54 protein-coding genes and 1 riboswitch (1 of these 55 running past the window's edge) are annotated in these 57,671 nt (G+C 51.9%); of the genes, 50 read left to right on the forward strand and 4 right to left on the reverse strand.

Going from position 1 to position 57,671, the window contains the following annotated elements:
• From WMW72_RS27570 to WMW72_RS27655, 18 genes are all read left to right on the forward strand, one after another.
• The coding region (locus WMW72_RS27570; RefSeq protein WP_341418806.1) for a Sua5 family C-terminal domain-containing protein at window positions 1-338 on the forward strand (338 nt) is incomplete at its 5' end.
• 148 nt (window positions 339-486) lie between these two features.
• Entirely contained in the window at window positions 487-1,050 is a 564-nt protein-coding gene (locus WMW72_RS27575; RefSeq protein WP_341418807.1) for a manganese efflux pump MntP, read from the forward strand.
• 82 nt (window positions 1,051-1,132) lie between these two features.
• Entirely contained in the window at window positions 1,133-1,720 is a 588-nt protein-coding gene (locus WMW72_RS27580) for a low molecular weight protein arginine phosphatase (protein ID WP_341418808.1), read from the forward strand.
• A 95-nt stretch (window positions 1,721-1,815) separates the two neighbouring features.
• Window positions 1,816-1,896: riboswitch (ZMP/ZTP riboswitch) on the forward strand.
• Window positions 1,897-2,003: 107 nt separating this feature from the next.
• Window positions 2,004-2,462, forward strand: coding sequence for a ribose 5-phosphate isomerase B (rpiB, locus tag WMW72_RS27585; RefSeq protein ID WP_341418809.1), 459 nt, complete (start codon window positions 2,004-2,006; stop codon window positions 2,460-2,462).
• Between the two features lie 91 nt (window positions 2,463-2,553).
• A complete protein-coding gene (locus tag WMW72_RS27590; protein ID WP_341418924.1) occupies window positions 2,554-3,123 on the forward strand; it encodes a TIGR01440 family protein in 570 nt (189 codons plus the stop codon).
• 47 nt (window positions 3,124-3,170) lie between these two features.
• The gene (locus WMW72_RS27595) at window positions 3,171-4,418 is read left to right on the forward strand and encodes a serine hydroxymethyltransferase (protein WP_341418810.1); all 1,248 of its coding nucleotides are present in this window, start codon (window positions 3,171-3,173) and stop codon (window positions 4,416-4,418) included.
• 381 nt (window positions 4,419-4,799) lie between these two features.
• Entirely contained in the window at window positions 4,800-5,429 is a 630-nt protein-coding gene (gene upp / locus WMW72_RS27600; protein ID WP_341418811.1) for a uracil phosphoribosyltransferase, read from the forward strand.
• A gap of 30 nt (window positions 5,430-5,459) precedes the next feature.
• Complete coding sequence (wecB, locus tag WMW72_RS27605) at window positions 5,460-6,602, forward strand: non-hydrolyzing UDP-N-acetylglucosamine 2-epimerase (RefSeq protein WP_341418812.1); 1,143 nt, start codon at window positions 5,460-5,462, stop codon at window positions 6,600-6,602.
• Between the two features lie 174 nt (window positions 6,603-6,776).
• On the forward strand, window positions 6,777-7,007 hold the full coding sequence (locus WMW72_RS27610) for an AtpZ/AtpI family protein (RefSeq protein ID WP_341418813.1): 231 nt from the start codon (window positions 6,777-6,779) through the stop codon (window positions 7,005-7,007).
• A gap of 1 nt (window position 7,008) precedes the next feature.
• Window positions 7,009-7,389: an ATP synthase subunit I gene (locus tag WMW72_RS27615; protein WP_341418814.1), complete on the forward strand. Its 381-nt coding sequence runs from the start codon at window positions 7,009-7,011 to the stop codon at window positions 7,387-7,389.
• Window positions 7,390-7,422: 33 nt separating this feature from the next.
• Complete coding sequence (atpB, locus tag WMW72_RS27620; RefSeq protein WP_341418815.1) at window positions 7,423-8,232, forward strand: F0F1 ATP synthase subunit A; 810 nt, start codon at window positions 7,423-7,425, stop codon at window positions 8,230-8,232.
• Window positions 8,233-8,342: 110 nt separating this feature from the next.
• The gene (gene atpE / locus WMW72_RS27625) at window positions 8,343-8,558 is read left to right on the forward strand and encodes a F0F1 ATP synthase subunit C (protein ID WP_159885343.1); all 216 of its coding nucleotides are present in this window, start codon (window positions 8,343-8,345) and stop codon (window positions 8,556-8,558) included.
• Window positions 8,559-8,645: 87 nt separating this feature from the next.
• Window positions 8,646-9,131: a F0F1 ATP synthase subunit B gene (atpF, locus tag WMW72_RS27630; protein ID WP_341418816.1), complete on the forward strand. Its 486-nt coding sequence runs from the start codon at window positions 8,646-8,648 to the stop codon at window positions 9,129-9,131.
• A complete protein-coding gene (locus WMW72_RS27635; RefSeq protein ID WP_341418817.1) occupies window positions 9,128-9,679 on the forward strand; it encodes a F0F1 ATP synthase subunit delta in 552 nt (183 codons plus the stop codon). The genes atpF and WMW72_RS27635 overlap by 4 nt, the downstream gene beginning before the upstream one ends.
• Before the next feature lie 15 nt (window positions 9,680-9,694).
• The gene (gene atpA, locus WMW72_RS27640) at window positions 9,695-11,209 is read left to right on the forward strand and encodes a F0F1 ATP synthase subunit alpha (protein WP_341418818.1); all 1,515 of its coding nucleotides are present in this window, start codon (window positions 9,695-9,697) and stop codon (window positions 11,207-11,209) included.
• 162 nt (window positions 11,210-11,371) lie between these two features.
• Entirely contained in the window at window positions 11,372-12,229 is an 858-nt protein-coding gene (gene atpG, locus WMW72_RS27645) for an ATP synthase F1 subunit gamma (RefSeq protein ID WP_341418819.1), read from the forward strand.
• Window positions 12,230-12,401: 172 nt separating this feature from the next.
• Window positions 12,402-13,805 carry a F0F1 ATP synthase subunit beta gene (atpD, locus tag WMW72_RS27650; protein ID WP_341418820.1) on the forward strand — a complete coding sequence of 468 codons (1,404 nt, stop codon included), beginning with the start codon at window positions 12,402-12,404 and terminating at the stop codon, window positions 13,803-13,805.
• A 79-nt stretch (window positions 13,806-13,884) separates the two neighbouring features.
• On the forward strand, window positions 13,885-14,292 hold the full coding sequence (locus WMW72_RS27655; RefSeq protein ID WP_341418821.1) for a F0F1 ATP synthase subunit epsilon: 408 nt from the start codon (window positions 13,885-13,887) through the stop codon (window positions 14,290-14,292).
• Between the two features lie 97 nt (window positions 14,293-14,389).
• Here WMW72_RS27655 and WMW72_RS27660 read toward each other — a convergent pair whose 3' ends face one another.
• The 3 genes from WMW72_RS27660 to WMW72_RS27670 are packed head-to-tail and all read right to left on the reverse strand — an operon-like array spanning window position 14,390 to window position 17,982.
• Window positions 14,390-15,529, reverse strand: a complete 1,140-nt coding sequence (locus WMW72_RS27660; protein WP_341418822.1) for a toxic anion resistance protein — start codon at window positions 15,527-15,529, stop codon at window positions 14,390-14,392.
• A gap of 26 nt (window positions 15,530-15,555) precedes the next feature.
• Window positions 15,556-17,244 (reverse strand): vWA domain-containing protein, encoded by a 1,689-nt coding sequence (locus tag WMW72_RS27665; protein WP_341418823.1) that lies wholly within the window; start codon window positions 17,242-17,244, stop codon window positions 15,556-15,558.
• Between the two features lie 12 nt (window positions 17,245-17,256).
• Window positions 17,257-17,982, reverse strand: a complete 726-nt coding sequence (locus tag WMW72_RS27670; RefSeq protein ID WP_341418824.1) for a hypothetical protein — start codon at window positions 17,980-17,982, stop codon at window positions 17,257-17,259.
• 401 nt (window positions 17,983-18,383) lie between these two features.
• Between WMW72_RS27670 and WMW72_RS27675 the strand changes: the two genes are divergently transcribed.
• From WMW72_RS27675 to WMW72_RS27725, 11 genes are all read left to right on the forward strand, one after another.
• A complete protein-coding gene (locus WMW72_RS27675) occupies window positions 18,384-18,749 on the forward strand; it encodes an NADH-quinone oxidoreductase subunit A (protein ID WP_341418825.1) in 366 nt (121 codons plus the stop codon).
• Complete coding sequence (locus WMW72_RS27680) at window positions 18,734-19,252, forward strand: NuoB/complex I 20 kDa subunit family protein (protein ID WP_341418826.1); 519 nt, start codon at window positions 18,734-18,736, stop codon at window positions 19,250-19,252. The genes WMW72_RS27675 and WMW72_RS27680 overlap by 16 nt, the downstream gene beginning before the upstream one ends.
• On the forward strand, window positions 19,249-20,076 hold the full coding sequence (locus tag WMW72_RS27685; RefSeq protein ID WP_341418827.1) for an NADH-quinone oxidoreductase subunit C: 828 nt from the start codon (window positions 19,249-19,251) through the stop codon (window positions 20,074-20,076). Before WMW72_RS27680 ends, WMW72_RS27685 begins: the two co-directional genes overlap by 4 nt.
• Before the next feature lie 3 nt (window positions 20,077-20,079).
• On the forward strand, window positions 20,080-21,183 hold the full coding sequence (locus WMW72_RS27690; protein WP_341418828.1) for an NADH-quinone oxidoreductase subunit D: 1,104 nt from the start codon (window positions 20,080-20,082) through the stop codon (window positions 21,181-21,183).
• Window positions 21,183-22,190 carry an NADH-quinone oxidoreductase subunit NuoH gene (gene nuoH, locus WMW72_RS27695; protein WP_341418829.1) on the forward strand — a complete coding sequence of 336 codons (1,008 nt, stop codon included), beginning with the start codon at window positions 21,183-21,185 and terminating at the stop codon, window positions 22,188-22,190. The genes WMW72_RS27690 and nuoH overlap by 1 nt, the downstream gene beginning before the upstream one ends.
• Before the next feature lie 41 nt (window positions 22,191-22,231).
• Window positions 22,232-22,675 (forward strand): NADH-quinone oxidoreductase subunit NuoI, encoded by a 444-nt coding sequence (gene nuoI / locus WMW72_RS27700; RefSeq protein ID WP_341418830.1) that lies wholly within the window; start codon window positions 22,232-22,234, stop codon window positions 22,673-22,675.
• Window positions 22,675-23,202, forward strand: a complete 528-nt coding sequence (locus WMW72_RS27705) for an NADH-quinone oxidoreductase subunit J (RefSeq protein WP_341418831.1) — start codon at window positions 22,675-22,677, stop codon at window positions 23,200-23,202. Before nuoI ends, WMW72_RS27705 begins: the two co-directional genes overlap by 1 nt.
• A gap of 2 nt (window positions 23,203-23,204) precedes the next feature.
• The gene (gene nuoK / locus WMW72_RS27710; protein WP_341418832.1) at window positions 23,205-23,522 is read left to right on the forward strand and encodes an NADH-quinone oxidoreductase subunit NuoK; all 318 of its coding nucleotides are present in this window, start codon (window positions 23,205-23,207) and stop codon (window positions 23,520-23,522) included.
• A 93-nt stretch (window positions 23,523-23,615) separates the two neighbouring features.
• Window positions 23,616-25,508, forward strand: coding sequence for an NADH-quinone oxidoreductase subunit L (gene nuoL, locus WMW72_RS27715; protein ID WP_341418833.1), 1,893 nt, complete (start codon window positions 23,616-23,618; stop codon window positions 25,506-25,508).
• A complete protein-coding gene (locus tag WMW72_RS27720) occupies window positions 25,501-27,126 on the forward strand; it encodes a complex I subunit 4 family protein (RefSeq protein ID WP_341418834.1) in 1,626 nt (541 codons plus the stop codon). The genes nuoL and WMW72_RS27720 overlap by 8 nt, the downstream gene beginning before the upstream one ends.
• A 4-nt stretch (window positions 27,127-27,130) precedes the next feature.
• Window positions 27,131-28,648 (forward strand): NADH-quinone oxidoreductase subunit N, encoded by a 1,518-nt coding sequence (locus WMW72_RS27725; protein WP_341418835.1) that lies wholly within the window; start codon window positions 27,131-27,133, stop codon window positions 28,646-28,648.
• Between the two features lie 54 nt (window positions 28,649-28,702).
• On the opposite strand, the gene WMW72_RS27730 is transcribed toward WMW72_RS27725, so the two are convergent.
• Window positions 28,703-29,176: a hypothetical protein gene (locus WMW72_RS27730; RefSeq protein ID WP_341418836.1), complete on the reverse strand. Its 474-nt coding sequence runs from the start codon at window positions 29,174-29,176 to the stop codon at window positions 28,703-28,705.
• Between the two features lie 682 nt (window positions 29,177-29,858).
• Between WMW72_RS27730 and WMW72_RS27735 the strand changes: the two genes are divergently transcribed.
• From WMW72_RS27735 to metK, 21 genes are all read left to right on the forward strand, one after another.
• Entirely contained in the window at window positions 29,859-32,378 is a 2,520-nt protein-coding gene (locus WMW72_RS27735) for a S8 family serine peptidase (RefSeq protein WP_341418837.1), read from the forward strand.
• Window positions 32,379-32,521: 143 nt separating this feature from the next.
• Window positions 32,522-32,773, forward strand: a complete 252-nt coding sequence (locus WMW72_RS27740; protein WP_341418838.1) for a DUF1146 family protein — start codon at window positions 32,522-32,524, stop codon at window positions 32,771-32,773.
• A 127-nt stretch (window positions 32,774-32,900) separates the two neighbouring features.
• Window positions 32,901-34,229 carry a UDP-N-acetylglucosamine 1-carboxyvinyltransferase gene (gene murA / locus WMW72_RS27745; RefSeq protein WP_341418839.1) on the forward strand — a complete coding sequence of 443 codons (1,329 nt, stop codon included), beginning with the start codon at window positions 32,901-32,903 and terminating at the stop codon, window positions 34,227-34,229.
• 180 nt (window positions 34,230-34,409) lie between these two features.
• The gene (gene spoIID, locus WMW72_RS27750; protein WP_341418840.1) at window positions 34,410-35,471 is read left to right on the forward strand and encodes a stage II sporulation protein D; all 1,062 of its coding nucleotides are present in this window, start codon (window positions 34,410-34,412) and stop codon (window positions 35,469-35,471) included.
• 64 nt (window positions 35,472-35,535) lie between these two features.
• Entirely contained in the window at window positions 35,536-36,267 is a 732-nt protein-coding gene (locus WMW72_RS27755) for a peptidoglycan DD-metalloendopeptidase family protein (protein ID WP_341418841.1), read from the forward strand.
• A gap of 199 nt (window positions 36,268-36,466) precedes the next feature.
• On the forward strand, window positions 36,467-36,754 hold the full coding sequence (spoIIID, locus tag WMW72_RS27760) for a sporulation transcriptional regulator SpoIIID (RefSeq protein WP_341418842.1): 288 nt from the start codon (window positions 36,467-36,469) through the stop codon (window positions 36,752-36,754).
• 236 nt (window positions 36,755-36,990) lie between these two features.
• Entirely contained in the window at window positions 36,991-37,989 is a 999-nt protein-coding gene (gene mreB, locus WMW72_RS27765; RefSeq protein WP_341418843.1) for a rod shape-determining protein, read from the forward strand.
• Between the two features lie 15 nt (window positions 37,990-38,004).
• Window positions 38,005-38,904, forward strand: a complete 900-nt coding sequence (locus tag WMW72_RS27770; RefSeq protein WP_341418844.1) for a flagellar hook-basal body protein — start codon at window positions 38,005-38,007, stop codon at window positions 38,902-38,904.
• 51 nt (window positions 38,905-38,955) lie between these two features.
• A complete protein-coding gene (locus WMW72_RS27775; protein WP_341418845.1) occupies window positions 38,956-39,828 on the forward strand; it encodes a flagellar hook-basal body protein in 873 nt (290 codons plus the stop codon).
• Between the two features lie 28 nt (window positions 39,829-39,856).
• Entirely contained in the window at window positions 39,857-40,075 is a 219-nt protein-coding gene (locus WMW72_RS27780; RefSeq protein ID WP_341418846.1) for a DNA-directed RNA polymerase subunit beta, read from the forward strand.
• An 89-nt stretch (window positions 40,076-40,164) separates the two neighbouring features.
• Window positions 40,165-40,686, forward strand: a complete 522-nt coding sequence (locus WMW72_RS27785) for a CDP-alcohol phosphatidyltransferase family protein (protein ID WP_341418847.1) — start codon at window positions 40,165-40,167, stop codon at window positions 40,684-40,686.
• A 172-nt stretch (window positions 40,687-40,858) separates the two neighbouring features.
• Window positions 40,859-41,290, forward strand: a complete 432-nt coding sequence (gene fabZ, locus WMW72_RS27790; RefSeq protein WP_341418848.1) for a 3-hydroxyacyl-ACP dehydratase FabZ — start codon at window positions 40,859-40,861, stop codon at window positions 41,288-41,290.
• Between the two features lie 74 nt (window positions 41,291-41,364).
• Window positions 41,365-43,074: a phospho-sugar mutase gene (locus WMW72_RS27795; RefSeq protein WP_341418849.1), complete on the forward strand. Its 1,710-nt coding sequence runs from the start codon at window positions 41,365-41,367 to the stop codon at window positions 43,072-43,074.
• 18 nt (window positions 43,075-43,092) lie between these two features.
• Complete coding sequence (locus tag WMW72_RS27800) at window positions 43,093-45,150, forward strand: DUF5693 family protein (protein WP_341418850.1); 2,058 nt, start codon at window positions 43,093-43,095, stop codon at window positions 45,148-45,150.
• Window positions 45,123-46,241, forward strand: coding sequence for a polysaccharide pyruvyl transferase CsaB (csaB, locus tag WMW72_RS27805; protein ID WP_341418851.1), 1,119 nt, complete (start codon window positions 45,123-45,125; stop codon window positions 46,239-46,241). The genes WMW72_RS27800 and csaB overlap by 28 nt, the downstream gene beginning before the upstream one ends.
• Window positions 46,242-46,522: 281 nt before the next feature.
• Entirely contained in the window at window positions 46,523-47,638 is a 1,116-nt protein-coding gene (locus WMW72_RS27810; protein WP_341418852.1) for a glycosyltransferase family 4 protein, read from the forward strand.
• Between the two features lie 289 nt (window positions 47,639-47,927).
• Window positions 47,928-51,827 (forward strand): S-layer homology domain-containing protein, encoded by a 3,900-nt coding sequence (locus WMW72_RS27815; RefSeq protein WP_341418853.1) that lies wholly within the window; start codon window positions 47,928-47,930, stop codon window positions 51,825-51,827.
• A gap of 513 nt (window positions 51,828-52,340) precedes the next feature.
• On the forward strand, window positions 52,341-55,553 hold the full coding sequence (locus WMW72_RS27820; RefSeq protein WP_341418854.1) for an S-layer homology domain-containing protein: 3,213 nt from the start codon (window positions 52,341-52,343) through the stop codon (window positions 55,551-55,553).
• A gap of 81 nt (window positions 55,554-55,634) precedes the next feature.
• Complete coding sequence (locus WMW72_RS27825) at window positions 55,635-56,156, forward strand: hypothetical protein (protein ID WP_341418855.1); 522 nt, start codon at window positions 55,635-55,637, stop codon at window positions 56,154-56,156.
• 88 nt (window positions 56,157-56,244) lie between these two features.
• A complete protein-coding gene (locus tag WMW72_RS27830) occupies window positions 56,245-56,514 on the forward strand; it encodes an alpha/beta-type small acid-soluble spore protein (protein ID WP_341418856.1) in 270 nt (89 codons plus the stop codon).
• Window positions 56,515-56,821: 307 nt separating this feature from the next.
• Window positions 56,822-57,671, forward strand: partial view of a methionine adenosyltransferase gene (gene metK, locus WMW72_RS27835; RefSeq protein ID WP_341418857.1) — the 5' portion only. Its footprint extends 356 nt past the window's final position; 850 of the gene's 1,206 nt are visible here — the first part of the coding sequence; its start codon is at window positions 56,822-56,824; its stop codon lies off the right edge, out of view.

Here is a 57,671-nt window from a genome sequence, read left to right on the forward strand (position 1 = left end):
GAGGCGCCGATCGTCGGGCCGTGCTCGCGCGCATGTGCAGCGAGCTGGAGGAAGCCCGCGCGCGCGGCGAGCGTACGGGAGCGCTGCTGCTTGGCGCCGCCCCGGAGCACGCCGCGGGGCAGGACGCCGCAGAGCCGCTGCCCGCGGACTACGTCGCGGTATGCGGGAGCACAGGCGACCTGGAGTCGGTCGCCCGCGGGCTGTACGGAGCACTCCGCTCGTTCGATGAAGCGGAGTCGACCTTCATCGTGGCAGAGGCCTGCCCGGAGGAAGGCATCGGCGAAGCCGTCATGAACAGGCTGCGCAAGGCCGCCGCCGGGCGCGTGATCTCCGTGTAGATACGCAGGAATCCTTCTTCAACCGCATCATCTCCGTGTAGCCGCTCGGCATCTCCTGCGTCCGCCTCCGGCCTGTCCGCGAAGTAAGACATGTTTCCGTCTTGTCCCGCATAGCTTGGTTAAGAGTGGGACAGGGAGGTAGAGAGGCATGGACGTGGCAGCACCGATGGTGTGGGGGCAGATCATTTCGATCGGCTTGCTGGCCCTAGCCCTCGGACTAGATGCTTTATCGCTCGGTCTGGGTATCGGCATGCGCGGAATTCGCAAACGTGACATTGCTTTGATCAGCTTCATTATCGCGCTATTTCATGTGCTCATGCCCCTGGCAGGGCTCTGGATGGGCGGGTATATCAGCCTGATGCTGGGCAAGGTGGCGACCGCTTGCGGAGGCGTGCTGCTGTTATTGCTTGGCGGCCATATGGTGGTCAACACACTGCGCAAGGAAGAGTCCGCAGGCTATAACCCCAGCACGCTATGGGGGATGCTGCTGCTTGCCTTCAGTGTGAGTGTGGACTCCTTCTCGGTCGGCATCTCCCTCGGGATGTTCTCGGGCGATGTGTGGCTGACCGTCTTGATGTTCGGCGCCGCGGGCGGGCTGATGTCCGTAGCGGGCTTGCTGCTCGGGCGACGGGTCGGGAGCTGGATAGGTGAGTACGGCGAGGCGCTCGGAGGCGTGATTTTAGTGGGGTTTGGCATCCATTTTTTGCTATAGGCCTGAGCGGTATCCATATTTGTGCGAAAATGAGGTAAAATACAAATAAGGCTGAGTCCATCACCAAGAAAGCGGGGAGTAGATGATGAAACGTTTATTATTCGTCTGTACAGGCAATACGTGCCGCAGTCCCATGGCTGAAGGGCTCATGCGCAGCATCGCCGCCCGGGAGGGACTGGCTGGTTTGGAGATCCGCTCCGCGGGCGTAGCGGCTTACCAGGGAGTGCCCATATCCGATCATGCGGCTTCCGTGCTGCGGGCTAGGGGAGCCGAGCCGGTCTCCGGCTCGACGGCGCTGTCGCAGCAGCTGGTCGAATGGTCCGATCTGGTCCTGACGATGACCTCCAGCCATAAGCGGCATACGATCCAGCTGTATCCGGCTTCCGTGGACAAGGTGTTTACACTTAAGGAATACGTGCAAGCCGATCCGGAGGGTGAACAGAGGCTGGCGGAGCTGGAAAGCCTGCTCAGCGAGCTTCAGCTCAAGCAGGCCTTGGGAGAATCCATTGGCGATGAGGAACGACGCCGCTTGTCTGCCCTGCAGCAGCAGCAGAGCTCCCCGGATATCGAAGATCCGTTCGGCGGGTCAATTCGGCATTACCAGAGCAGTGCGGACGAGATTGAGCAATGCCTCCACCTGCTGGCAGCCAAGCTTAAACGGGAGAGCTGATGGATGCGAATCTGCTTGTCAGCGAGTAGATCGTACCCCTGGAAAACTCGGGCTTTACACGTATCCTAGAATCAGATATGATGAAATTAATGAACAAGACCCGGTGTAACTGGCGACGAGTGGAACCAACCACAATGGAGCATCGGGACATACGGCCGGTCGCCTGGGCAAAGAGCAGCATTCGTGGAGAGCATTCCGCGTGTGTCATGCTCTTTTTTCGTTTTTGCCGTCGCGGTTTTAGGTTATAATGAGATCGACAATAGCGAGGAGGCGAAAGAAAACTATGAAAATTGCAATGGGCGCAGATCATGCGGGATACCGGCTAAAGGATGAGCTGAAGCCGTTTATTGAATCGCTCGGTCACGAGGTCGTCGACTATGGTTGCAACTGTGCGGATTCCGTCGATTACCCGGATTATGCCCTCAAGGTTTGTGAAGAGGTTGTGTCAGGGGGCGCTGATAAAGGCATCCTGATCTGCGGTACGGGAATCGGCATGACGATCGCTGCCAATAAGGTCCCGGGCATCCGCTGTGCGCTAGTCAACGATCTGTTCTCGGCAAAGGCAACGCGCGAGCATAACGATTCGAACGTGCTTTCGCTGGGTGAACGCGTTGTCGGGCCAGGAGTTGCCCAGGAGATCGTCAAGATCTGGCTGGAAACCGAATTTTCGAATGGAGAGCGTCACCTGGGCCGTATCGGCAAAGTGAAGGCGCTGGAAGATAAATACGCGATTCATCCGTAACAGACCTTGCAGAGGTCTATGTGAAGGAGGAGAGCCTATGGAAGAGCTGCCCTTGCAGAACAGGTCAGACGGACAAGTAACGAGCCTGGACATGCAGGCGATCCGTGAAGGGGCCGAGACCGTGCTGCGCGAGCTGGCAGCAGCTGGCCAGCTGGAAGCCGGCCAGCTCGTGGTCATCGGCACAAGCACAAGCGAAGTGCTGGGCCGTCACATCGGCACCTCCGGCAGCGAAGCGGTAGCGGTTAGTCTGTATGCTGCTGTAGACGCCGTCCGGCAGGAGGTAGGCTTCTACCCTGTGTTCCAATGCTGCGAGCACTTGAACCGGGCGCTTGTGCTTAACCGTGAGGCGATGCAGCGTTACGGACTGGAGCAGGTTAGCGTCGTGCCGGTGCCGAAGGCCGGCGGCTCTATGGCCGCCTACGCCTACAAGCACCTACAGGATGCGGTCGTCGTGGAGACCGTGCAGGCCCATGCGGGCATCGATATCGGGGGGACGCTGATCGGCATGCATCTGAAGCGGGTTGCGGTGCCGTTCAGGCCGTCCGTCCGGCAGATCGGGGAAGCGCATGTACAGGCTGCCTTAACCCGGCCCAAGCTGATTGGCGGAGCGAGGGCCGTGTATGCGGCCGAGCAGCAGCCGTCAGAAGAGCATTGTGATTAGTACGTATCATAACCAACCATACATTCGAATGCGGGAGGAATTTTATCATGGACTTTTTGCGTAAACAAGATCCGAAAATCGTAGAGGCAATGAACCTGGAGCTGGGCCGTCAACGCAACAATATCGAATTGATCGCGTCTGAGAACTTCGTCAGCCAAGCCGTACTGGAAGCCATGGGTACTGTATTGACGAACAAATATGCAGAAGGCTATCCGAGCAAACGTTACTATGGCGGATGTGAGCATGTGGACATCGTCGAAGATATCGCACGTGACCGTGCGAAGGAACTGTTCGGCGCCGAGCATGCCAACGTCCAGCCGCATTCCGGCGCGCAAGCCAACATGGCTGTATACCTCGCCGCACTCAAGCCTGGAGACACGGTACTCGGTATGAACCTGGCCCATGGCGGCCACTTGTCTCACGGCAGCCCGGTTAACGCATCCGGTATTCTGTACAACTTCGTCGCTTACGGCGTAACGGAAGCCGAAGGACGCATCGACTATGATGATCTGCGTAAGGCAGCATTCAAGCACAGACCGCGCCTGATCGTAGCTGGCGCCAGCGCATACTCCCGTACGATCGATTTCGAAGCTATCGGCAAAATTGCCAATGACGTAGGCGCTTTGTTCATGGTCGACATGGCCCATATCGCGGGCTTGGTCGCTGCCGGTCTGCACCCGAATCCGGTTCCGTACGCTCACTTCGTGACGACGACAACACACAAAACGCTTCGCGGTCCGCGCGGCGGTCTGATCCTCTGCAAAAAGCCATGGGCGGCAGCGATCGACAAGGCCGTATTCCCAGGTACCCAAGGCGGCCCGCTGATGCATATCATTGCAGCCAAAGCCGTAGCACTGGGCGAAGCTCTGCAGCCTGAGTTCAAAGTCTATGCGCAAAACGTTATCAATAACGCCAAAGCACTAGCTGAAGGCCTGGCAGCCGAAGGCATCAACCTCGTCTCCGGCGGTACGGACAACCACTTGATACTGATCGACCTCCGCAGCTTGAATATCACAGGTAAAGAGGCTGAGCATCTGCTGGATGAAGTCGGCGTAACGGTTAACAAAAATGCAATTCCTTACGACCCGGCGAAGCCGATGGTCACGAGCGGTATCCGCGTCGGTACACCGGCTGCAACGGCCCGCGGCATGAACGAGGAAGCGATGAAAACCATCGCGCAAATCATTGCCCTGACGCTGAAAAATCCAAAAGACGAAGCCGTACTCAGCAAGGTGCGCGGCATGGTTCAGGAATTGACTTCCCAATATCCTCTATACCCTGGACTTGGATATTAATCCATAAAAAGGTTGACCAAGACACCGGTGCTCGGATCTGCGAGCACTGGTGTCTTTTCTTCGTAATCGAGTGCTGGAGCTGAAGTCAGTTATTGTTCCACGTGGATCAAAATGAATAATGTATGTATATTTTTTGCCCCAGGTGGGATAAGCGGGCACAGTTGTGGTATAATAGACAAGATTTGGCGTAAAATGCTTTGCCGCCTATCTATCAGCTTACTGATAGGCTTTATAGCGGCCTGCAGACACGCTTGAAGCACATGCAGACGGCTGTTGCGGCCGCTTGCGGGACTGGCTTGCAGGGAAGTCTATTCCTTCATCCGAAGCCCGCAGCCAAGCAGGACAAGCCTATATTTTTACCGTATACAGGGGGAGCCAGGCATGGGAAAAGTGTTCGTTTGCGATCATCCGCTCATACAACACAAATTGACGTACATAAGGGATGAACATACAAATACGAAGGATTTTCGCGAGCTCGTCGACGAAGTAGCTACGCTCATGGCTTACGAAATTACCCGCGATATTCCGCTTCAGAAGGTAGAGGTCCGCACGCCTGTCACAACGGCTGAATGCCGAGTGATCTCCGGCCGGATGCTCGGATTGATTCCGATTCTAAGAGCCGGACTCGGTATGGTGGATGGGATCTTGAAGCTCGTACCGGCTGCGAAGGTCGGACACATCGGCTTGTACCGCGATCCGGAAACGCTGGAGCCTGTCGAGTATTACGCCAAGTTGCCTACAGACGTACTGGAGCGGGAACTGATCGTAATCGATCCGATGCTGGCTACCGGAGGCTCGGCCAATGCGGCCATTACGGCGCTCAAGAACCGCGGCTGTACCCAAATGAAGCTGATGTGCCTGATCGCGGCGCCGGAAGGCGTACAGGCCGTGCAGGAGGCCCATCCTGACGTAGATATTTATGTAGCTGCCATCGACGATTACCTGGATGATCATGGCTACATCGTACCGGGACTTGGCGATGCCGGAGACCGGTTGTTCGGCACGAAATAATTAACGGCCAGAGAAGGAGGCTCCTAAACCATGGCGAAGACGAAGATTATGACGATTTTCGGGACAAGACCCGAAGCGATAAAAATGGCACCATTGGTCAAGGAGCTGGAGAAGCACCCGGATGAGATTCAATCGCTCGTCTGCGTGACGGCGCAGCACCGGCAGATGCTGGACCAAGTGCTGGATATTTTCAAGATTAAGCCGGATTACGATCTGGACGTGATGAAGGACCGCCAGACGCTCAACGAGATCACGATCCGCGTGCTGCAGGGTCTTGATCCGATCTTCCGCGAAGAGAAGCCGGATATGATTCTAGTTCACGGGGATACCTTGACGACCTTCCTGGCCAGCTATGCCGCGTTCATGCAGCAGATTCAGGTAGGTCACGTGGAAGCGGGACTGCGTACCTGGAACAAGCTGTCGCCATTCCCTGAGGAGATGAACCGCCAGCTGACCGGCGTGATTTCCGATCTTCACTTTGCACCGACTGGCTGGTCGGCAGGCAATCTGATCAAGGAAAACAAGTCGGAGGCGAGCATCTTTATTACGGGCAATACGGTTACGGATGTATTCGACTACACCGTCCAGAAGGAGTTCAGCCACCCTATGCTCGACTGGGCCAAGGGCAAGCGGCTCGTATTGATGACCGCGCACCGCCGGGAATCGCAGGGAGAGCCTCACCGGCAGGTCTTCCGCGCTGTCCGCCGCCTGGCCGACGAGTTCGAGGACATTGCGATCGTGTACCCGGTTCACCTAAGTCCGGCTGTCAGAGAACCGGCTTATGAGCTTCTGGGCGGGCACGACCGGATCAAGCTGATCGAGCCGCTCGACGTGTTCGAATTCCATAACTTCTATCCGCATGCTCATCTGATTCTGACGGATTCGGGAGGCTTGCAGGAGGAGGCGCCGTCGTTCGGCGTACCGGTACTGGTGCTGCGCGAGACGACAGAGCGTCCGGAAGGCATCGAAGCGGGCACACTGGAGCTTGTCGGAACGGATGAGAACAAGGTTTATGAAAGAGCCCGTGCACTGCTCAGCGACAGCGCTCTGTATGAGCGGATGAGCCGTTCGGCCAATCCGTACGGAGACGGCAAAGCGTCCGCGAGAATTGTCGAAGCGATTCTTTATCACTTCGGACACCGATCGGAAAGGCCCCAAACTTTCCAACCGTGACAATCTGATGACAAACGCTACAGCGTACAGTTGCACTGTTTGGTTTTGAACCCGGAAAAACCTTGATGTAGCTAGGTTTTTGTGATTATTGTCATAGAAAAAATGCCAGCTTATACAATTGACAAAGAACACATGGCTTAGATAAAATATATGAGGATTGTAAAGGGTATCACTATGAAAATCGATCTGAATAATCAGCCTTGGCGTGCAGCTGCTTTAGTCGGAGCATTGGGCGTAGATGTCGCAGTTTGTACAACAGCGGGCTATCTGGCTGGCAGCTGGGCAGGCAGTCATTTGGGTAATGAGAAGGCGTGGTTGCTTGGCGGCCTCTTGACAGGCCTCTTCCTCGGAATCGTGACTGCCATTCTGGTCATCAAAAAAGTACTGGAAGACCAGGGGGAATAATATGAGAGACCAGATGAAGTCGATTATTCGAGCCGCCTTGTTTTTATCCTCAGCCCTCTTGCTTGCCGGAGTATTCCTACCAGCTTACCGCACGCATTTCAGCGGATTTATGCTGGGCACATGGATTAGCGTGCTCAACGGATGGATGCTTATGATTAAAATCGAGGCACTCGCTGCCAAGGTGTTGGACGTGGATTTTGCGAACAAGCCTAACAAGCGGGTTAATATGGGGTTTATATCCCGAATCAGCATGGCTATTCTTGGAGTCATGGTGGCCGTGAAGATGCCTCATTTATTTCATATAGCAAGTACTATCGCTGGAGTTGCCTTTGCGCCAGCAGCTGTGTTTCTAAGAGCATTCTTATTCAGAAGTGCCAAATGAGTTGTTCACTACGTGGAAAGGAGGGGATAGCAAGTGCATGATTTTGCGATACTGCAATTAGGTAGCTTGAATATTGATATATCGACTTTTTTGTCGATCATCGTATCTTGTGTAATCGTGTTCATTGTAGCTCGCTTGTCGGTCAGGAATTTGTCGGTCGCCAATCCGTCCAAGATGCAGAACTTTATGGAATGGGTTGTGGAATTCGTACACAATACCATTGCGAGCACCATGCCGCTTCACAGAGCGAAGCACTTCGTTACACTCGGTTTGACCCTGATTCTATTCATCTTTGTATCTAACCTGCTGGGCTTGCCTTTCGGGGTTGTCACGGAGCATGAAAAGCCATTGTCATTATTTGGGCAGACCATCGTTTCACAGGACATGATAGATGCAGCGAATGCTCATGCCAAAGACGGGGAAAAGGAGAGCGGCCATCACGGAGTTGTCTTAGGCTGGTGGAAATCGCCTACAGCAGATGTAGGTGTAACCTTCGGACTTGCCTCCATCGTGTTTGTATTGATTCATGTTCTCGGCCTTACGATGAACAGGAAACATTACTTGAAACACTATTTTGAACCGTACTGGTTTTTCTTTCCGTTGAATGTCATCAAGGAGCTTTCCAAACCGCTTACTCTCGGTCTGCGTCTCTATGCCAACATCTTTGCCGGGGAAGTTTTGATTGGAACGATTCTAATGGCCGGTGTGTACGGTACTCCTCTGCTTGCCGCATGGCAAGGGTTTAGTATTTTCGTAGGCGCTATTCAAGCGTTCCTGTTCACGGTCCTGACCATGGTTTATATTTCTCAAGCTACTGTACATCACGGTGATGATCACCACTAAACAGATGCTTCACAATGGTTATTAGCGCATCCGCTCATGAGTATGAGCCGGATGGGTTTAAAGCAATAGCTTATATCGAATAAAACGATAATATCGAGGAGGATTTACAAATGGAATTTTTGGCAGCAGCAATCGCAATTGGTTTGTCCGCATTCGGCGCAGGTATCGGTAACGGTATGATCGTAAGCAAGACGGTAGAGAGCATCGCACGCCAGCCTGAGCAAAAAGGTACTCTGCAAACGACAATGTTTATCGGTGTTGGTATCGTCGAGGTTGTTCCGATCATCGGTGTCGTTCTTGCGTTCCTGATTTTCTTCGGAGCTTAATTTTTATAGGGTCAAGGTTTGGCGCGGCAGGTATTCCTACCTTCCACGCCTTCATTTTGCTTAGTACTAGCGAAAGGAGTGGCTTAGGTGAGTTTACATTGGGAAAACTTTGTGTTTGCGATCGTTGCTTTCGCGGCTCTTTACTTTCTCTTGAATAAATATGCATTTGGTCCTTTGCTGGGCGTTATGGAAGAAAGAAGGAAGCTGATAGCTGGGCAAATCGAGTCTGCTGAGAAAAATCGCCTGGAGGCTGACCGACTTTTGGCAGAGCAGCAAAAGGCTCTGCAGGACGTGCGCGGCGAAGCGAGGGAGATTATCGAGCTTGCTAAGGCATCCAGCAAGAAACAAAGCGAAAGCATCATTGAACAGGCTAAAGAAGAAGCTGCTCGTCTGAAGGATGGCGCTCTTCGCGATATTGAAGATGAGAAGAATAAAGCAATCTCCGCGCTTCGCAGCCAAGTGAGCGCGATGTCCGTTATGATCGCTTCGAAGATTATCGAGAAGCAGGTTGACGAGAAATCGCAATCTCAGTTGGTTGAGCAATACCTCAAAGAGGCGGGGAGCAAACAATGAGCAAGGACACCGTTGTAGCCAAAAGGTACGCGAAGGCCTTGTTTGAAATTGCGAAGGAGCAACAAGCTGAGCAACAGATTGAGCAGGAATTGAACGCAGTTCTTGCCGCTGTCCAGTCTAATGCCGACTTCCATAGGCTGCTGGTGCATCCGGCTCTGGATGCCGATGCGAAGAAAAAGCTTGTGGACGATGTGTTCGGCGGCTCCATCTCCGATACGGTCCGGAATACGATTAAACTATTGGTCGACAACGGACGCGAGTCGCAGCTGGTTTCGTTGATCAGCTACTATACGACGATCTCGGACGAAGCTGCCGGCAAAGCGAAGGCGGTTGTGTACTCGCCGCAAGCGCTGTCTGAGGCGGAAGTCAAGAGCATTGAGTCTACCTTCACTCAAGTAACAAGCAAACAAATCCGGGTGGAATCGGTTATCGATAAAAGTTTGCTCGGCGGTATTCAAATCCGCATCGGCGACCGTCTGTACGACGGAAGCTTGTCCGGCAAGCTGAAGCGTTTGGAAAAAGCCTTGAATCAATCACAAGCACTGTAGATAGGGGTGAGACGTTTGAGTATCAAGCCTGAAGAAATCAGCACATTGATTAAACAGCAGATTGAAAATTATAAATCGGAAATTCAAGTGGTTGACGTAGGTACAGTTATTCAGGTCGGTGACGGTATCGCCCGTGCACACGGTCTGGAGAACGTTATGGCCGGCGAACTTCTTGAGTTCCCGAACGGCGTACTCGGTCACGCCTTCAACCTGGACGAAAGCAACGTCGGTATCGTTATTCTCGGGCCGTACACGGATATCCGTGAAGGCGACCAGGTTAAGCGTACAGGCCGCATCATGGAGGTTCCTGTAGGTGAAGAGCTTCTCGGCCGCGTCGTGAACGCTCTGGGTCAGCCTGTTGATGGCAAAGGCCCGATCAACACGACATCGTTCCGTCCGATCGAATCCCCGGCTCCAGGCGTTATGGCCCGTAAATCGGTTCATGAGCCTATGCAAACCGGTATCAAAGCGATCGATGCGATGATTCCTGTCGGCCGCGGCCAGCGGGAATTGATCATCGGCGACCGTCAAACGGGTAAAACCGCGATCGCCATCGACACGATCATCAACCAAAAAGGCAATGGCGTAAAGTGCATCTATGTCGCCATCGGTCAAAAGCAGTCGACGGTTGTCGGCGTAGTCGAGCAGCTGCGTAAAGCAGGCGCCCTGGATTACACGATCGTCGTTACCGCTTCGGCTTCCGAGCCGTCCCCAATGCTGTGGCTGGCTCCTTATGCAGGCTGCGCGATGGGCGAATACTTTATGTACAAAGGCGAACACGTCCTCATCGTATACGACGACTTGTCCAAGCAAGCCGCCGCTTACCGTGAGATGTCCCTGTTGCTCCGCCGTCCTCCGGGCCGGGAAGCTTATCCGGGTGACGTATTCTACCTGCACTCCCGTCTTTTGGAGCGCGCAGCCAAGCTGAGCGATGAGCTCGGTGGTGGTTCATTAACCGCTCTGCCGTTCATCGAAACACAAGCGGGCGACGTATCCGCTTATATCCCAACGAACGTGATCTCGATCACGGACGGTCAAATTTTCCTTGAGGCTGACCTGTTCTACTCCGGTCAACGTCCGGCGGTTAACGTCGGTATCTCCGTATCCCGGGTAGGTGGCTCCGCTCAGACGAAAGCGATGAAGAAGGTTGCCGGTACGCTTCGCGTAGACTTGGCTCAATACCGCGAGCTCGCGGCGTTTGCCCAATTCGGCTCCGACCTTGACAGAGCTACGCAAACCCGTCTGAACCGCGGTGTGCGTACATTGGAAATTTTGAAGCAAGGCGTGAACCAGCCGTTGTCCCTGGAGCGTCAAGTCGCTTCCCTGTACACGGTTGTCAAAGGTCACCTTGACGATCTGCCGGTGCAGGACGTTACACGTTTCGAAGCCGAGTTCCTCGGATTCCTCGACTCGAGCCGTTCGGAAATCCTGAACAGCATCCGCGATACGAAAGATCTGACTGCGGATAACGAGAAGGCATTGACCGACGCTATTCAACAGTTCAAAAAGGGCTTCGCCCGTTCTGAATAGGTTCATCCGGCCGGGCTTCTCGGCATTGATCAGACGATGAAGCTCGGCCAGCTCCACTTGAAGCTTGGGAACTGGCTTTTCCCTCCGGATGACGGACAGAGGCGACAGCGCCATGCGGCCGGTTCGGGCAGGCGAGAGGCCTCGAAAGAGAGGTGAGCAAGTATGGCAAAAGGGATGCGCGAAATTAAGCGTCAAATCAAGTCAACCCAGAACACGAAGCAAATCACGAAGGCGATGGAGATGGTTTCGGCAGCGAAGCTGCGCCGCTCTCAGTTAGCCGCTGAGGCAGCAAGGCCTTATGCGGATAAACTGAAGGAAGTGGTGGCCAGCATCGCGGCAGGAACCAAGGGTGTGAAGCACCCGATGCTGCAAAGCCGTGAGGTGAAGAAGACCGGCTATCTGGTCATCACATCGGATCGGGGCCTCGCCGGCGGTTACAACGCCAACGTATTGCGTAAAGTGGTCAATGAAATCAACGAGAAGCATAAATCGACGAGCGAATATACGATTTTTGTAATCGGACGCAAGGGACGGGACTACTTCAGCAAACGGAACATGCCGATTTCGGAAGAAGTAACCGGATTGCCGGATGCCGTTCAATTCTCGGATATCAAGACAATTGCGGCGAAAGCCGTGACATATTTCGAGGACGGAGCGTACGATCAGCTGTTCCTGGTCTACAACCAGTTCAAGAATGCGATTACCCAAATCCCGACAGTCAAGCGTCTTCTGCCATTGGAAGATGTGACCGGAACGACTGCCGCGGCTTATGAGTATGAGCCGTCTCCGGAAGGCGTGCTGGAAGTTCTTCTTCCGAAGTATGCAGAGACGTTGATCTACAGCGCTGTACTGGAAGGTAAAGCGAGTGAATTCGGCGCGAGAATGACGGCGATGAACAGCGCGACCAAAAATGCGACGAAGATGATCAGCTCTTACACGCTCGCCTACAACCGGGCGCGTCAAGCGTCGATCACGCAGGAAATTTCCGAGATCGTCGCAGGTGCGAACGCAAGCAGCTAACAGCTAAAGTCCAGGGTGATAGTCAAGCAGGGGCTTGCTCCTGCCTGTAGTCAGGGTACAGATTATTTACGTGGAGTTACACGTTTCTTACGATACAGCTTCGCTGGAGCGAAGCTTGGAGTTTAGGCTTACGATGTAGTTTCGCTCACGCGAAACTTGGAGGAGGGAAAACATGAGCAAGGGGCGCGTTGTGAATATCACAGGGCCGGTTGTCGACATCGAGTTCGAGCGTGGACACCTCCCTGAGATTCTTAATGCAATTAAGATTGAAAGTAAAGGCCAAGCTGGCCGCGCAGATATCAGCCTGACGGTTGAAGCTGCCGTTCACCTCGGCGACAACATGGTTCGCTGCGTTGCGATGTCTTCTACGGACGGTCTGGTCCGCGGTGTAGATGCAGTCGATACGGGTGCTCCGATCTCCGTACCGGTAGGACCGGCTACGCTCGGCCGCGTATTTAACGTACTCGGCGATCCAATCGATGGTGTCGAAGAAGTAGATCGTTCGATCTCCAATCCGATCCACAGAGCGGCTCCTCCTTTCGAGGACTTGTCCACGAAAGCGGAAATTCTCGAAACAGGTATCAAGGTTATCGACCTGATGGCTCCATATGCCAAGGGTGGTAAGATCGGTCTGTTCGGTGGTGCGGGCGTAGGTAAAACCGTAACGATGCAAGAGCTGATCCATAACATCGCTCAAGAGCACGGCGGTATCTCCGTATTCGCAGGCGTGGGCGAGCGTACCCGTGAAGGTAACGACTTGTACCACGAGATGAAGGATTCCGGCGTTATTTCGAAAACCGCGATGGTTTTCGGTCAAATGAACGAGCCGCCAGGCGCACGTCTTCGCGTAGCCTTGTCGGGTCTGACCATGGCCGAATACTTCCGTGACGAAGAAGGCCGTGACGTTCTTCTGTTCATCGACAACATCTTCCGCTTTACTCAAGCGGGTTCCGAGGTTTCCGCGTTGCTCGGCCGTATGCCTTCCGCGGTAGGTTACCAGCCAACCCTGGCTACCGAGATGGGTCAATTGCAAGAGCGGATTACATCCACGAAGAAAGGTTCCGTTACGTCCATCCAGGCGATCTACGTTCCGGCGGATGACTACACTGACCCGGCTCCGGCGACGGCGTTTGCCCACTTGGATGCAACGACGAACCTCGAGCGCAGCATCGCGGCTGCGGGTATCTTCCCTGCCGTTGACCCGCTGGCTTCTTCTTCCCGGATTCTAACGCCTGAAACACTGGGCGAAGAGCATTACCAAGTCGCTCAAGGCGTTAAGCAAATTCTGCAGCGCTATAAAGAGCTTCTCGATATCATCGCGATCCTGGGTATGGACGAGTTGTCCGACGAGGACAAACTGGTCGTACACCGCGCGCGTCGTCTGCGTTTGTTCCTGTCCCAGCCGCTTCACGTTGCTGAGGCATTCAACGGTATTCCTGGACTGTACGTACCGGTTAAGGAAACGGTCCGCAGCTTCAAAGAAATCCTCGAAGGCAAGCATGACAGCCTTCCTGAGCCGGCGTTCCACAACGTCGGTACGATCGAAGATGCCATCGAGAAAGCGAAGACGCTGTAATCTCGATTAGAACCGTTACATCCTTGTCCGCCCCCATCCCGGGGGCGGGCATCATCAGGTACACAGGAGGGGAATCCAAGTGAGCACATTCCTGCTGGAAATCGTAACCCCCGAGCGCAAGGTGTATGCCGAACAGGTGAGCATGATTGTCGCCAGGGGCGTCGAAGGGGAGCTTGGAATTCTGCCGAATCATATTCCGCTTGTCACGCCTCTTAAAATCGCAGTGGTTACCGTGAAAATTCAAGGCTCCAAAGACTTGAGTATCGCGGTGAACGGCGGATTTATGGAAGTGCGCAAGGATAAGGTGGTTATATTGGCGGAAAGTGCCGAGCTGCCGGAGCAAATTGACGTTGATCGGGCGAAGGCTTCCAAAGACCGCGCCGAGCAGCGCCTCAAGAACGCTAAGCAAGAAAAGATCGACTTTCACCGCGCGGAGCTGGCTCTACAGCGCGCTTTGAATCGGCTTGGCGTGTCCGGTAGAAAATAAATCAAGCATGTGTAAAACGAGGGAATTTTCCCTCGTTTTTTTATTGCACATGAAAAAGAGTGCGTACTTTCGTACACACTCTTTCTCCACCGGTATGTTACAACCCCAGCTTTTGACCTTTTTCCAGCCGCTGAATCTGTTGTTCCCCGTCATCCGCCATTTCTCTGAACTGAAGAATCGTCTCCCGCATTTTAGGCAGCGCATCTTGCTTGTAAGTACTAATGGAATCGAATGCCTCCAGTACGTCGGTGAAAGCTTGTTTTAAAGTATTGACGGAAACGCTGGTCTCGAGAGATTGCTTATGGATCGCTGCGCCCTGCGTTTTCAGCATTTTAGAGGTACCGCTGATCAGGGTGTCCGTCGTTTGATTAAGTAATTCGATTTTTTGCAATACAATCTTCTGATTGTAAAGCGCGCTGGCTACCGTCACGGAGATTTTCAAGGCGGAAACCGTTACATTCCGGGCTCTGTCGACCCCGCGGATCAGCTCTTTGTTGTTTCTGATGACAACCTCAATAGCCATGATCCCCTGTTGATTAACGACCAGCATCTGCTGCAGATCCATCACACGCTGACGCAAAGGAAATAAGACTTCCTCCGTAATGAACCGAATTTTATCTTCAGATTCCTGACGAAGTTGTGCGGCTTGCAGCTGGGATTCGATCTCTTCATCCATCAGAATCCCAAGCTGGATTTCTTTTTGAAGTCTTTTCGTTAGCTCTCTCAGCGCATGCTGCTCAAACTCCAACGTCGTATTATCATTTTTCAAGATAGACTTGCCCTTATCCAACGAGAGGACGATATCTGAAATAACGGCATCCGCTCTTTGAAACTTAGCAAAGTAAGTGCGCAATGGATTGAAGAATTTGCCCAAAAATCCTGTTTTGGCAAAATCGACGATACTGGGGTCCAAATCCTTTAACTGCATTTGGAGTTCGGTTAAGCCCTTGGCCACCTGCCCGCCTTCGTCGCCTGTCTTGGAGAGGTTCCCTACAGACACCTGTAGAAGGGAATTTTTCTCGGAGGATGTTCGCATCGTGCTCATGCCGAATTGATCGATGGATTGCAAGATTTCCTTCCGTTTTTCCAAGGAATCGATATCTAGCGTCAGAATGGTCGAGACGTTGGATACGGCCAGCTCTTGGAGCTGCCGGACTTCCTCGGGTACGGGGCGGACTTCCTCTTCAATGACCGACTTCAGCTTCTCCGAGCTTATGACTTCCATGGTAAATGACATGCCGGTTCCTCCTCATAATGGTGAATTTACATTTGAACATTGAGCAGATTACCAATCTTATACACGACATCGTCTGTATCGGCATTGATACTGGCCGCTTCGTTGATGCTTGATATGGTTTGAAGTGCTTTGATATTAGCGTTATAGCCAATCGTGTAGATAGGGATTTTATAAGCTTCGATAAGGTCCCGGATATCCTTGAGGGAATGCCCTTCATTCGTTTCCCCGTCGCTAAGAACGAAGATCAGAGGCTTGCTGTCAGGATGAACCTTCAGCTCGTCTTGCAGTATTTTCATGGCGACAGCAATACCGTCAAAGGTAGCGGTACCGCCCCCGGCCTGAAGGCTGTTTACGGCACCAACGAACATGGATTGCTGGTTCGTATCATACTTTGCGATAGGGAGATTGATCGTTACGTTGCTTGAATACGACACGAATCCGATGCTGTTGTCTTTGCCTAAGTACTTTTGCCCCTTTAACAAGGACTCCTTCAATCGGTTCATCGGCGCACCGGCCATACTTCCGGAGACATCGGCTACAAACACGGCGGCTATTGGTTTATTTCCGTTTTTCTTCTCCTTCCACAGCTTCTGTGCGGATGATAGGAGATTTCCGTCAACCGGACCCAGCTCGGCTTTGTAGTCATTCAGCTGATTGAAGCCTTTTTCCTGGGCGATTTTTTGATATTTCTCCTGCTCGACGAATTCGGCAAACTTCTTGATAATATCTAGCTTGGCTTGAGGCAATTTGTTTAACGCGTACAAGGGGCTGTCATGCCTTACACCGAAGGGCGTGAAGACATAACCGCTCTTGAGATCGGCTGTATTCAAGTAGGTCTGATACTCCAGCACGAACCCGTCCAGCATGCCGGATTTGGCGGCATCGCGCATTTGTATCGTGGTCGATGCAATAAAAGGTACATTGGCCTGGAACCGCTCAAACCCTGCGGCCGCTTTGTCACTGAGCAGATCTGAGTTGTCGAAGGTTCTAAGAGCCGTCACCAGAAAGTTTAAACCCGTAGAGCTGGCGAAGGGATCCGTATAGCCCATGGCAAATTCGTTGGCTGCTATAGCGTCCGTTACCGTCTTGACGTTGAGGGAGCCGTATTTCGCTACCAATTCATCATATTTTTTCTTAGTGGAAACAATGCCGGTCACATTGCCGGTAAGCCGCTTGGTTATCAGCTGAACATCGACACCCTGAGCCTTGACCATGTCACCCCACAGCTCATTGGAAGGCGTGAAGGCATCAGGAACATATTTACCGGACCTTATGTAATCGGTTGCCGTGCCTGAAGCGATATTACGGATCTTGACCGAAACCGGCTGGCCATTGACCATCACGCCCGACTTATTGAAATCCGTCGCCACTTCGTTTAACCAGCCGTCAATGCCAGTGCCTGACTTCTCGGTGGAAGAAAATATTTCTACAAAGTTGTCGGTGGTGTTGTTTACAGATATCGGGAATTTCGAGATATCAGGAAGAGCATCCCCGATTTCTACGGGATCGAGATCGATCTTTCCTTTGACGGGTGAAGCCGTCGTAACGGAGACCTTACTATAAAGCTTATCCAGCCGTTTCGCAGCGTCATCTAGGGTGACTTGGGATTGGGTTTTGCCTAAATTAGACGTCAAGCTAACCCCTGCATAGACAAGGATAAAAACGACGACTGCAATAATTCCTAATGCTGCGAACGCTTTGCCTTTTTTGGCCATACGCATCTCCTCCTATTGCTTATAGAATTTGGTTTGTTTGATTAATGAATCGATTTCTTTCATGCAGGCCATTTCTTCGACATCCCGATAATCGGTACTATCCAGTAAAGAGATCTCCAGGAGCAGCTTATCCAGCTTGAGCAGAATCTCTTCATTAGCGCCGAGATATCCCGTGACGTAGTTCAAGTACTCGTTGTAGAGATTGGTTTTTTCCTGCATCAATTTGGTAGAAAATGATGAGGTCTTCTTCTGGCTGTCGAAGAGTGAAAAATCTGAAGCATCGAATACACGGAGCTTGTTCAGAAGACTCCGGATGTTCAAGTAGAAGAGCTTTTCGACTTCATCAATAACGGAATTGAACTTTTTATAGCTCAGTTCGGACGGGTCAAACCTTTGGCCGAGAACGGCTGACAAGCTGCCCTTTTTCTTGTCCATACGATCCACCTGGTCTAAGGCAAGCAGGATATCCTTCTTTAAAACCTTTACATGTCTGTACGAATGAAGGGCAGCCATATAATCCTCGCGTGTTTTCATGTCCTTGACAGGTGTTACAGCAGGCGCCTTGAAGAGTAAGGTGTAGCTGCCGTAAAGGAGTACCAGAAGACTCATGAGCAGTAAGGTGATTCCGGAGGCTGTCTGCAGTGTGCTTTCGCCGCCTATTTCCACGCCTGCTAAACCTGGCGAAAACATAAAAATATTCAGGATTGTAACTCCCGCAATAAGTCCGAACAGCTTCAACCATCTAGAGCTATCCAAAATGGTACACATCCTCCGCCTCTATAGATCGGTTCCTTCCTTGGCTCAATTTTACCAGAGAATACCTGCATAAGCTCTTAAATCTTGCAAAAATCGTAAGATCTGCTTGTCTAGCCATCTGCATCCACATAGATATGGACTATTTTACGCTTGCGCAGGGGATTGGTTGCAAGGATTTTAAGGGGGATGGATGTATTAAGGAAAGCGTTTTCGAAAAAAAGGAGATCGATGGAAAATGTTAGACACCCCTTAGGCCTTTTGATATAATTGGAAAGGCACATATTAACAATTTTATATGGTAACGCTAAAGAAGATGCTCCAGCACGAAGAAATCCGAAGCTCTGAGTAAAGTATGAATTACATAAGGAGGCGGTTCGTTCGCGATGTACATGAACAACTACGTAGTCGTAACGATTTTTCTCTTCTTGGGGGTGTTGCTTCCAATTGCAGCGCTTACAATTGGGCGTTGGCTTCGTCCGCATAAGCCGATTGAAGAGAAGTACACGACTTATGAAAGCGGTAACGAGCCGGTAGGTGAGGGCCAAGTCCGATTTAACATCCGCTACTACTTGTTCGCCCTCATGTTTGTTATTTTCGATGTGGAAACCGTGTTTTTATATCCGTGGGCCGTTGCGTATAAGCAATTAGGCTTGTTTGCGCTTGTGGAGATGTGCATATTCGTCACGCTCCTGATCATAGGCTTACTTTATGCCTGGAAGAAGAAGGTGCTGCAATGGACCTCAATTTAGAAAGCATCTCTCCCGAGGAACGGCAGGAGCTGGACCGTACCGTATTCATGACCACACTGGAACAGATCAAGGCATGGGCGCGGAGCAACTCTCTGTGGCCGCTTACCTTCGGTCTCGCCTGTTGCGCGATCGAGATGATGGGTACGGGTGGCTCGCACTATGACCTCGACCGCTTCGGGGTCATCTTCCGTACATCCCCCAGGCAGTCCGATGTCATGATCGTAGCGGGCACGGTGACCAAGAAGATGGCTCCGCTGCTGCGCCGTCTGTACGAGCAGATGCCCGAGCCCAAATGGGTCATTGCGATGGGCTCCTGTGCCACCGCCGGGGGACCATACGTAAAATCGTATGCGGTCGTCAAGGGCGTCGATCAGATTGTACCGGTCGACGTGTACATCCCCGGCTGTCCTCCCAATCCTGCAGCCCTTATCTACGGCATTAATAAGCTGCAGGAGAAAATCCGTTACGAAGCGAAAACCGGTAAGCAGGTGACGAATCGATGAGCGAAGATCCGAAGCAAGACAAGGCAGGCAGCGCGTCTGAGCCCGGGCTCGACCATCATGACTCTGCTCCGGCTGACGCGAAGCCTATAGAGCCGTCCTCCGAGGCTGCGGCCGTGACACCGACTCCGAAGGAGGACTCCGGTGAGGCTCCTGCGGTAGAGGTGAAGCAAGCAGCTCGGTCTGGCGAGGGGAAGGTTGCGGAGGTAAAGCCGGCAGAGAAGGCCGCTTCTTCCGACGAGGAGAAGGAGGCCAAGGCCAAGGCGGCTGCCGACGCCCGTGCAGCGCGAGCCAAGGAGCGCGCAGCCAAAGCGGAAGCCGAGGCAGCGCCGGAGGCTCCCAAAGAGCCTTCTCCGAACCAGCCGCTGCTGGACCGCCTGCTGGCGATCCTTAGGGAGCTGCCCAGCGACGTGATCCAGGAGTCCTTTATTAACGAGAAGGGCGGGCATGTTCCTTATCTCGTCGTCAAAGGCGAGGCATGGCCGCAGATCGCCGAGATGCTGAAGACGCATCCGGAGCTTAAGCTGAACTATCTGCGGAATGTGTCCGGCATCGATATGGAGACGCATATGGAGGTCGCCTACCATCTGATCTCTCTGGAAACCCGGCGGGAGTATTGCGTGAAGGTGAAAACGGACCGCGAAGCGCCGGTGATCCCGTCCGTCACTTCCATTTGGCCTACGGCTAACTGGAACGAAAGGGAAATTTACGATTTGTTCGGCATCGATTTTCCGGGACATCCCGACTTGCGACGGATCATGATGGCTGACGACTGGGCTGGCCATCCGCTGCGCAAAGATTATGAGCCGCTCGACCCGGAGGTGTAGGATTTGGCCATTAGAACGGAAGAATTGCTCTTGAACGTAGGACCTCAGCATCCGAGCACCCACGGCGTATTCCGTATCATCGTCAAGCTGGACGGGGAAGTCATCAAGGAAGCGATTCCGGTCATGGGATACTTGCACCGGGGAACGGAGAAGCTGGCGGAGAACCTGACCTATACGCAGATTATTCCTTATACCGACCGGATGGACTACGTGTCCGCCATGACCAATAACTACGTGCTGGTTCATGCCGTCGAGAAGCTGATGCAGCTGGAGATTCCAGAGCGGGCCGAGTTTCTTCGGCTGATCGTCATGGAGCTGCAGCGGGTAGCCAGCCATCTCGTCTGGTGGGGCACGTATCTGCTGGATATCGGGGCGATGAGTCCTTTTCTGTACGCGTTCCGTGACCGGGAGATCATCATCGACTTATTCAACGAGCTATGCGGGGCCCGGCTTACCTACAACTACATGCGGGTAGGCGGCGTCAAGTGGGACGCTCCGGAGGGCTGGATTCAGAAGGTCCGCGATTTTATTCCTTATATGAGAGATAAGCTGGAAGAGTACGAGCGCCTGGTCAGCGGCAATGAAATTTTCCTGGCCCGGATTAAGGGCGTCGGCAAGTATGATGCCGAGACGGCCATTGCGTATGGACTGAGCGGAGCCAACCTGCGGTGTACGGGGGTAAACTGGGATCTGCGCAAAGACCAGCCTTACAGCTTGTACAGCCGCTTCGACTTCGATGTCCCCGTATCCGATGTGGGGGACTGCTATTCCCGGTATTTGCTGCGGATGGAGGAGATCCGCCAGTCGCTGCGCATCCTCGAACAGGCCATTGAGCAGTTTCCCGGGGATGGAGAGATCATGGGCAAGGTGCCGCGCGTGCTTCGGCCGGCGGAAGGAGAGGTATACGCCGCTATCGAATCGCCGCGGGGCGAGATCGGCTGCTATATCATCTCCAAGGGAAAAGATAAGCCTTACCGCCTAAAGTTCCGCAGACCGTCCTTCGTCAACCTGCAGATTCTGCCGAAATTGCTGGTCGGGGAAACGATGACCAGCCTGATCACGATACTCGGAGGCATTGATATTGTCGTCGGGGAGGTTGATTGCTGATGTCCGATCTATTGCATCAGCCGTTGTCGCTCACAAGCGTTGCGATTTTCTTCGCCTGGGCCGTTGTGCTGCTGCTTGTGATTTTGGGGTTCGTAACCTACGCCATTTATTTTGAACGGAAGGTGCTCGGCTGGATGCAGCTCCGGATCGGACCGAACCGGACCGGGCCGCTAGGACTCTTGCAAACGGTAGCTGACGTATTCAAGCTGCTGATCAAGGAGGATACGATTCCGAGGAAGGCGGATCGGCAGCTTTTCATCCTGGCACCGATCATTACCTTCATTCCAGCCTTCGTGGTGACGGCGGTCATTCCTTATTCGAGCGGTCTGATCAGCAGCGACCTGAATATCGGCGTGCTGTATTATGTGGCGCTGTCCGGTATATCCACCATCGGTATCGTACTCGGAGGCTGGGCCTCGAATAACAAGTATGCATTGCTTGGCGGGATGCGTTCGGCAGCCCAGATGATCAGCTATGAGATCCCGCTCGTTATATCGGTCGTCGGCGTCGTGATGATGACGGGAAGCATGAACCTGAACCGGATCGTCGAGGCACAGGACGGAGGCTTCTGGCACTGGAATTTCCTGCCGCAGATTATCGGCTTTGTCGTCTTCGCCATCGCGGCCGTATCGGAGCTGAACCGTACGCCCTTCGACCTGCCGGAGGCTGAATCTGAGCTTGTTGCCGGTTATCACGTGGAATACAGCGGCTTCCGCTTTGCTTTCTTCATGCTGGCGGAGTACGTCTATGTATTTGCCATCGCGGGACTGACGACGACCTTGTTCCTGGGCGGATGGCATGCGCCGTTCCCGTTCCTGAGCTTTATCCCCGGTATACTCTGGTTCCTGCTGAAATTCTCGCTGATCGTGTTCGTCCTGATCTGGATACGGGGCACCCTGCCGCGCGTCCGTGTGGATCAACTGATGGGACTCGGCTGGAGAGTGCTGCTGCCGCTTGCTTTGGTTAATATTTTTGTCACAGCGATCTATATGGCCATCGTCATGTAGGGAAGCGGCTGTCGTAGGCCAACGACGAAAGGGTGAAGGAAATGAAAGGTATCGTGAAAGGACTTGGCGTGACGCTGAAAAGCCTGACAGCCAAGAAAATCACGTATGCATATCCCGACGTGCCGCTGGAGCTGCCGGACCGGTTCCGCGGGATTCAGCACTTCGATCCGGAGAAATGCATCGTCTGCAATCAGTGTGCGAGGATCTGTCCGACCGAGTGCATCACGCTGGTAGGGAAGCCGAATCCCGACCCTGAGAAGAAGGGTAAGGTTATCGATACGTATGACATCAACTTCGAGATCTGCATCCTGTGCGACCTGTGTACCGAGGTGTGTCCGACCGAGGCGATTGTCATGACGAATAATTTCGAGCTCAGCACCTACAGCCGGGATGATTTGTTCAAAAACCTCGAGTGGCTGAACGATAATAATACGAACGTACGCAAAGAGAACAATTCGGCGATGCCGAAAGGCGGTGCCAAGTAATGCTCGCGAATATCGGGAACTTTCTATCCAGCGGCGAGAACCTCGTATTCTTCGTCTGTGCCCTGCTCGCGATTGGCGGAGCGATCTTCATGATCAGCTACACGCAGGTCGTTCATATGGTGCTCGCATTGGCTCTGACCTTCGTCAGTCTGGCCGGTCTGTATGTCGTCCTGCAGGCCGAGTTTGTGGCGGTGGTACAAATTCTCATCTATGCCGGAGCGATCTCGATCCTGATGATCTTCGGTATCATGATGACGAAGCACCACAAAGGCGATGAAGAGGAGCCGAAGCGGCCTTGGCATAACGGCTTATTGTTTGTAGGGGCGGCAGCCCTGTTCGGCATTATTTTCTTCGTGATCCAGAAGACGGAGCTCCCGTCCGGAGAGTTCCCCAAGTTCGAGGATAACACGATGGAAATCGGCAAGCTGCTGTTCGGTCAGCATGTGATTCCGTTCGAGCTGATGTCGGTGCTGCTCACGGTGGCCTTTATCGGTGCCATTATCGTAGCGAAGCGGGAGGAGGATTAGACATGGGAGCAGGAGGCTTGGCAACCCCATACTTAACGCTCGCAGCGATTCTATTCTGCATTGGCCTGTACGGAGCCTTGGCCAAGAAAAATGCGGTGATCGTGCTGCTGTCCATCGAGTTAATGCTGAATGCCGTGAATCTCAATCTGGTGGCATTCTCCAAATTCGGCGTGCATCCGGGTTTGACTGGACAAATTTTTTCCTTGTTCAACATTACGGTAGCTGCCGCCGAAGTCGCAGTGGGCATCGCTATTCTGATCGCCTTCTATCGGAACAAGGGAACAACGGATGTCGGAGACATGGATTCGATGAAGCGATAGCGAAGGGCTGCGGCAAGCAGGCTTGCGACAGACTCCGGCTGGAGCTGTAGGAAGACAGGCTGCCGGCAGCCGCGTAGAGGAGGATTTAAGCTCATGGTATCGGCTTTCTCGCAATATGCCTGGCTCATCCCGTTGTTTCCGCTGTTGTCGTTTTTGGTGTTAATGGCGGCGGGACGCTCGTTACGGGAAGCGGGCGCTTATATCAGTATAGCGGCCGTGTTCATATCGTTCGTGCTGTCGGTTCTGATCTTCTGGGAGCGAATCGGCGGCGGAGCGGAAGATTATACATGGAACAATATGCAGTGGCTGAAGCTTGGTGACTTTACGCTGAAAATGGGTTTTGAGGTCACCAACTTGAACGCCCTGATGCTGGTCGTTGTGACGCTCGTCAGTTTGCTTGTCAATGTGTACTCGACAGGCTATATGCATGGGGATGAGCGGATCAATGTGTTCTTCGCCTACATCGCGCTGTTCACATTCTCGATGCTCGGACTTGTTATCTCCGTGAACCTCGTGCAGTTGTACATCTTCTGGGAGCTGGTCGGGGTATGCTCGTTCCTGCTCGTCGGGTTCTGGTATTTCAAGCCGGAGGCACGGGCGGCAGCCAAGAAAGCGTTCATCGTCACCCGGGTCGGCGACGTGGGACTATTCATCGGCATCCTGCTGCTCTTCTGGGTGATGCCGGATCATGCTCTTGATTTTACGTCGATCAGCAACGCCTTCGAGGGAGGAAAAATTTCCGGGGAAATGGCGACCTGGATCGCGATTCTGATCTTCGTCGGAGCGATGGGTAAATCCGGCCAATTCCCGCTGCATACGTGGCTGCCGGATGCGATGGAGGGCCCGACGCCGATCAGCGCGCTCATTCACGCCGCTACGATGGTTGCAGCGGGGGTTTACCTGGTAGCTCGTACGTTCGATATTTTCACGGCGGCGCCGGCTGCTTTGACGGTTGTTGCCGTAGTCGGGGCATTTACGGCTATATTCGCAGCAACAATCGGTACGGCTCAGAATGACATCAAACGAATTCTGGCGTACTCGACCGTCAGCCAGCTGGGCTATATGATGATGGCGCTTGGCATCGGGACGACAGCTGCCTATACGGCGGGAATCTTTCACCTGTTCACGCATGCCTTCTTCAAGGCCCTTCTCTTCCTGGGAGCAGGCAGTGTCATTCATGCCGTACATACACAGAATATTCAGGAGATGGGCGGAGTCGGCAGCAAGATGAAGGTGACGGCCTGGACCTTTGCCATCGGGGCACTGGCGCTCAGCGGTATCGTCCCTTTGTCGGGCTTCTGGTCCAAGGATGCCATTCTCACGGAGGCTTACAACACCGGCCACTATGGGCTTCTGACCGTAGGGCTGATCGCAGCTTTCTTCACAGCATTCTACATGTCCCGCTTGTACTTCCTGGTATTTTTCGGCAAGCCGCGGGGCGAGCATCAGGGGCAGGTTCATGAGTCTCCAGGCTCGATGACGATGCCGCTTGTTGTACTGGCTGTGCTGGCCGTTACAGCCGGCTTTGTCTTTACTCCATTCAGCCCGTGGCTTGGAACATGGCTGACCGGGCATGCGCAGGCTGAGCATGCTTCGGCGCTGGTTATGATTCTCTCCACGCTGGTCGGCTTGCTGGGCATAGGAGCAGGCTACCTCGTATACGTGAAGCGGACGATCTCGGCGGAGAATTTTGTAGCCGGAGCTCCCTGGCTGTATAAGCTGCTAAACCGCAAATATTTTATCGATGAGCTCTATCAGGTTGTATGGGTGCGCTCGCTGCAAGCGCTCGGGCAGTTGCTTCATCTGTTTGACGTCTATGTGGTGGATGGCGTAGTGCGGCTGTCGACCTATGCCGTGACAGGTGTTGGACGTCTCGGTTCCCGCTTGCAGAATGGACATGTGCAAACCTATGGTCTGGCCACGCTGATCGGCTTGCTTATTCTGATGCTGGCTATCGCGGGAAGGAGGTTCATCAGCCTTGGATAAGATTCCGATTCTATCACTCATCACCTTCTCCCCGCTGATCGGCGTGCTTGTGCTGCTGTTTCTGCCCAAATCGCAGGGACAGTGGATTAAGATGACCGCGATCCTAACCACACTGATTCCGCTCGGTCTGTCGGTGTGGCTGTATGCCAAGTTTAATTCCAATGTGGCGGGGATGCAGTTCAAGGAGTCCGTTCCCTGGATATCGATCCCGCTTGACCGGGAAACGCAGGGCCTGAACCAAATGACCTCATTCTTCATGGAGTTTAAGTATGCGCTAGCGGTAGACGGTCTATCGCTGCCGCTGGTCTTCCTGACGGCGCTGGTAGCCACGATGGCGGCGCTGGCCTCGGTCTATATCAAGAAACGCTGGAAAGCGTACTTCATCTGGTTTCTCCTGCTCGAGGTAGGAATGTTCGGCGTATTCATGGCTCAGGATTTATTCCTGTTCTTCGTCTTCTTCGAGGTCACGCTTGTCCCGATGTTCTTCCTGATCGGAATCTGGGGCTATATGGACCGGGAGCGGGCAGCGAACAAATTTCTCATCTATAACGGTCTCGGATCGGCGATTATGCTGATTGCCTTCCTGATTCTAATCAGTACGGCAGGCTTTACCCAGACCGTAGTCGGCAACGCGGTATCGATTCACTATAGTGGAGACCTGAACATCATTACGGAGAATCTGTTCCAGAGCGTGGAGTCCTATGTCAACCAGAGCGATCTGGAGGGCAACGTGTTTTTCCTGAGCGCTACGATGAAATGGGTGCTGTTCATCCTGCTGCTGGTGGCCTTCGGCATTAAGCTGCCGCTGTTTCCGTTCCATACGTGGATGCTCAAGGTACATACGGAGGCTCCGCCTTCCGTCGTTATGATTCACTCCGGCATATTGCTGAAAATGGGCGCTTACGGCTTAATCCGCTTTGGCATCCTATTATTTCCTCAGCAGGCAACCGCTTGGGCCACTGTGCTTGCGGTGCTGGGGGTCATCAATATTGTGTACGGGGCGATCCTGGCTTTCGTGCAAAAGGAGTTCAAGCTGGTTCTGGCGTATTCCAGTATCAGCCACATGGGAATTGTGCTCCTGGGGATTGCGGCTTTCAACACCATCGGCCTGGAGGGTGCTGTATTCCAGCTCGTCTCTCATGGTCTGATCTCGGCGTTGCTGTTCCTCATCGTCGGCAGCATCTACGAACGGACACATACGACCCATCTGGATGAACTCGGGGGACTCGCCAAGTCCATCCCGTTCATCTCCGGCATTCTGCTGCTGGCCGGTATGGCTTCACTGGGCTTGCCTGGCTTGTCAGGCTTCGTGGCCGAGTTCCTGGCGTTCGTAGGTTTGTTCGAATCACATCGCATCGTGACCGCTGTCGGAGCGCTCGGTATTATCCTGGCCGCCGTATACGTGTTGCGAGGTGTGCTCAGCATTACGTACGGACCGCTGCGCAAGGGGATGCCCGAGATGCGCGACGCCCGGTTTATTGAGGCGCTGCCGATGATTACACTAGCTGCCTTCATTATCGTGCTCGGGGTGTATCCGGGTATTCTCAGCGAACCGCTGCATCAGACGGTGAGCGGCTTTGACCAATTTATTCGCAGCGTAACGAAGATGGGGGGTTAGACCGGTGGAACCAATACGTCTGCAATTCCACGATCTCGGACTGCTGGCACCGGAGCTGACACTGGTTGCTGCTGCCGTCATTCTGTCGCTGATCGACCTGTTGCTGCCTAGGCAGAACAGCCGGGTATGGCTGGGCTGGCTATCACTCCTCAGTCTGGCGCTGTCGGCCATGTTTGTGGTTTTGTATCAATTGAACCCGGTGGAGCCAAGACAGCTGCTGGAGTTCAGCTATCGGATCGATGATTTTGCCAGTGTGCTGAAGCTGATCTTATTGGCGGGTGCAGGATTGATCACCTTCATGAGCATCGGCTCGGTGAACGAAGAGGAAATCCCGCATGTCGGCGAGTTTTATTATTTGCTGCTGCCCGCCACCCTGGGCGGGATGATCATGGCATCCTCAGGGGACCTGATTACGCTATTCGTCGGGCTGGAGCTGCTCAGCATCACCTCCTATATCCTGGTCGCGATGCGTAAGAAGCACCTGCAGTCCAACGAAGGGGCATTCAAATATCTCGTGCTGGGCGGTATTTCCTCGGCCTTGATTCTATATGGAATGTCCTTCCTCTACGGTATGACGGGAACGACCGTCATTCCTCAGATCTCCAGCGTACTGGAGCAGGGCGGGGAAGCGCTGCAGCCGATGATTTACTTAAGCTTCTTCCTGATTCTGGCCGGCTTTGGCTTCAAGGTAGCGGCTTCGCCGTTCCACACCTGGGCGCCGGATGTTTATCAAGGCGCGCCTACCCAAGTGACGGCCTTCCTGGCGGTTGTGTCCAAGGCGGCGGCTTTCGCTATTCTGTTCCGCGTCATGTATACGGTGTTCGCTTCGCCAGGCATTATGGGGTCGCCGATTCATGACGATTTTCTCACGGCGCTGATGGTTGTAGCGGCGGCAGCGATGATCGTCGGTAACTTCACCGCCTTGCGGCAAACAAATATGAAACGCCTACTCGCCTATTCGGGGATCGCCAACACCGGATACCTGCTTGTTCCGATCGCCGTCCAGTTCACGATCGTGCACTTCTCGAACTTTGCCGAGTTTACCTTCTACCTGATCGCGTATCTGTTCATGAATGTGGGGATGTTCGCCATGCTTATGATCGTCGAGCGGTCGACGGGAGGGCAGGAGCTGAAAGCTTTTGCCGGTCTGTACTACCGGGCTCCCGGCCTGGCTATCGCTACCGTGCTGCTTGTGCTGTCGCTCGCGGGGCTGCCGATTTCCGGAGGGTTCTTCGGTAAGCTGTATATCATGCTCGGGACGATGCAGACCCAGCATTACTGGCTAGGGGCGGTCATGATCGTCACAAGCGTCGTATCCTTCTATTACTACTTTGGCCTCATCCGTCAAATGTTCATGCGCAGCGACGACGAAGCCGGACCGCTTCGCCCGACCATCCAGCTGAGCATCACGGTCTGGCTATGTGCCGGGATTGGGGTCCTGCTAGGTCTGTACCCGCAGGGTGTGCTCGCTTACCTGGAGCGGATTTTCTCGCTTGGCCAAGATTTGTTCATGTTCGGATAAAAATTCAAACGACCCATTGCCACTTTTCGCAATTTGGCAACGGGTCGTTTGAATTTATATTCCCCCATTCAAATCTACAGGTTGGGGTTCGTTTTCTCCAGTACAGTTTTGAAGAGTAAAGAAATGCTTGAGGATAGGGCGAACTGAAAGCCTCGTCACTGTATTCATATTCGTACAGGAGTAGGTAAATATTCTTTGTTCCTCTTTTATGCTCATACCATCCATTCTTCGATCTAAAATAAGGAGGACTTCGGTTGACCCGTTAGTTCTTAATGTGGTAGGCACTGACTCAATTTCGATAGCTTGCTTAAAAGAAGTAAATTCAGCCTTTTCTTTATTTCTATAGGCCTTAATTAGACATTTTCTACCTGCCCTATTGTATTCATTCCACTTTTCACTACCACATTGTCGATATCCTTCCTCGGTCATCTCTTCCGGTTGTTTATAAGGGAATCCAGGGTCCACTGAAATCCAAATTAAAGTACAGCATACGAGACCTACAAGTATGCTTTGAACAAACCTTTTCAAGAAAATTCTCCTTTCTGATCACGCTGTGTTACATTTTAAAAAACTTTATCAATGGAAAAGGGATCGTATTTGAGGAATCTAAATTCCAAAAAATACGACCCAGGTATGTTTAAACTAATCCAATAGCTGAAGAATATTATTGCCGAACTGTTTGTTTGAGTGTATGTTCAAACTCAGTTTCGGATTGTCCAAGGAATGACTTTAATAAGGGGTTTACTGATCTGGACTCAATCCTGCCATTATTAATTTTCCAAAAGCCATCTTCAAAATTAGAAGACCAATACTTCCCCTCAGACGTTTTTATTAATAACAATAAAACTTCATTGCCTTTTAGCGCATAATTCTCAGGTTTCTGATTTCATAAACCATACAATATTTATAATAAAATGCAAAGTATTTCCTTGAACTTATATAATTAATTTTAATTTTATAAATTATTTGGAAATTAAGAAGTGTGGTAATATTTCAACATGCTAAGTAGAATATATCCCGCCAAAAGGCTAAATTGTGTTCGAACTTCACCTAAAACACCGTTAGAATTTGAAAACATATAATCAGTAGTAATCAGTAGAAAAGTAAGCGCTCTCGAAAAAAGATTCCAGTTGCAGCCACTTGCTATAAGGCTTAGAATGGGATAATGGAGTTACGGCAGTAGAATTCAGGATAAAGGATTTTGATGACGATGAATACCCGTATGCTGAAACAAAACATGCTCGCATCGTTCACGGGTCTGGCTTTTTTCCTGATATGCTGCGGAACGGTGTACGCCGCAGAGCCGAATGATCCGTTCTACACCAAACAAACCTATCTACAGCGCATTCATATGAGTGAAGCTTGGGATATTTCCCGAGGCAATACAGGTATGATCGTCGCTATCGTCGATACTGGCGTTCAGCTGTCGCATCCCAATCTGAAGGGGAATTTGGTGAAGGGCGTAAATTTGCTGGATCCGTCACTGCCTCCCGAGGATGATAACGGCCATGGCACGAATGTTGCCGGTATCATCGGAGCTCTAGGGAATAACGACCGTGGAACAACCGGGATATTATGGAATGCAAAAATGATGCCTATCAAAGCATTGAAAGCGGATGGCTCCGGAGACGAGCAGATGTTGGGCGAAGCGATTCGCTATGCCGTCGACCATGGGGCCCGTATCGTTGTGCTCTCACTCGGTTTGAATAAATATTCCGCTTACCTTAGCGATATTGTCAAATATGCCGAAGAGAAGGATGTGCTGCTCGTTGCCGCTACAGGCAATGAAGGGAACCGGGTGAAATACCCGGCGGCCTATCCGACGGTTCTGGCTGTTGGGGGCGTCGGGGTGGATGACCGGGTTCACAGCAAATCCAACACAGGTCTGGAGATCGACGTTGTAGCTCCCTGGAATGTCTTCACCACTGCGATGAATGACTCCTATGAAGAGAAGGACGGTACATCCATGGCGGCACCTCAAGTAGCCGCTGCGGCGGCACTGGCCTGGGGACTACGCCCTGATCTGAAGGCCTACCAGATCCGGCAATGGATCCGCCAGACAGCGGATGATCTGGGAACTAAGGGTTGGGAGGAAGCTACAGGGTATGGACTGCTGCGGGTTGACCGTCTGTTGAAGGAGCCGTATGTTGATGACATGTATGAGCCGAATCAGCGTAAGGATCAGGCGAAGACGATTTCCGTCAGCAAGAAAATTACCGCCTCATTGGAAGGTGGAGGGGATGTAGACTGGTATGCGCTAGATGCGCCTTATGACGGGACGATCAATCTCACCTTCGACATGGACCCGAAACAAACGGTGAACGTTCAGCATACGGATGCATCCGGTGTCTTGACCACGAAATCCGCGCAGAACGGGCAAACGATTCCTTTTAAGGTTACAAAGGGAAGGAATTACGTACAGCTGCAGCTCAAGGACCGCAGCTATGAGGGAGCGGTGCCTTATCAGCTTACGACCTTCTTCGAAATATACCGGGACCCGTTCGAGGATAATGACAAGCAATACAAGGCTTATGTACTGCCTTCGCGCACCCAGACGATCAAAGGTACCTTTCATCAATATCACGATGTGGATTGGTTTGAGTTCCCCGTGGAACAATCCGGCTCTCTCAAGCTCACCTTGTCTGTAGACACGGCCCGGATGGATCCGGTTCTGCTGGTGCAGAGAAAGGGAGAGAAATCGGTCATCATCGATAACGGGGATGATGGGGAAACCGAAACCTACGAAATTCCGAAGGTGTTTCCTGGAAGCTATTATTTCCGTGTCTCCAATGTCAAGGAATATGAAAATCCGATAGTCGGCGAGTATACGCTCCGTATTGAATACAACGCCAAGCTGATCGACCCGAATGAACCGAATGACCGGTCGTATCAAGCGACCTTTATGTCATTGAATACCCCTTATAACGGACTGCTTGACCGTGTTGGGGATGTGGATTGGTTTCAGTTCCGGGTAGACGAAGAAAGCTATATCAAAATAAGCGTCAAGGATATTCCCTCTCCGGTTAGTATATATATGACGTTGTACGACGGCACACTAAAATCGATGGCCAATTCGATGAATGCGGCCTATGAGGATCGGCAGATGCTGTCCGGACGATTTGGTCCGGGGACGTATTATGTTAAGCTAACTGCCAACCGGGCATTCGATAATCAGTTATATCAGCTGCAGGTTGACGCAAAGCCGTTAACTGGCGGGTATACGGACATTAGGGAGCACTGGGCAGCGCAATCGATTCTTACGCTGACCGGCAAGCGCATTATCGACGGGTACGACGATTATACCTTCCAGCCGGATCGCGCTATTACGCGGGCTGAGGCTACCGCCGTATTATCGCGGGCCTTCAATCTGAGTAAGCAGCGGGCAGTGTCCTACTCCGACCTGCCTTCCTCGCACTGGGCGTATGACTATATTGCCAGAGCGGCTCAGGCAAATATCATCGATGGTTACCCGGACCGGACCTTCGCACCTGACCAGCCGGTTACCCGGATGGAGATGACAGCAATGCTTGCCCGCAGCATGAACAAGACAGGCAAGCTCAGAGGACAGCTTCCGTTTACGGATATTGATGAGAACTACTGGGGTGCGGGCCTACTGAAGCAGATGAAGGCGGAAGGGCTCATCGGAGGCTACTCTGATGGTACGTTCCGTCCGGATCAACAGGCCACACGTGCGGAGTTCGTCCGGCTGCTGGCGGAAGCTCTCTCGTAGACGGGAGAGCGGCTCCGCCGAGTGGATCTGCATGCCGGTGGCGATTAGCCAGACGGGACGCAGGGTAAAGAGGCATCATGAGGCTATGCAAATCGGCAGGCGCAAGCATGCAGATTGTTTACAGAAGAGGAGCGGTAAGAGCTATGGAGTATCTCGATCAAGTCAATACTTCGCTTGGTATGAAGGGCGTGCTGAATATTTTGCTCGTCCTGGTCTTCATCGGATTTTCCTGGTGGGCGCTGCAGGAGCTGAAGTGGGAGAATCTCTTCCGCAGGGCCAAAAGCCCGCAGGCCAAGCTGCTGCAAATTCTACTTTCGGTTGCACTCGGCTATCAAGTTGCCCGTTTTGTCATTGATTATTTGGCCTGGTCGACATGGTTCTCCGGAATCTTCTGAAAACCGCATAAAGCCGAATAACTAAGGGGAATCTTGTCAACAATGGATAGTACAACCGTATGAAAAAAAGCGTGCTTCACGAATGCTATGTAAATACATGTATACTGATACGCGGAGGGGGATCCAGATGAGCAAAATTATCGTCCGCGGCGGCAAACCATTATCCGGCAGGGTTCGAATTCACGGAGCGAAAAATGCCGTGCTGCCGATTATTGCAGCTTCCCTGCTGGGCATGGAAGGCGAGAGCGTGATCCACGATGCGCCTCCTTTGGACGACGTAAAGGTCATTAACAAGGTGCTAGAAAGCCTTGGCGTCGAAGTGGAATATAAGCATGAGTCCATACGTGTCAATGCGACACGCATCACAACCTGCGAGGCCTCCTATGAGCTGGTGCGCAAGATGCGAGCTTCGTTCCTCGTGATGGGACCGCTGCTTGCACGTATGGGTCAGGCCCGCATCTCTCTGCCTGGCGGCTGCGCGATTGGCACGAGACCGATTGATCAGCATCTGAAGGGCTTCGAGGCGATGGGAGCCGAGATCGAGCTCGGACAGGGGTATATTGAAGCGCGGATTCAAGGAAGGCTGAAGGGCGCCAAGATTTATCTGGATGTCGCGAGCGTCGGGGCTACCGAGAATATTATGATGGCAGCCACGCTGGCTGAGGGAACGACCCTGCTTGAGAATGCGGCCAAGGAGCCGGAGATTGTAGATCTGGCCAACTATCTCAATGCCATGGGAGCCAGAATACGAGGAGCCGGGACCGGTACGATCCGCATTGATGGAGTCGAGCGGCTCAAAGGGGCAGAACATACGGTTATTCCGGACCGGATTGAAGCAGGTACATATATGATGGCAGCAGCTATCACGAACAGCGATCTGTATATCGAAGGAGCGATCGGCGATCACTTGCGCCCGGTTATCTCCAAGATGCAGGAAATGGGGGTTCAAATTGACGAGGATGAGAACGGCCTCCGCGTATTTGCCAGCCGTCCTCTGCGCGCAGTAGATGTAAAAACCTTGCCGTATCCGGGTTTTCCGACCGACATGCAGTCGCAGATGATGGCGCTCTTGTTAACGGCGGATGGCACAAGCATTGTAACGGAAACGGTGTTCGAGAACCGCTTCATGCATGTGGAGCAGATGACGAATATGAACGCTCAGATTAAGGTCGAGGGACGATCGGCTGTCGTCAGCGGAGGTGGCAGACTGCAGGGAGCTAAGGTGTGCGCTACCGACCTGCGCGCCGGTGCAGCGCTGATTCTAGCCGCGCTTGTGGCCGAAGGCGATACGGAGATTACGGGCGTTCATCACATCGACCGCGGATACGTGGAGATTGCTGAGAAGCTGTCTCTGCTCGGAGCGGACATCCGGCGGCTGTCGGCAGATACCGAGCCGGAGCTCGAACGCGAGCCCGAAACGCTTCCTTTGTTTGCGGTACAACCTACGTTAGCTTAAGCTACAGCAGATTTCAGACGGGCCTTCCTCGGAAGGTCCGTTTTTGATTGGGCTCTCTTTTTTCAAGTACTATTCTATCTTTTTGGCACATAAGCTAATGTTACCCGCGCAGCGGTAGATAATAGGGCCATAGGCTGCGCGGAGTGACAGATAGAATGGAAGAGGAGAGGGAAGATCAGCATGATAAAGTACAAGCTTTCCCGCACACAGACAGCCTGGGCTCGCTGGCTTGCGCTGTGGTTCTTCAGTTTTCTGACCGTTGTCTTGCTCGTCCCATGGCTGCTCGTGCATATCCCGGCCGGCCGGGATGCAGCCTCACGGGTCTCTGATTCCAAGCAAAGTCAGACTCTCCCTCCCGGCGGCCAAGCCATTATGGTGCAGGTTCACCTCAGCGGCAAGCAGACTACGGAAGAGATCGAGCTAGAGTCCTACGTGACCGGGGTTGTTGCAGCGGAGATGCCGATCGAATTCGAGCCGGAGGCGTTGAAGGCCCAGGCGCTGGCTGCACGTACCTATATCGTACGCAGGCTGCTGGAGGGTGAGACGGCGTATGCGTCCGGCTCCGGTGCGGCGGTGACGGATACGACCCTCCATCAGGTCTATGTGAGCGACGAGGAATTGAAGCACCGCTGGGGAGCGGAGCAATATGAGGTGAACCGGAACAAGCTCAAGCAGGCGGTAGAGGCGACGAGAGATAGGGTCATTACGTACAAGGGCCAGCCTATTGAGGCCAGCTACTTCTCTACGAGCAACGGGTATACGGAAAATTCAGAGGATTACTGGAATATGAAGCTTCCCTACTTGCGCAGCGTGCCAAGTCCCTGGGATGCGAGATTATCTCCGCGGTATCAGGACAGCCTCACCCTGACGTCCAAGGAGCTTCAGCAGAAGCTGGGACTTCCGGTTGCCGTCCCTGCCATCGCAGGCAGCAAGCTGGGACTGAACGTCGTCGAGCGCAGCGAAGGGCACCGGGTCAAGCGGCTGACCGTAGGCGGGAAATCTTTTACAGGACGCGAGTTTCGGGAAAAGCTGGGTTTGCCGTCGAGCCAGTTCCAATGGAGCTATAGCAACGGGAAGTGGACCTTTACGACGACCGGGTACGGGCATGGAGTCGGAATGAGTCAGTGGGGAGCCAACGGCATGGCAAAGGAAGGGCGTACCGCTGAGGAAATTGTGAAGTACTATTACACAGGGGTAGAGCTGGACCATGTAGCGAATCTATGGAAAGGAAAAACTTTCTAAACGCAAGAGTTACGGCGTATAAATCTCGCAAATCCGGCAAGACTGGTTAGCGAGGTGATAATAGATGAGTGAACAAAAGAAAGATTTCCAAGTCCAAGAAGAAGCTCCTAAATCGAACCAAGGAGCGCAAGGCGGCAATACCTCATCCTGGAAGAGATTGCTCGGCAAGAAGTGGGTATTCCCGGCGACGTACATGGCAGCAGCGGCAATCATCTTAACGTTAATGTGGGTGTATCAGGGAGCGGGAACGTTCAATAAGAAAACCGCTATCTCGGACCCCGCTAAGACAGGGACGGTAACGGAGAATGTCTCCGGGCCGGATGCCGTCGCGACGACTGCCAAGCAAGAGACGATGCAGTGGCCGGTTGCTAACCGTGCAGAGCTGGAAGTGATTCTGCCTTTCTTCGACAACAAGGCTTCGAGTGAAGTCAGACAAGCGGCTATGGTCGAGTATGGCGATACCTTCACTCCGCATATCGGGATGGATTTTGCCAAGGGTGACAATCAAGCGTTCGATGTGTTAGCGGTAGCGAGCGGCAAGGTCACGGCTGTACAGAAAGACCCTATCGTCGGGAATTTGATTGAAGTTACGCACAGCAGCGGTCTGGTCTCGGTTTACCAGAGCCTCGCTGAAGTCAAGGTCGCCAAGGACGCCGAGGTCAAGAAGGGCGATGTGCTCGCCAAAGCAGGGCGCAATGAGCTGGAGAAGGATCAGGGTGTACATCTGCACTTCGAGCTTCGTCAGGGCCAAGGCGGTCCGGCTCTCAATCCGGAACAGTATATTGTGGAACAATAAGCGCAAAGCAAGCAGGGGAGTAGGCCTCCCCTGCTTTTTTCATTCATAAGCGTCTATCAGCCTTCGGCAAGCGCCTTCAAATGGCCTGTCCTTGAAAATAATTGTACATTCCAAGCTTGTCACACCCGTGAAACAAAGAATATAAGCGTGGGCTCCTCATATACTGTACCAAACTAACTCGAGTAGGGAGGCGAGGGGAGTGCACGATTACATCAAGGAACGGACCATTAAGATCGGCCGCTGCCTGGTGGAGACCAAGCATACGGTTCGCACCATAGCCAAGGAATTCGGTGTTTCCAAGAGCACGGTGCACAAGGATCTCACGGAGCGTCTGCCGGAAATCAATCCGGAGCTTGCCAATCAGGTTAAGCACATTCTCGAATATCACAAGTCCATCCGTCACCTGCGCGGGGGGGAAGCGACCAAAATCAAGTATCGCAAGACTCGGAACCCGAAGTCACAGGATAAGCTGGTCACGGTGAAGTAGAAGCGTCTCCAATCGGCGGCTTGAAGCGGAGAAACCAGCCGTCAGGCAAGAAGGTAAGAAGGTCCTTGTCTCTCCCTGCCCGTTCCAACTGTGCATAAGCGAGTTTTGTCGAAAAATCAGTCGTAAAAAAGAGGAATTTCCATATCGATGGCGAATTTACCTACATAACATATATCACTCGCAGTGCCGCTTCTTCATTGAAGGGTTGGACGGTTGGTTAGGGAGGATTATTAAGGATGTTAAGCAAGGATATCGGAATAGATCTGGGGACCGCAAACGTCCTGATTCATGTCAAAGGTCGGGGCGTGGTCCTGGATGAACCATCCGTTGTTGCTATTGAAAGCGACACGAAAAGGGTACTGGCCGTTGGCGAGGAAGCCCGTCGTATGGTCGGACGGACGCCTGGCAATATTATCGCCATCCGTCCGTTGAAGGACGGGGTCATCGCCGATTTCGAAATTACGGAAATGATGCTGAAATATTTCATTAATAAAGTGGGCGGGAAAAATTGGTACAGCCATCCTCGTATTCTGATCTGCGCTCCGACGAATATCACGTCCGTGGAGCAGAAGGCGATCCGTGAGGCTGCCGAGCGGAGCGGGGCGCGTGAAGTCTTCCTGGAGGAGGAGCCCAAAGCTGCTGCGATCGGTGCGGGCATGGACATTTTCCAGCCTAGTGGTAATATGGTCGTAGATATCGGCGGCGGAACGACGGATGTGGCGGTATTGTCGATGGGCGATATCGTCACGTCCTCGTCTGTTAAAAACGCGGGGGACCGATTCGACTTGTCCATTACGAAGTACATCAAGACCAAGTACAAGCTGCTGATCGGTGAACGGACAAGCGAGGATATTAAGATCAAGATCGGGACGGTCCATCCGGACGGGAAGAAAGAGACGATGGACATCCGGGGACGCGATATGGTGAGCGGCCTTCCTCTGACGATGACGATCAATGCACAGGAGATCAAGGAAGCGCTGTGGGAGCCTGTATCCACGATTGTAACGGCTGCAAAGACCGTGCTGGAGCGGACGCCTCCGGAGCTGTCAGCCGATATTATCGACCGCGGTGTCATCCTGACGGGCGGCGGTGCCATGCTGCACGGGATCGATCAGCTGCTGGCGGACGAGCTCAAGGTTCCCGTGCTCATCGCAGAAGATCCGATGCACTGCGTTGTCAAAGGAACAGGCATTATGCTGGACAACCTGGATAAGGTTTCGAAACGCAAATTTTAGGGAGGCACGAAATCCATGTTAAGAGGCCTGTATACTGCCGCATCTGGTTTGATTGCCCAACAGCGCAAGCATGATATCGTGACGAATAATATTTCGAACATCAATACGCCTGGATTCAAGGGAGGCAATGGAATCAACCGATCCTTCCCCGAGATGCTGATTTCCCGCGTGCGGGGCGGGCAGGACGAGCCGGGGGGCACCTCGATCGGGCGTATTCACACCGGTGTGATGGCGGAAGAGAATGTGTCTCTGCATGCGCAGGGGGATATTCAGGAGACGAATAATCCGTTTGACTTTGCCTTGATTTCCAACATTCAAGTACCCGGCGCGCAATTCGATAGCTCAGGCAAGTATGTGGACGAGAATGGCCAGCGGGTCATCCAGCCGCAGGCTTTCTTCACCGTGATCAATGCTGCCGGCGAACAGCGGTATTCCCTCAACGGAAAATTCGCAGTCGATGCGGAGGGACAACTGCATGATGCCGACGGGCATCAGGTCATTGGCCGAGATGGACAACCTATCGTGCTGGTAGAGCCAGGTACGACCACGCCGATCACCAACTTCCGGATCACGCGCTCCGGAGTGTTCACGAATGTGGATGGACAGCCTATCAACAACTTGAACGGGCAGGCGATGACAATGAGCATCACGCGAGTCGAAGACCCGAACAGTCTCGTGCGCGAGGGCAACGGCTTGTACCGGCTTGCGGATCCGGATCAGGGCGGCTTCCGGTTGATTGATGCCCAGGATCAGGTAGAGGTGCGGCAGGGCTACGTGGAGCGCTCCAATGTGGATGCGGGCCAATCCATGGTTGATCTGATGTCCGCCCTGCGGGCCTATGAGGCCAATCAGAAGATGGTGCAGTTTTACGATAAAAGCATGGAAAAAGCAGTCAATGAAGTCGGGCGCGTCTAAGCCAGCTGCGGGCAGTTCTATCTCGCGTTGTCAATCAGGAGGAGCGTTTAGATGAACAACTCAATGATCAATTCATCGGTGAGCATGCATGCTCTGCAGCAGAAGCTGGACTTGCTTGCCAATAATATTTCGAACGTCAGCACCACCGGTTACAAGCGAAAGGAAGCTTCCTTCCAGGACGTACTGACCAGTGTCAAGCAGCAGCCGCAAAATTTTCAGAAGCAGGGGCGGTTAACGCCGCTCGGTTACAATCAAGGCTGGGGCAGTAAGCTGGTGGAAGCCCAGCTGAATATGGAGCAGGGTTCGCTGCAGAATACAACGAACCCGCTTGATTTTGCTATTGAGGGTAACGGCTTGTTCGAGATTGCTACGGTCACGCTGGATGCGAATAATGTGCCGGTACAGACGACCCGCTGGACGCGCAATGGGGCGTTCGATATTTCTCCGTCCGTCGACCAGAACGATCCCGACGGTTACCTGACGACCAAGGACGGTCATTATATCGTAGGAGCAGATGACAATCCAATCCGGGTTCCGGCTAATCATCGGATCGCTGTACAGCCGGATGGTCAGGTCATCGCCTATAATGAAGCCGATCGCACCGCTCCGCCGGTCAATCTCGGCCAGATTAAGACCGTACGCGTTGTCCGTCCTCAGCTCCTTCAGCAAGTCGGGGATAACCTCTATGCGCTGCCGGCTGATATCACTCCTCAGCAGCGGGAGGAGATTCTGCAGACGGTAACGGCGGCCAACAATACGGTTGACCCGATTACCGTGCGCCAAGGCTTTATCGAGCAATCCAACGTCAATTTGTCGCAAGAGATGACTGAGCTGGTGACGGTTCAACGGGCGTTCCAGTTGAATGCCCGCGCGATTTCGTCCTCCGACCAATTGATGAATCTGGCCAATAATTTGCGCGCGTAATGGCCTTACGTAAAGCGAGGTAAAAGGTTTGAGCGATAACCGAAAGAAAGCGAAGCCGGCAGCCAAGACTTGGGTCAAGGTGTTCAAGGCGATCGTAAGATGGACGTGGATTCCGATCGCCTGCTTGGCGGCGCTTTTTATAGGACTTTTGGTAGGGTATGTGTATGTAGGCAAGCAGCCGCTGGAGGAGGCTTGGGATCTGGCCACCTGGCGGCATCTGTTCGACCTTGTCTTTGCCGATACGTAAAACAGCAGGATAACCGAGACTCCCGTGCAGGGAGTTTTATTTTTTTCCTGATAAAGGTATAATGAATGGATGTAGGGGGGACTAGCGCTGTGTGGAATCTGCCCAATGCATTAACGGTATGCCGCCTTCTCCTGATTCCTGTATATGGGGTCGTATTTGCATCGGGATTCGTCAAAAGCGCTTTTTTTGTGCTGCTGGCGGCAGGTCTGACGGATGTGCTGGATGGTTATGTGGCACGCAAGAACAATCAGGTTACCGTGGTTGGCCGGATGCTCGATCCGCTCGCAGACAAGCTCATGATGCTGACGGTGATCTTGTCGCTTTTATTCTCGGGGATGATCTCATGGCTGGCAGCCGGGGCGATCTTTCTGAGGGACGCGGGCATGATTATTGGCTCGGCCGTATTTCACTTCCGCGGTAAACAGACCGTTCCCGCCAATGCGCTAGGCAAGCTGACGACCGTACTATTCTACGTCGCCATTATGCTGATCATTTTTCAGCTTCCGTTTGCCCATGCGTATCTCTGGTTCGTTATTATTATTTCTTTTGTGGCTTCAGCCATCTATATTCTTCAATTTGTGCTGCTGAATAAGCGGAGCGTCGGTCATTAGCCGGTCTTGACCGGTAAAAAAGAGCTCATGCCCAGCTTCACAGCACAGCGGCTGCAAACCTTTCGCATAAGCTCCCTTATATCAACCTTCATTACTGCAGATCATGAAGGGACAAGCGTTATTTTTTGCCAAACCGGGTCTATTTTATTCGATGAAGGGAGTTTATCTATTTATGTATGATGCACAGCAAGTTCAAGAGATCATTCCTCACCGCTATCCGTTTCTGCTCGTCGACAAAATTCTTGAAGTGGAGCCTGGTGTTAGAGCGGTAGGCCTGAAAAATGTGACCATCAACGAACCGTTTTTCCAAGGCCATTTCCCTGGATATCCGGTCATGCCTGGTGTTCTGATTACCGAAGCGCTGGCTCAGGTCGGGGCCGTGGCACTATTGAAAGTGGAAAGCAATCAAGGTAAAATCGGGCTGCTGGCCGGCATAGACGGCTTCCGGTTCAGGGATCAGGTCAAGCCCGGCGATACGCTCATCCTGGAGGTCGTGATTACCAGACTGAAGGGAACCATCGGTAAAGGCCAGGCTACAGCCAAGGTCAATGATCGTGTCGTGGCCGAAGGCGAGATCATGTTTGCGCTGGCGAACAAGGAGTAGAGCAGCCAGGGAGTTGGGACACCAGGGAGATTTCTAAGGGTATCTACATATATACAGGTGGAGGAGATGGATGGATGAGTACGCAAGCGCATGTGCAAGAGCAATATAAGCTGTGGTTGAACGACCCGGCCATTGATCAGGCAACGAAGGAGGAGCTCGAGGCTATCTCCGGGGACGAGAAGGAAGTTGAGGATAGGTTCTACCGGGATCTTGAGTTCGGTACAGGCGGACTGCGGGGAGTTATCGGTGCAGGTACAAACCGGATGAACGCCTATACGATCGCAAGGGCGACGCAGGGGCTGGCTCAATTTCTGTTGAAGTCCGGTACGGAGTCACCTTCGGTTGCCATTGCCTATGATTCGCGTAACCAATCTCCTGAATTTGCCTTGGAGACGGCAAAGGTACTGGCCGGGAACGGCATTAAAGCCTATGTGTTCGAATCGCTGCGGACGACACCGGAGCTGTCGTTTGCCGTACGCTTCCTTCAGGCATCCGCGGGCGTCGTGATCACGGCGAGCCACAATCCTCCTGAATATAACGGGTATAAAGTATATGGCCATGACGGCGGTCAGCTCGTGCCGGATCAGGCCGAGCAGGTCATTGCCGAGATTCGCGGCGTGCAGTCGTTCGCAGACGTCCGCCGCCTGTCCCGGAGTGAAGCAGAGAGCCAGCGTCTGCTAGAGTGGATCGGCGACTCGGTTGACGCCGCCTACATCCAAGCCGTGACCTCGGTAAGCCGGAACGCGGATCTGGTATCGCGGCTGGGCGACAGCTTCCGCATCGTATTTACGCCGCTGCACGGAGCGGGCAACCTGTCCGTACAGGCCGCGCTTGCGACGATCGGCTTCGAGCATGTGCATGTCGTGCCGGAGCAAGAGCAGCCGGATGCGAACTTCTCCACGGTCAAGTCGCCGAATCCGGAGGAGCGCGAGGCGTTCACGCTGGCCATCCAGCAGGCCAAGGAGATCGACGCCGATATTATTATCGGCACAGACCCGGACTGCGACCGGATGGGCGCTGTGGTCAAGGACCCGCAGGGCGAATATTTCGTGCTGACGGGCAACCAATCAGGCGCGATTATGGTTGATTATTTGCTTCGCAGTCTCAAGGAGCAGGGCGAGCTGCCGGATAACGGTGTGGTCGTCAAGACGATCGTAACCAGTGAGCTGGGTGCCGTAATTGCTGAGAGCTATGGAGCCCAAGTCGTCAATACGCTAACCGGCTTCAAATATATCGGCGAGAAAATGACCCAGTACGAACATACGGGCGAAGCGAAGTTCCTGTTCGGCTATGAAGAGAGCTACGGCTATCTGGCCGGCACCTACGCACGGGATAAGGATGCGGTGATTGCCTCTATGCTGATCTCTGAGGCTGCCGCTTATTATAAGAGCAAGGGCAAGACGCTGTATGACGTCCTCCAGGAGCTATACGCCCAGTATGGCTACTTCTTGGAGAAGCTGGAGTCCCGGACGCTCAAGGGCAAGGATGGAGTAGAGAAGATTCAGTCGATTATGCAGGACTGGCGCTTGCAGCCCCCAGCGGAGCTGAACGGGCTGAAGGTCCTAAAGGTTGAAGATTTTTCGGAGGGCTTATACGGACTGCCGTCAGAAAACGTGCTGAAGTATACGCTGGAGGATGATTCCTGGTTCTGCTTGCGCCCTTCGGGGACGGAGCCGAAGATTAAAGTTTACTTCGCTGTACGAGGCGAAACGGGCGAAGCGGCAGCCGCTTCGATCTCGGGCCTTGTGCAGAACGTGATGTCCCGTGTGGATCAATTTCAGTAGACAGTGGGAGCTGACAGCGTGAAGGAAAGGTATGCAAGGTGGAACAAATTGGCGATTAAAGGATTGTGGTGGCTGGTCATCCTCGGGATGCTGGCCTCCCTTCCTGTGGCGTACGAGCGGCACCAGACTGAACAGAATTCCGGGCGGAAGGTTGATGTGGTCTTTGATTATCGAGATCTGCTGGAGATCTCGGATTCGCAGCCGGATCCTCGCAGCTTCATCGATCAGCAGCTGAAGCTACTCAAGCAGCATGGCGTGCGTTCGTTGTCCGTCTATGAGGCTACCTTGAACGAGCTGAAGCTGAGCCGGCGCATCGAGGTGTTCTCCTCTCACGAGGCGACGGCATTGACGCAGACTCCGATTTCGCCCAACGAGAATTTTACCTATATCTTGTTGACGGAGAAAGAGTCGGAGCAGCGTGTCCGGGAGATGATCGAGAAGAGCTTCGGCCAGCTGAATGTTCAGGTCCGTCCCTGGAGCTACAAGAACCAGCCGGGCTTGATCATACAGATGGGGCTGGAAGAATCATTGATGCAGACGTTGGACCCGGATTTCCTCACCATGCAGAAGCTTAAAGAACAAGGGTTCTCGCTGGTCGTTCGTTTGTCCAACCGCCGGCCTTTCCAAACGAATCCGATGGACAAGCTGTTAGGCGATCTCCAGAGACTTGGCGTCAAATGGATTATCGTCGACGGCGATTCGGTCCCGGGCTTTGTCAGCGCCGAAGATACCGTGAATTTGGATAAAATGGGTGAGATGCTGCGCGAGCATCAGATCGGTCTCGCAGCTATCGAGATGCAAAAAACGCCGCAAAAGGGCTTTAACGGCCTGGCGAAACGCATCCACCATCAAGTCGTCAGACTTCATTCCTTCACAGAGTCCGACTCGACAAAGCTGACGGAAAGTCTGACCGAGGAAGAACTGAACGGACGTATCCAGGGCGTAGCCGACCGGCTCGTGCTGGCGGTGAAAGACCGCAACATCCGGATGCTGTTCCTCAATGCTCGGGCCGTCAAGAGCGCCGACAAGGGCAAGATCGTTAACCCGCTCGACGCTATGTATCAAGCGCTGGACGGACCGGATGGAGCGCTGCCGCGCATCGAGAAGGCCGGGTATACGTTCGGGACGGCGCAAAGCTTCCAATTAGTTCACTCCGGCTGGCAAACAGTCGCCAAGCTGCTGCTTTGGATCGGCGCCGTCGCTCTCATCGCGCTGATGGTCTCCTACTTTGCGGCTGAGCTGACACTTGTGGTCTTCTTGCTAGGCATGCTGGGCTCGGCGGGATTGTTCGTCTTAAGCTCCAGCATATTCTCGCAAGCATTGGCGCTTGGAGCTGGAACCAGCGCATCCTCATTGGCCATCATGTTCGCTCTGCGGGCGGCCAAACGGAAGCGTGAGAATCCGACAGGCTCCCGTATCGGGTTTAGCGTGCTGCTCCTGGTCCGGACGTCACTCATATCCGTTATCGGCATCTTGTTTATCGTGGGGCTGCTGAATCAGATCACGTATGCGCTTGTGCTGGAGCAGTTCCGCGGCGTAAGCATCCTGCATCTGGCCCCGATCGTGATCGCCGGGCTGTACTGGCTGCTGTTCCTGGAGCCGATCAGTCATAGGGAGCGGTTGCTTCGTACACGTGAGCTGCTGTCTAAGCATATCAGTATTCTCTGGGTCATCACGGCTGCAGTGATTGCCGCAGCAGGCTTCTACTATTTATCAAGAACGGGTAATGAAGGGACGACGACGGGCGTTGAGCGTTACTTCCGCTCCTTCCTGGAGAATACACTGGGGGTTAGACCGCGGATTAAAGAGTTTTTATTCGCTCACCCTTTATTTATTCTCGGAGCGTACTTGAGCTTTAAGTATAGAAACGCTTTGATTCTTATTCTGATCGGAGTTATCGGACAGGCATCTGTCGTTGATACGTTTGCCCATCTGCACACACCGCTCGTCATTTCCTCCATCCGGATTGTATACGGGCTCGCGTTCGGCACCTTAATCGGGTTCGCACTGATCGCCGTTTGGGAGATTATCGTGAGGAGTTGGCGTCGTTGGGTATCCCGCATCAACGCATCGTAATTTCAGGCTATTACGGCTTTAACAACAGTGGCGATGAAGCGGTGCTTCAATCAATATTATTCGCTTTGCACGAACAGGGGGAGCGTCAGGGGATTCGATTCACCCCTGTCGTGCTCTCCATCAACCCCGAATGGACTACCCGGACCTACGGGGTCGAGGCTGTCCACCGGATGAGACCCAAGGAAGTATGGAGAGCCCTGCAGCAGGCGGATGGACTGATCAGTGGCGGCGGCAGCCTGCTGCAGGATGAGACCAGCGCCAAGACCATTCCTTACTACATCGCTGTCATTCGGATGGCCCAGTGGCTGAAGAAACCGGTATTTATCTATTCGCAGGGGATTGGCCCGGTTCATCGCAAGCTGTTCTATGGGATGATACGCTCCGCCTTCCGGCGTTGCGAGGAAATCATGGTTCGCGATGAAGAATCCAGAGCTCTACTGCTGCGCATGGGGCTAAGCGAGCAGAAGGTACAGGTCGTGCCCGATCCGGTGATGGGCATGCCGCTGCGTGAGGGTGTTACAATCAGGCCTGCGCAGGACGAGTCCCCTGTTATCGGTGTGTCCGTGCGATGGTGGAACGAAGACCGCTCGGAGCTGAAGGCGGTTGCCGAGGCGCTGCGGCAGGTGTTGGAGCAGACTTCGGCTACGGTGCGGTTCCTGCCCTTCCACCTTCCGTCGGATGAACAGGCTTCCCTGTATGTCCAAGAGCAGTTGGGGGAACGTTATAAAGCGAGAACGACTATCGTCCAGAACGTTACTCATCCCCAAGACATGCTTGCGGAAGTGGCTTCCTGTCAAGTGTTGCTCGGTATGAGATTACATGCACTGATCTATGCGGCTGGCCAATATGTCCCGATGGCCGGACTGTCCTATGATCCGAAGATCGATCAGTTCTTGAATCGTCTGGATATGAAGGCGGCTACGAGTACCGTGCATCCGAATGCAGAGGCGATAGCGACCGAGCTGTTGGATCGGCTGAATCAGCGTGAGAAGTGGCTGGAAGCTAAGCAGAGTTCAATTGCCAAGCTCCAACAGGAAGCGCAGCTTCCGGCCGAGCGAATTGCCGGCTTTTTTGCCCGCAAGCTGCGTTGAGTTCCAGACCGTCTAAATGCCATTGCAATGATTAATGACTAAACTTGTGAATATGTCCGGATGATTCCAGAAACTCTTCGTTGAAAATTGGCGTGAGAAGAAGCAATTCGCCGTGAAAGCGATACGTGAGAAGGAAAATGTCCAAAAACCTTGAAAAACTATGAAAACCACCTGAAAACCGCCCAAATTCATCGAAAATGCGTATGGAGTTTAACGGATTGCGCGCGTATAATTTGAAGTGTTTGGGGGTTTCATAGACAAAAGGGGTTGTGAACACGCATATGAATTGGTTATACGTGATCGGATTCGCTGCAGCTTTGATGATCGCATTGTTAATGACACCACTGGTCAAGCGTTTTGCCTTCTGGGTCGGAGCTGTCGATGCGCCGAATCACCGCAAGGTACATAGTCGGATTATGCCTCGTCTAGGCGGACTGGCTATTTTTGTAGCTTTCGTGGCTTCCTATTTTGTAGTTTCTCCGGCGATGGGTTCGCTGAAATCCGATGTTATCTTCGGGCTTCTGGTGGGCGGCGCGATTGTCGTGCTTATCGGGGCGTTAGATGACCGTTTTGATTTATCCCCGAAAATTAAATTGCTTGGGCAAGTTTTAGCTGCGAGTGTGGTTGTGTATTCAGGCGTAGTCATCGATCTGGTCAATGTGCCGTTCGGCGATCAAGTCATTTCTCTGGAATGGCTGGCGGTGCCGCTGACGATCTTCTGGATTGTAGGCGTTACGAATGCAATTAATCTGATCGATGGATTAGACGGGTTATCGGCAGGCGTTTCTGGCATTGCGACTACGACCATTTTGATCCTGGCCCTTATGATGGGCAACGTCACCGTTGTCCTGCTGTGTACGCTGCTGCTCGGAAGTATCGGAGGCTTTTTATTCTATAACTTCCATCCAGCCAAAATTTTTATGGGTGATTCAGGGGCCTTATTCCTCGGGTTTACCCTGGCGACCTTATCTGTTCTTGGATTCAAGCAAGCGACGGTTGTCTCTTTGCTCGTGCCTATCATGATTCTCGGTGTTCCTTTATCCGATACATTCTTCGCGATCTTGCGCCGCTGGGTCAACAATCTGCCAATCTCGGTTGCGGATAAAAGTCATTTGCATCACTGCCTGCTTCAGCTTGGCTTTAGTCATCGTACGACCGTATTGATCATTTACGGCATTGCAGCAGTTTTCGGATCTTCGGCGGTACTTCTGTCTTATATGTCCCAGCAGGAAACGCTGTGGGGGACGGTGCTGCTTGTAGTTATTTTGTTGTGCGTTCTCGTCCTTGGAGCTGAAGCGATCGGCATTATCAGCAAGACGAAAAAACCAGTTCTGCGCTTTCTTAACAAGATAGGATTGAAAGCCAATCTGCTGAATGCCAAGTCCAGAAACAACTAAAACATCATGATCCCATAGATTCAGCCCGAGCCTCCGCGGCTCGGGTTTTTATGTGCTTGTAAATTATATGAAATACTAAAAAAAATGAGGTTTCCAGCCGATAACAAAAGTACATCAACTTTTTTTCCGGTCGTCGTATCCGAGCGATGTGGAGTAAGAGTCTGGAGGGAGGCCTTTCGGTATTCTACATAGGGATTCGTTCGTCATGAAGAACGAACGGCGGATGATGCGACGCTTCATAGTGTAAGTCCATTCAAAATTTATGATACCCGGCAAGGAGGAGTAGAACTTGAAACGCCAAGCAACCCGCATAACTTCCGCATTGCTTATCTTTGCAATGCTGCTTACGTTATGGACACCACTGCCAGCCAATGCGGCGACTGCGGTTACGATTTCCATCTCGAACCTGAACAATGTATCGGCGCCTGCAGCAGGCGATGGCAACAAGCCGTCTTCGAGCCAAACAGTCGATACCTTTACTACCAATCCGGTCACGATCACGGCAAACTTCTCAGGCATTCCGGACAATCAGGTGCAAGGGATTTATCTTCGGATTACCAATACGACCACGCTGAAGGTGACCGAAGATAAAGCGAACAAGCCCGTCCAGAATGGCAACGAAGTGACGTTTAACAACGTGCTGTTGACCCAGGGCTTGAACAAAATTGAATTGAAGCACGATGCCTTCGGCTATACCTCGGTTCCCGGCTGGGCCAATTTTTCGGCTGCTATGTCCATTAGCGATCTCGCTTTGAACGGCCAGCCCTTGATCGAGAACTCCACCTTGAAGAAGGCAGGGAGCCTGCAGTCCATTACAGGTACCGCGGCCAATGCCGACGAGATTACCTTGTATCTGAACGGCGAAGCTTACTATCCGGCAAGCTTTGCGCGCAATAAGTTTACGTTTTATTTCAATACAGGCCGCGTTAGCGATATGAAGATCAGGCCGGGCAACAATGAGCTTACCTTCGTGGCGAAGCAGGGCAATAATACGTATTCGCTAAAACGTAAGTTCATTTATGACAACGGCGAGGCGTACCCCTATGATATAGCTATATCAGGCATGACCATGTCAGACTGGAAGCCTATCTACAATCGGCCAACCATTGAAACGGAAGATATTACAGATGTTTCTGTAAATATGAAGCTGAGAACCATCTCCTCTTCCGTTTATGAATATGAGCATGCATATATATCCTTAGCAGGGACGGAAAGTAAGTATAAGGTTCGATACAACTTTGCGACCAAAGACTTCACTGTCCTGTCCAGCCCGGATGCCCCGCCTCCTAGTAAAGGTCAACCACGCGAAAACAAGCGGATCGATCCAGTGCTTGAATCAGGCGACTTTGCAACCCATAATATTCAAGTGGATCTGCCTATTGCTACGGGAAGCCAGCTGCAAATTTTGAAGATTCAATATGAAGATACGGACTTTCGCTTAAACCCGATTGAAGAGCTGTACTACTTCGACTTCGTGGATAAAAACAAACCTTATATCGACGGGGATGTTCAGTTGGTTGTCGATGAAGCCAATAATCGTACGGTTGCGTTGAATAAACCTAATGGCACGACACAAATCAACCGGTTCCCATCGAAGCTGCGGGTGCTGACCCAAAATGCAGATAAGGTCATGGTCAAGATCAATGGGCAGCCTTATGACGACGGTCGGGACCCAGCAGTGCCAAATCCGGGCGGTTTGTACACGATGACTGCGACGACAGACTCAACGGGGAAAACCTTCGGTATGGCCGAAATCACACTGAAGGGGATTTCTGACGGGCAAGCCACCTTGGAAGTGATCCCTTACAGCAACGGCGATCCATGGCCGGCGTCGACAAAGACATACTACCTGCAGATCGCTTCTTCACCGCTGCTGATCTTGGACAACGTCTACAACGGCATGGTGATCACGAATAAAGACCTCTTGAGATGCGGCGCTGAGCATCCGTGTATTTCCGGGAGGCTCATGAACCGGGCAGGAGCTCCGGTGGAGGTCTTGCTGAATGGTATCAAGTTGACCCCAATCTTTATGAACGATAAGCAGGAAGTCGATTCGGCTGGGGAGTGGTTTAAGATTTCGGCCGATGACTTAAATAACAGTAAGGCCCTGATTGAGGACGGCAAGAAAATACTGACGTTTACAATTAAGGTAGGCACGCAAGAGGTTGTTTTTAAGTACGAGTTTTTCATTATTTCTGATAATGGCCCGTCTATTGTCATGTTTGATTTGGACTACAATACGACGGACCCTCGGTTTGTGAAAACTTCTACCGGATATACGACTACGGCTCCTCAGATCAACTTGGTAGCCCAAGTGGTCAAGGGAACGTCAAACCCGACCATTACGCTGAGCGTTCAACGCCCAGGCTCTTCGACGGAAAATCCGCTCTCGATGTCGGAGACGAATATTAGCGATACGCCGAGAACGGTACAGCTTCGTCTAGACAAGTATGAGTTCCCGGCAGGCGTATACGGCGAGTATATCTTCACCTTAAAGGTTAGAGCCAGCAACGGCTCCGAAATTCGCCAGCAGTTGCGTGTCAAGCGTGAACCGCAGCCGTATCGCATCATCGATCCACTGTCGGTGGGTTCGACTTTGCAGGATTTGGTACTCGTTAAAAATTCAGCCGGCAAGAGCCAATTGAACATCAATAAAAACTATATGACGCTGTTCATCTTCGCCGAAAATGCAACCGGGGTGCTTGTCGGCAAAGAAGAGGCTGTGTCGCAAAAGGCCTATCCGGGCTTATACCGCTATGATGTGAAAGATTTGAAGCCAGGCAACAATGAGATCAAGTTCACAATCGTTCGTGGAAATAATCAGCAGCCCGGCTCCATCGTGCTGAACAACACGAACACACCAATTGAAGGCCTTCAGTATAAGGCTAAAATGGCCAATTCCTTTAAGGTGTTCAGCGGAGATATCAGCCTGACGTTCCCTAAGGATACGAAGCTGATCCGCAATGACCGCGACCCTAAATTTATTACGACAGAACGCAGCCTGCTGTTTGGGATAGCAAGCACCGTCGACGGCCGCGTGGAGAAGAGCGAGACGCCAGCCTTTAAGGATTTCCTGGTGGAAAAAACGGGGAGATTCCGTCCAGCAAGCAAACGCTACTGGATCGATGCCGGAACGATCGAGGATATTTCCAGTGTAGATCCGGACCGTGAAAATTTAATGACCCAAGCGCTTGTCAAGGGCGGCGGACGTCTGCCTACGGAGAGATCGGATATTAACTCGTCGTTAGGACAGTTCCACAACCGCGATATTAAATATCTGGTCGTTCCTAGTAAGCCAGGGACGTTGACCTTGAAATTTGATTCCGTCATCCGTGATGAAGCATGGAGATATCTGAGCGTATTCCAGTACAACGTGTTCGAGAATCCGAACGGCGGAACTATGCCATCACGCCCTAATGGCGAGTGGAAGAACATCGGCGGAGTTGTTAACAACAAAGACAATACCATTACGGTCCCGATCGATTCTTTTGGCTACTTCCAAGTCATGTACATGGATAACGGGTTCGGAGATTTGGATACGGCCTCTAATAAGCACTGGGCCAAGCTATTTATCGAAGCCTTGTACTCCAAGGGTATTATGCGAAGCAAGGATACAGAGCCTAACCGCTTCCTGCCTGACGAGTATATAACCCGTGGTGAATTCGTGCAGATGCTCGTTAACATCTTCAATATTCCATTGGAGAATCCGGATACCCGCGTCGATACCAGCGATCGTACCTATAATGGTATGTTTATCGACGTGCCTCGAGGCAGTGATCTACGCAGCGGATTCGGGCTGTATGACTTCAAGCATATTGAGGCTGCCGCTCGTGCGGGTATTGTCCGCGGAACCGCAGGCAATATATTCGGACATGATCAGACGCTGACGAGATCGCAAGCGGCGCTGATGATCGCCCGTGCGGCTGATCTCAAAATGTTGGATGTAACGAAGGCCTCTCAGGCGCTGCAGAAGTCCTTCACCGATGGCGCTACGATCACCGATCCGGAGTTCATCCCGGCTATTGAGGCTGTGACGAAGGCCAAACTGATGGATGGTATTCCGAATGATCTGCTGGAAGGGCAGAAGAAAGAAACGGCACGTTTCGATGGCGGCTCTAATATTACAAGAGCGCAAGCAGCAGCTATTGCATATCGTGTGCTGCAGCAGCAAAAGCAATTCCCTAAATAACTATTAGTGGAGAAAAAGGCATCCGAAGCGGGCGATATGCCGTTTCAGATGCCTTTTTAATGTTGATATTAGGAATAGTTAATTCATGATCCAGATGCTATACAAAACGTATTGCATATGGAAAATACTTAGTAATGACGCTTTTGATATATCCGTTGTATACTAAGCTTCGTAAGCAAGCGGCACACGTCAAGGCAGGCCGGGCTTGCAATCATTTGCTCAGAAAAAAACAAAAAAAGTTTTTTCAAAGAGCGCAACTTTTGAAAGAGCCCTGCGTTTAATACATTGAAAACAGCAAAAGGTAAGGAAATTACAAACAAAGAGCAAGGTTTGGATAATATTCACAAAATACGCTCTTTACCTTTACTGGCAAGACAGTGTATAATGTTCAGTGGTATGCAAGTGTAAGTTTGTCCATCATTAGTGTTTACTAGTTTCTGCAATTTTATACGTTGCAGACTTAACTAAGCTACATTTTGCTCGCTCAACTCTGGGAAGGGGGTGAATCGGCTAATGAGGGAATCGGGCTATAGTTTGTCTAAAGAAAACTCACAACAACCGAAAGATATCCGAGGAGGAGAAAAAAAGGTTATGAAGAAAAGTTTATCCGCAATCCTGTCTTTGGCAATGGCATTCTCGATGTTTTCTTCCGTGGCATTCGGCGCTGACGATGCTGCTGCTGATGCTGCTAAGAAGAAATCGTCTGCTGACTTCGACGATCTGAAAGATCTGACTCCAGAACAAAAAGCAATTTTCGATCAATTGATCGGCGCTGAAGTATTCGACGGCGTAGGCGAAAAAACATTCGGTTTGAAAGACAAAATGAACCGTGCTCAATTCGCTAAAGTTGCAGCTTTGATCTTCAAACTGGATGTTGACAAATCAAAGAGCACTTCCAGCTTCTCCGATGTTAAAGCAGAAGATCCAGCTAACGGCTACGCTCTTCCTTACATCGAAGCTCTGAAAGCAGCTGGCCTGACTGATGGCTACGCTCCAGGTCAATACAACCCTGCTGGCGAAGTTACTAAGCAAGAACTCGCTACTTTCTTGATCCGTGGTCTTGGTTGGGAAGCAGACGCTAAAGCAAGCACTGGCGTAAGCGACAAAACCGTTTCTGACTGGGCTAAAGGCTATGTAGCTGTAGCTATCGAGAAGAAAATCCTGACTAGCGGTGCAGACGGTACGTTCGGCGGTACTTCCGCAGCTACTCGCGACATTCTCGTATTGGCTTCCTACGAAGCTGAAAAGCAATATGTACCACAAGGTAAAGTTAGCGTAACTGAAGCAAAAGCTTCTGGTTACAATCAAGTAACAGTATCTTTCAACAAACCAGTTGACACAGACAAAGCTAAATTCTCCTTGAAAAAGGGAACGCTTGACCTGGAAACAACTGCTAAGTTCTCCGATGATAAGAAATCCGCTGTCTTGACGCTTAAAGACGGTAAAATCAACGCTGGTTCTTACTCTGTTGCTGTAACTGGAGTGGATGCTATTGACAAGTCCACCGCAGAATTTACAGCTGAAGACGAAAAGCTCGTTAAACTGAGCTTCGTGAACCCAAGCGAAAAGATCGCTAAGTCCCCGAGCGTAACGGTTAAGGTTAAAGCTGAAAACCAATACGGCGAAAGTTCTTCGATCACAGGTGGTAGCTACACAGCTCTTGCTGGCGGCGAATCCGTTTCTGTTAAGCGTAATGAAGATACAGGCTTCCTTGAGTTGGAATTGAACACTTCCAAGAGAAGCAACGGTACTGAGTACACTAGTGAGCTTGACGTTGTTCCGATTAATATTTATCTGACCAACTCCAATATCTCCGCTCAAAAGACTTTGAAAGTCAGCACGGAGCCTATTGTTAGCAAAATTGAACTTGGAACTCCTAAGTATTCTACTGGTGGCACAACGTTGACTGGTGATGGTGAGTATGTTGAATTGCCAATCACTCGTTATGACCAATTTGGCGATATCTATAAAGATAACGACAAATTCGTTGGTAACTACCAAGGTTTGAGCGACCGTCTGAAAGCTGAAGTTACTCTTACTCCATGGAGCGACGAAGCCCTTACTTTCGACAAAGACTCGGCTAAGAAAGATAAGCTGAGAATCAACTTGTCGAAGAACATTGACAAAGCTGGCGACTACACAGCAACTGTTTATGTAAGTGGTGCTTCGGCTACTGCAACGCTCTCCGTTAAGTCTTCCAAGATTGCTACAAGCGTTGACTTCGGTACAGCAAAAGGCGTTCTTGCAGTAGGGGATAAAGATAAGTATATCCCAATCATTGCATATGATGCTGCTGGAAATAAGCTTTCTCCAGAGGATATCGTTGATAATGCTAAAAACAACCGCTTTACAATCAGCGTTTCCGGTGCGAACGTTCCTTCCGGCAACTTGAACGGCGGTAACAACGCAATCGTTCAAAGCGGTGAGCATAAAGGCGAAATTAAGCTGTCGGAAATTACTGCTGGTAAAGGCGGAGTTGTTTACATCAACCTCGGTATCTACACAGCTAATGTTCAAGTGAACAAATATCAACAATTGTCTGTTCAAGAAGCTCGTGTTGCTGAAACGGTTAAGGTTCAAGCTGGTTACGGCGAGCCTAAGCACAGAGCGGCCGGCGTAGGTGCAGAATCCAAAGTTAAGTGGGTTGTGTATGACCAACACGGCGAAGTTCTAGATCAACTTCCAGATGCTAACAAAGATAACTACCGAGTAGTAGTATCTGTAACTGATGCAACTTATGTTTCTGTTAACCGTGATGTAACTAAGGACGGCGCTACTAGCCGTACTATTAACGGGGCAGACTTCGAAAACGAATTTAACGGCAAAGAATTTGTTGTTAAAACTACAGGTGTTCCTGACGACAAAGCTTCTGGAGATGCTCTGAAACCTGTTCTGAAAGCTACTCTTCAAAAGAAAGTAGTTAATGCTAGCAACGTTGCAGAATGGACTAACGTTAAAACAGAAGAGAACGAAGTTAGAATTCTGAAGAAGAATGACAAACTGACTTACTCTGTTGGAGCCGTTAAAGATCTGTATGCTGCATTGGATAGCGGACAGACAAACAAATTTAAAGGTGATAGCGACAATGCGAACTACCCGACCGCAAAAGAATACGCGAACGGTCTGGGTAGAGGCCTTAGCGTTAACGCTAAAGATGCCTCTGGTAACGATGTTGCACTTCCGCCTCTTATTGTAGCTGTAAGTTCGCAAGACAATAATGTTGTTCATGCTGTATACAATAACGGGTTCAAGTGGAATTATGAGACGGATGCAATTGAAGCATCTGCTGGTGATAACAACAAAGCAAGAGTTGTAGGTAACAAGCCTGGTTCTACTACAGTTACTGTTTCCTACAAAACACTTGACGGTGACACCAAAGAATCTGTTGTTAACGTAGTAGTTAAGAATGATCAAGTTAAGGTTGCTTCCTTGAAGGCTCGCAACTCCAAAGTAAACACATCTGCAGGTGTTCAAAAGGCAGCAGCTCTTCAAGACTTGTTGGTTGTTGATAACTATGGTATCGAGTACGATGGTGACAAGATTAATGCCTTCAAGAACTTTACAGGTGTGATTTACTCTGTGAACTCTAGCGATATCGAAGGTAATGGCACTGTAACTGTAGACAACAACACTGGCAAGATCACGATTGGTGCAGGTGTAACGAAATTCATCCTGAGAGCTACTACAGGAACCTTCTCCGCTTCGACAACAGTAACTGTTAAATAATTGCCCTTATCTTCACTAGGAGCCCGTTAGGGCTCCTTTTTCATTTACTATTCGTTATCTTAAGGAGGAACCGAGCTTAAAATGAAAACATACAAACTCCTATTAAGTGTCGGCATGCTCTGGTTTGGCTCCATCATGACCGTCAATGCAGTGGGCACAACACCGGGATCTGTGGATGATCCTATTATTACTAAAAGCTATTTGGATCAGTACATAGCCCAGCATATTTCTGATCTGTTGAACAAACCTGGTGATCAAAATTCCGCAAGCCCCCCTAAAACACCTGATCACAACCAAGGCGGGACTGCGCCTCTGTCCGTAATTAAGCTTGGATCGACTCAGACCTTATATGGCGAATCAGGCACTGAATTCATCGTCAGATCGGGCAAAGTGACGGTCGTTAGTTCGGAAGATGGAGTGGCTGATGTCACTTCGGGTAAAGACCTTTCTCCTGGGACAGGAGTCGAACTAAATCACTTACTTATCGTTCCACGCGAGGGACGAGGAATTAAACCCGATGCTAAGAATAAGCAGGATATTTTCGTGATGGTCCGTGGCGGATACACGATCCTGAATGCTGACGGCACGAAGGTTACTCCATAATTTTACCCGTAGGACCAAAAGTTCATACGTGTTGCGGATTCGTCTGCGGATATAATAAGGCCACCATCGATCAAAGGAGGCTAACGCAATGGCGAAGAGCAATAAGAAAGTGGTACCCGAAAGCGGGAAGGCGCTGGATGTTCTCAAGTATGAAATTGCTGCAGAGTTGGGTTTGCCCGTTGGTAAGCATGTGGCCAGTATGAATGTGGAGTTTGCGACTGAGCTTGGTTCAATTTCTTCTCAATCTGTGAAAGAGGATTATTGGGGACATATCGCTTCGAGGGATGCCGGTGCAGTCGGAGGAACCATCACAGCAAGGCTTATCAAGAAAGCAGAAGAAACATTATTCAGTTTGTAAATAAGGGTTTCTTTTCAAGTCATATCTCATCTAGATAAAGTAAAGATTAGGGGCATCTAGCCGAATTCCTTCATTTTGGATGAGCTGGGCAGGAGTATGTTAATTTTTACAGGATAGGCATTGGATGCATTGACACTGTCTTGCAAATCCAGTAACATACAAAATGAAGGTAGACATTAAAGAAACCTTTTCCACTCGGGAAAGGTTGATTTTTTGTATGTAGGTAGCTTGTCTTTGGTCGCGTCTGAACGAGGGCTTCGATATGTTGGGTTTCATTTATCTATATTAGCAGTAGGAGGTTGTTACTATGTCTATTCCATCCGGTCGTCGTTTATTTACATCCGAGTCCGTGACTGAAGGTCATCCGGATAAAATTTGTGACCAGATTTCTGACTCCGTACTTGATGCGTTTCTGGCAAATGACCCTAACGCTCGCGTAGCTTGCGAAGTATCCGTGGCTACGGGATTGGTACTGGTTATTGGTGAAATCTCGAGCCGATCCGAGTTTGTGGATATCCAATCGATCGCCCGTCAAACGGTGAAAGAAATTGGGTATACGCGTGCTAAATATGGTTTCGACTCTTCGACATGTGCTGTGCTTGTTTCTCTGAACGAGCAATCCCCTGATATTGCACAAGGGGTTAACCAGGCTCTGGAAGCTCGCGAAGGCCAAATGTCCGATGACGAGATCGAGGCCATCGGTGCAGGAGACCAAGGTATGATGTTCGGCTTCGCGGTTAATGAAACACCAGAATTGATGCCGCTGCCGATCTCCCTGTCCCACCAGCTGTCTCGTCGTTTGTCCGAAGTGCGCAAGAACGGCACTCTGACTTACTTGCGTCCTGACGGTAAAACCCAAGTTACCGTTGAGTACGATGGAGATAAACCCGTTCGTGTCGATACGATTGTTATCTCAACTCAACACGCAGAGGAAATTACGCTTGAGCAAATTCAAGCTGATATTAAAGAGCATGTCATCAAGCCGGTTGTTCCTGAAGACCTCATCGATGCAGACACCAAATACTTCATTAATCCGACGGGCCGCTTCGTTATCGGCGGACCTCAAGGCGATGCAGGTCTGACAGGCCGTAAGATTATCGTGGATACGTATGGCGGTTATGCACGTCATGGCGGCGGCGCCTTCTCCGGCAAGGATC

The organism is Paenibacillus filicis (genome assembly GCF_038070315.1).
Lineage (GTDB): Bacteria > Bacillota > Bacilli > Paenibacillales > NBRC-103111 > Paenibacillus_G > Paenibacillus_G filicis.

Excerpts from the sequence above, each read along its gene's own strand:
- WMW72_RS27575 (WP_341418807.1), top strand. The coding sequence starts at position 487 with ATGGACGTGGCAGCACCGATGGTGTGGGGGCAGATCATTTCGATCGGC.
- WMW72_RS27580 (WP_341418808.1), top strand. The coding sequence starts at position 1,133 with ATGATGAAACGTTTATTATTCGTCTGTACAGGCAATACGTGCCGCAGT.
- rpiB (WP_341418809.1), top strand. The coding sequence starts at position 2,004 with ATGAAAATTGCAATGGGCGCAGATCATGCGGGATACCGGCTAAAGGAT.
- WMW72_RS27590 (WP_341418924.1), top strand. The coding sequence starts at position 2,554 with ATGCAGGCGATCCGTGAAGGGGCCGAGACCGTGCTGCGCGAGCTGGCA.
- WMW72_RS27595 (WP_341418810.1), top strand. The coding sequence starts at position 3,171 with ATGGACTTTTTGCGTAAACAAGATCCGAAAATCGTAGAGGCAATGAAC.
- upp (WP_341418811.1), top strand. The coding sequence starts at position 4,800 with ATGGGAAAAGTGTTCGTTTGCGATCATCCGCTCATACAACACAAATTG.
- wecB (WP_341418812.1), top strand. The coding sequence starts at position 5,460 with ATGGCGAAGACGAAGATTATGACGATTTTCGGGACAAGACCCGAAGCG.
- WMW72_RS27610 (WP_341418813.1), top strand. The coding sequence starts at position 6,777 with ATGAAAATCGATCTGAATAATCAGCCTTGGCGTGCAGCTGCTTTAGTC.
- WMW72_RS27615 (WP_341418814.1), top strand. The coding sequence starts at position 7,009 with ATGAGAGACCAGATGAAGTCGATTATTCGAGCCGCCTTGTTTTTATCC.
- atpE (WP_159885343.1), top strand. The coding sequence starts at position 8,343 with ATGGAATTTTTGGCAGCAGCAATCGCAATTGGTTTGTCCGCATTCGGC.
- WMW72_RS27635 (WP_341418817.1), top strand. The coding sequence starts at position 9,128 with ATGAGCAAGGACACCGTTGTAGCCAAAAGGTACGCGAAGGCCTTGTTT.
- atpG (WP_341418819.1), top strand. The coding sequence starts at position 11,372 with ATGGCAAAAGGGATGCGCGAAATTAAGCGTCAAATCAAGTCAACCCAG.
- atpD (WP_341418820.1), top strand. The coding sequence starts at position 12,402 with ATGAGCAAGGGGCGCGTTGTGAATATCACAGGGCCGGTTGTCGACATC.
- WMW72_RS27660 (WP_341418822.1), bottom strand. The coding sequence starts at position 15,529 with ATGTCATTTACCATGGAAGTCATAAGCTCGGAGAAGCTGAAGTCGGTC.
- WMW72_RS27665 (WP_341418823.1), bottom strand. The coding sequence starts at position 17,244 with ATGGCCAAAAAAGGCAAAGCGTTCGCAGCATTAGGAATTATTGCAGTC.
- WMW72_RS27675 (WP_341418825.1), top strand. The coding sequence starts at position 18,384 with ATGTACATGAACAACTACGTAGTCGTAACGATTTTTCTCTTCTTGGGG.
- WMW72_RS27680 (WP_341418826.1), top strand. The coding sequence starts at position 18,734 with ATGGACCTCAATTTAGAAAGCATCTCTCCCGAGGAACGGCAGGAGCTG.
- WMW72_RS27685 (WP_341418827.1), top strand. The coding sequence starts at position 19,249 with ATGAGCGAAGATCCGAAGCAAGACAAGGCAGGCAGCGCGTCTGAGCCC.
- nuoH (WP_341418829.1), top strand. The coding sequence starts at position 21,183 with ATGTCCGATCTATTGCATCAGCCGTTGTCGCTCACAAGCGTTGCGATT.
- nuoI (WP_341418830.1), top strand. The coding sequence starts at position 22,232 with ATGAAAGGTATCGTGAAAGGACTTGGCGTGACGCTGAAAAGCCTGACA.
- WMW72_RS27705 (WP_341418831.1), top strand. The coding sequence starts at position 22,675 with ATGCTCGCGAATATCGGGAACTTTCTATCCAGCGGCGAGAACCTCGTA.
- nuoK (WP_341418832.1), top strand. The coding sequence starts at position 23,205 with ATGGGAGCAGGAGGCTTGGCAACCCCATACTTAACGCTCGCAGCGATT.
- nuoL (WP_341418833.1), top strand. The coding sequence starts at position 23,616 with ATGGTATCGGCTTTCTCGCAATATGCCTGGCTCATCCCGTTGTTTCCG.
- WMW72_RS27735 (WP_341418837.1), top strand. The coding sequence starts at position 29,859 with ATGAATACCCGTATGCTGAAACAAAACATGCTCGCATCGTTCACGGGT.
- WMW72_RS27740 (WP_341418838.1), top strand. The coding sequence starts at position 32,522 with ATGGAGTATCTCGATCAAGTCAATACTTCGCTTGGTATGAAGGGCGTG.
- murA (WP_341418839.1), top strand. The coding sequence starts at position 32,901 with ATGAGCAAAATTATCGTCCGCGGCGGCAAACCATTATCCGGCAGGGTT.
- spoIID (WP_341418840.1), top strand. The coding sequence starts at position 34,410 with ATGATAAAGTACAAGCTTTCCCGCACACAGACAGCCTGGGCTCGCTGG.
- WMW72_RS27755 (WP_341418841.1), top strand. The coding sequence starts at position 35,536 with ATGAGTGAACAAAAGAAAGATTTCCAAGTCCAAGAAGAAGCTCCTAAA.
- mreB (WP_341418843.1), top strand. The coding sequence starts at position 36,991 with ATGTTAAGCAAGGATATCGGAATAGATCTGGGGACCGCAAACGTCCTG.
- WMW72_RS27770 (WP_341418844.1), top strand. The coding sequence starts at position 38,005 with ATGTTAAGAGGCCTGTATACTGCCGCATCTGGTTTGATTGCCCAACAG.
- WMW72_RS27775 (WP_341418845.1), top strand. The coding sequence starts at position 38,956 with ATGAACAACTCAATGATCAATTCATCGGTGAGCATGCATGCTCTGCAG.
- fabZ (WP_341418848.1), top strand. The coding sequence starts at position 40,859 with ATGTATGATGCACAGCAAGTTCAAGAGATCATTCCTCACCGCTATCCG.
- WMW72_RS27795 (WP_341418849.1), top strand. The coding sequence starts at position 41,365 with ATGAGTACGCAAGCGCATGTGCAAGAGCAATATAAGCTGTGGTTGAAC.
- WMW72_RS27810 (WP_341418852.1), top strand. The coding sequence starts at position 46,523 with ATGAATTGGTTATACGTGATCGGATTCGCTGCAGCTTTGATGATCGCA.
- WMW72_RS27820 (WP_341418854.1), top strand. The coding sequence starts at position 52,341 with ATGAGGGAATCGGGCTATAGTTTGTCTAAAGAAAACTCACAACAACCG.
- WMW72_RS27825 (WP_341418855.1), top strand. The coding sequence starts at position 55,635 with ATGAAAACATACAAACTCCTATTAAGTGTCGGCATGCTCTGGTTTGGC.
- WMW72_RS27830 (WP_341418856.1), top strand. The coding sequence starts at position 56,245 with ATGGCGAAGAGCAATAAGAAAGTGGTACCCGAAAGCGGGAAGGCGCTG.